Here is a 57,671-nt window from a genome sequence, read left to right as displayed (position 1 = left end):
ATTCTTTATATAGTCTTTATAAGGAACCCTGTAATTGGGTGCTGATGTATTATTTGGACCTCCAGCATGAACAACTATAAATTCAGGTACTACTGGTTTTTGCAAAACAACCCCACTTGTTGGAGGTGGCAGTGGTTTTTCCTCTTCTTCAGGAATTTTTTCTGGATAATTTCCATTTAAAACATTTGGTCCAATATTTATGATTTCTACTACACTTCCTCCTGGAGCAGTAGGTGATACATTGGATGTATTCGGCGGAACATTTATAGTTTCGTTTCTGTATGATCTATTTAAGGATTCAATAAGATAGCATGGTTGTATAGCTAACTCATCAGGGAATATTTGACATCTGTTTATTACTATACTTTGAAATCCTTCTCTTTCCACCCTTAAATCATACATACTATAAGGAACTTGTCCTGTTGGTTGTTGAGAGTATTCTAACGGAGGTGCATCTAATTCTATTATTTCAGATTCTCCCATAGAATTTGTAGATAGGACTATTTCTTTTGTTTCTGGGCCACCAACTGATGGCCTTATAACTATCCTCGTATTTTCAACAGGTATATAACTTTCGTTAACAAAGCTTTGTACCTTTAATCTACCTTTTTGAGCCATATAATTCTCCTCTAATATTTTTCCTTTAATCAATATATGCCTCTAATGAGTATTTTGTTCTTTTATATATCTGTTGGCTTGCTTACAAATAGATTACCTACACTATACTCTTCATTATCTCTCGTTTGGCTAACACCACCAGTTAAATTTTCCCTTATAGAATCAAATACTCCCTTCATATCTATTGCTCCATACCCCCATTGCTCATTTGGATATATATCCCCTACTCTCATATTTGTTCCTCTTATCAAATAAGTTCTAATTTCTGTTGCATATAAATTAGGATCATTTCCATCTACAGCTCCCCATTGCATTATTAATGCACAACACCCTGCTGTAATAGCTGTTGCAACGGATGAACCACTTACTACTCTAGTTCCCCCTCCTGGCATTGTAACTATTGCGTTTATACCACCTGCAGCTATATCTGGTTTTACTCTTCCATCTCTTGTAAATCCTCTTCCTGATTGACCTACAGTTGCATTATTATTTTGGTTATAAAAAGCAGCTACTATCGCTCCTCTTGATGTTCCCGGAATTGTTAATGTTGTATATTGACTTGGACTTAAAAATTTTGTATCCGGATCTAGCAAGCTTCTTTGAGGTAACCAACTCCAGTACCTCCCATCAACTATATAATCTCCATATAATCTAAATTGCCATATACCTTCTCTAAGCCCTCTTGCCTCAATACTTATTATTTCATCTCCTGTAACAGGATCAGGATAAATATATGAAATCCTCATTCTTGTACCTTCATAAATAAATTGTACATTCTCTACCCTGCTTAATCTAACTGGTATTTTTTCAACTACTTCGCCAGATGGAGACACTACTCCTATTGAAACTTTATCTGGCTGCTGAATATATATTTGAAAGTTTAAATCCTTTTGACCTTTTCCCATTCTAATCTCTATATTTTTTATTTGACCAGGCTTATCAAATTTACCTTCTGTATGAGTATCTGTATCCCCCTCATTTCCAGTACCTGTCACACATGCAAGTGCAAGTTGACTAGTTGTATTTGTGATTATTGTTTCAACAGCATTAGTTCCATCATGAGCCCCTGTATTACTTCCAAGAGCAACGCATATCACCATAGGTCTCTTTAAATCGCTTGCTAATCTAGATAAATATCTTATAGCTAGTAACACCTCAACAGTTGCATATCTTCCTGTTCCTGGAGTACTTACTCCAGCATAATCTAATACGACACTCGGGGCCTGCTTTAACTTAACTATTGCAAAATCACAATCTGGAGCTGCTCCCATAACTTCAGGATTTATCCCTCTAGCTCCAACTAAACTAGCTACCATGGTTCCATGCCCTATATCATCTTTCGTTTTAACTATAGCATACGGATCTTCACCACGTTTATTTGCTTGTATTGCTTCATTAATTTGATCACTATTATATTCAATCCCTAGTCTGGCTTCATAAACCTCATTCTCACCATCTAAGCTCTGATCCCATATCCTTACTATTCTTGTGGTTTCATCTTCTCTCATAAATTCATTATTTAAATAATCTATGCCAGTATCGACTATACCTACTATAACTCCTCTTCCACTTAATTGTAGAAAGGGATTATTATGAAATAAAGGGGCTCCACTAGCTTCTACAGGTGAAGATTGCTGTAATGTGTAGATTACTGGTACCTCTATAGAAACTATATCCTTAACATATGGTTCTACCTCTAAAACTCTATTAAAAGGTATATAAACAATAGCAAAATTAAGATCTAATGCGACAACCGATGCACCGGGTATATTGTTTATCTTTAACAACTCATCTCTTGATGTATATTCAACTATAAAACCTACCACTTCGCTATAATCTTTATAGTTTTGAAATGTTTCTCTTTCAAAGTCCTTATATATACTTGGCTGCCTATAACTATTACTTTTTATATCCACTTCCTTCTCCTCCAAAATTTCATTAATTGAATTTTTACTTCTAACATATTCATTACTACTATTTATTTCATTATCCATAGTTTCTATATTTTTTAGATTTTCGTAAGTATCAACATTATTATTACTATCTAAATTTTCGTTAATATTATTTTCTCCATCATCTCTATATGCTTTACTACTTCTAGACCCTATAAACCCAATATTATTTATTATAGTTTCTATAGCGGAACTTAAGCATACCTGACCATATCCCCAACTCGGATCTGGATATACTACATCTGTTCTAGGCCTCTTAGCCGAAACTACTAAATAATATTTCAGCCTCTCACCAAATAAATATGGATCATTTCTTTTTAAGATTCCCCATTCCATCATCAACGCTGCAATTCCAGTTACATGCGGAGTCGCCATGGACGTACCGCTCTTAGTATCAAATGACCTATTGGGAGTTGGTGCTGAAATACCTTCTCCTGGGGCTACTAAATCTGGCCTTATTACCTCAAATATTGCTGGTCTTCCTCTTCCACTGAAAGAGGATATATTATTTGTAACATAATTATAGCTTCCAACCGCAATTATATTGCTTACTGTTGCAGGAATTCCAAGTGTATTTAATACAGTTGGTTGTAAAAACTTTGTATTAACATTTAATCCTTCAGATATTGGCAACCACATGTCAAATATGCCTGTATATTCATTTTGTAATGATAACCTAATTTCCCACTGCCCTGCTGATATATATTGACTATTTGTTAGTAATGCAATTGATATTTCTCCTATTAAATCAAAGGGTTTAGGTCCAGTATAATAAACTTGATATCTATCCCTTCCTATTATTCCTTCAGTGTATCCCTCTCTTATTATTATCTCTCCGCTTGTTGCTGCAGTAGGGCTTGTTATTCTTATAGATATGTTAGATAAAACAGACTTATATAAATTTAATATTACAGCTGGTTCATCCTCAGCTACATTTATAGATATTCTTTTTTCCCCTGTTAAATCTCCACCAACATGATGAGCTGCATCCCCCTCATTTCCAGCAGCAATAGCAATTGTAATCCTTTCTAGTGTCGATATAGTTGATATATATTGCTCTAAAAGACTTGTTCCATTATGAGCTCCATCATTAGTACTTAAACTTATATTAACTACTAATGGCTTATTCAATTCCTTTCCCCTATCGACAAGAAACTTTAGACCTCTCATTATATTAGTACTAAGTGCAAATTGCCCTCTAGTAGATTTAACCATTGCAATCGAACTTTTAGGAGCCACTCCATAAAATGCTGGATTTATATTTCCTCCAGCACAAGCAATCCCAGCTACATGAGTTCCATGTTCTGCATTATCATAGGAAGGAACTACAGAAAATGGATCTGTATTTTGAAGAGCAGTATTTATAATCTCTCTATTATATATCTTTCCATTATCACTTAAATCATATATATAATCGATTCTTGTTGTTCCATCTTCATTTCTAAATGCTGGATGAGTATAATCTATACCCGTATCTATAAATCCAACTAAAATACCCTCCCCCTGAATACCAAAACTTTCTCTAGCTGTATTTACACAAGCCGCTCTATTACTTTGGGAGTCTGTAGTATATAAGCTTTTAGGTAATTCTATATATTGTATCGAACTGACATTTGCTAATCTCCATAAATTATCAACAGGTATATTAACTATTCCAAATCCAAAACCTAAATCCTCATATCTTCCACCTAAGTCCTCTACAATTTTAGTTATATTCTCAGGGCTATCTCCAGATATTATAGTTACTTCTATTGTCCCTCCATCCGAAAAACTAGTACCATGACTTATTCCTAATTTACTCAATATATTCTTTGGTACATTTTGTATAAGTCCTAATCCCGCATCCACCTTATTTGGATTTATGTTTTCTATAGTTCTCACCTCTCAATGTTGTTTATATCAATATATGTACTTTTTTTGTAAAGTGGGAACCTAAATTATAATTTGTTTTATATATTCATAAGTTTTCTTTATAAAAAAAAAGTTGTTTTGAATTTATTAAATCCAAAACAACTTTACGTTTATAATTTTATTTCTATTCTATCTAATTTAGCTAATACAGAAATCTCGTTAAGATTCATAGTTTCAGTTAATAGGCTTCCTGCATTACTAACTAATAAGACTTTAGAGTTTCCTAAATTCTTTATTTGTCTTATTGCTCTTCTTCCTTTATATTCAACCAAAAATATTCCATTATTGCTTACTTCCTTTACTAAAGTAGCAAATGCTAAATCTCCTTTTAACATTCTAAATCCAGACATCTCATCATCTTGAATTTCTAAGTATAAAACCTTATCCTGAGAGTATCCCTCAACCTTATTTGAATGTATAGGTAATTCTTTAAAGCCCTTATTATTTTTTAATGAATAATCGAGAATAGGAACATTCTTTAACACAGATGAAAAAGCATTAGTCCAAACCTCATCCTTTTCTATATTTCCTTTAGATGACTTATTTTTTACATCACTCATAGCCTTTCTTTCTTCAATTAAAGCTTCATCAGTAACAACCATACTAACATCATTAAAATCAGCATTTAATATTTTTGATGCCTTGTCAATTAAAGATTCTTGAGCTACTCTTCTTCCCATTTCAATTTCATTTATAAACTTCTCTGCTACACCTAACTTTTTAGCTAATAACTTTTGACTCATTCCACTCTTAAGTCTAGCCTCTTTTATTTTTTCCCCAACTCTACTCACTTTGAGATCTTCCCTTCTGTTGTTTTAAGTACCATTCTCTTTCTTCAATTAAATGCTCCACTAAATAATTGAATTTCCACTCCATAGAAATTGGAGTTACTGTTGCTAATATTCCACCTTTGAACTTTTGTCTAATACTTCTTATAGTTTCTTTTAGCTCTTCATCAGAAAAATTATTAAAAAGAATAACAGATTCTCTTCGCGGATTTGAATTAAATGTCTCGAACTTTAACCCATTTAGTATATCCTTAACAGTCATTTCAACCATTTCTGATGATATTTCTAAAAGCTTAATTCCTTCTTCTTTTAAAATATTTAACTCTCTTTCTGGAACATTATAAACTAAAATACACTTATTGTTATCAAGCATATAACCCCTCCTAACCCCTCTATTAATCTTCTATTATTTCTGGCGCATCATAAGTTACACCAAAGGTATCTACTGTCATTTTTAATATCTTTTGATCTTCATAAGGCTTATCACTATAATCTCTCTTTGAGTTTACTATCTTGTCTGCAACTTCCATTCCTTCGACAACTTTTCCAAATGATGCATATTGTCCATCTAAATGAGGAGAATCTGCAACCATTATAAAGAATTGGCTTCCTGCAGAATCAGGTATCATAGTTCTTGCCATTGAAAGAACTCCTCTTGAATGTTTTAAATCATTTTTAAATCCGTTTCTAGAAAATTCTCCTTTAATGCTATATCCAGGTCCACCTATACCTGTTCCTTCTGGGCATCCCCCTTGAATCATAAAACCTGGTATTACTCTATGAAATATAATACCATCATAGAAACCTCTATTTATTAAATCTATAAAATTTCTTACTGTATTTGGTGCTATTTCTGGGTATAACTCAGCTTTTATAACACCTCCATCTTCCATATTTATAGTTACTATTGGATTTTGCATAATAAATCTCCTTTCAAATTAAATCTTTTATTATTATTGTCATATTTGAATCTATAAATTCAAATTTATAATATATATCCATTATAATTTAAGTCTGGAATTATATATTTTTTTCTTCTTATGGTAATTATATATTATTTAATAAAAAAAGCATAGATTTCTCTATGCTTTATTGAAAAGTAGTTCCTAGTACCACTCTAGAATAATCAGTATAATTTGATAAATTTTTAACACAAACTTGCTTAAAAATAAATTCTCTTCCAAATTTATTTATTAAATCTCCAAGTAAAACATTTAAGAAAGTAGTTGGAATTCTCTCAAAGCCTTCAAAGTCAAGGGATACTCCAATATTTATACTATTTCTAATAATTTCTCTTAGTAAAATTGCATCTTCTATAGTTATATCTTCACCTAATACGTCTTTTATTTTTATTTCAGTTTCCATAAACTACCTCCATAACTTCGTAATTGATTAAATTTTCTGAAAATTCTCTTTACTATAATATATCAATTTTTAGAAATTTTGTCAACGTTTTAACAAATATTTTTAAAATATTAGACTTATAGAATAAAACTATAAGCCTAACTTTTTTATCTTTAATAATTTATATTTTAATTATAATCATAATTCAATTGCTTCAAAGACTTCATCTATTTATTCAACAATCTATAGCTCAAATCTATAACTTCATTTTTATTTGAAGAGTTAATTATTTCAATAGTTCCATTTTCCCTTGATTCAGTTAATAAATTCTTCTCGCTCAACCTTCTTCTTAACTCTTTTGCTGTTCCTAGCCCTCCATCTATTATAGTAATATCCTTTCCTATAATTTTAACTAAAGTATCCTTTATAAACGGATAATGTGTACATCCTAATACTATAGAAGCGATTTTACCACCATTGTATGTATTCACTTTTTCAAACAAGTATTCCTCAACTTCCTTCCCATCAAGCTTACCAGCCTCAATAAACTCTACAAGCCCAGGGCATGGTACAGGAATTATTGATGCTCTATCCTTATATCTATTCATCAACCTATTAAACTTTTCTTCCTTCAGTGTCATTGATGTTGCCATAATTAATATATTTCCGTCTTTGTTAAGCTCAACTGCTGGCTTTAATGCAGGTTCTATACCTACTAAAGGCAAATCCGGATATATTTTTCTAAGATCTGCAACAGCTGCACTAGTTGCTGTATTACAAGCAATAGCTATACCCTTAACCCCTTTATTTAATAGGAATTCTACAGCCTTAAATGTCAAATCTCTAACCTCTTCAACGCTCTTTACTCCATAAGGTGCATTTTTAGAATCTCCAAAATATATATAGTTCTCATTCGGCATTACTTGTATTGCTTCCTTCATTACACTTAATCCGCCTACTCCTGAATCAAAAAAACCTATTGGCCTATTCTTATTGTCCACCTAATCTCACTCCATTTTCTTTAATTCTATATTTTATTTTATACCTTTATTTAATATAAATCTACAAATTTATAATGTTATTTAACTTCAATAAACTTTTAAGACAATCCATAAATACTATTTTTCCCATTAATGTTATATTATAATAAATTATATGATTAATTAATAGAGGTGGTTTTTTGAAAAGAAAGTTATTAATTTATAAATATCTTACATGCGTTTTTGCAGCTCTATCTATAGCTACTATTTATTTTACATTTAAATTAGGCCCACAATTAGGAGGTAGAATATATCAAATAGGAATTTTTCTCTTTATTATATTTATTGTTATTTCTTCTAACCTTTTTGATAAGTCAAGAAAATTTAATGAAATACTTTACTTAATCTCATCTTGGCCAAATGCATATGATTCTAAATTTGACTTTAATAAGATACATAAATTTTATTATGAATATGGTCCTAAATCTTTAAATGAAAATACCTTTCATGATATAGATGATCAAACTGCTCATGATCTAAATGTTGATGAGGTTTTTAAAAAGATAAGCAATTGTTCATCAACTCCAGGCGAGCAAATGCTGTATTATATTTTAAGAACACCAAAAACTAATAGTGTTGAATTAATAGAAAGAAATAAAATAATAGACAAATTTAAGAATGATGAAAATCTAAGAAGTACAATACAACAGATATTTTCTAACTTAGGAAAACAAAGAAAAGGTGAGATATTTAATTTATTTAATACAGAAACAGTTGTAAATAAATCAAAGGTATTATTATACAATCTAATAGCTTTAAGCTCAGTTGTAGCATTAGTTTGGTTTATTATTGATGGCGCTGATAAAATCCCAACTTTTATAGGAATTTTTGCCATATACATGTTCATTTCACTGCGAACAGCATCTGAAATAGAATATGAACTTACTTCACTTCAATATTTAGGTGACTTTATTAGAGCTTCTAAGGAACTATCTAAAATTGACGATCCTACTTTAAAAGATGAAATAGACAAAATAAAAGAAAGAGTAGATCTATTTTCTAAAATAGATAAAAAAACATTATTTATCTATTCTCAAGGAGCTTTAGATATATTTATAGAAACAATAAATGCTTTATTTTTAACTAGAATACGATCTTACTACTCTATAATCAATATTATCAAGAAAAATAGACAAGAGTTAATAGAACTCTATGCATTAGTTGGTAAAATAGAAGCTTATATCTCTGTATCTTCTTATAGAACTAAATTAAAAAATTATAGTTTACCTAACTTTACTGATAATAAAAATAACTTATTTAAAACAGAAAATGCTTGTCATCCATTATTAGAGGATGGTATTCCTAACAGTATAAATTTAAATAATAAGGGAGTTATTTTAACAGGTTCAAACATGTCTGGTAAATCTACATTTATGAGAACTCTAGCTTTAAATATGCTATTAGCTCAATCTATTTATACATGTTTATGTGATGATTATAATGCTTCCTTCTTTAGGGTTATGTCTTCTCTTAGTATTTCAGACGATGTTTTATCTGGTACTAGCTATTATTTGGAGGAATGTAATGCTGTTCTTAGGATTTTAAATTCATTAGACGAAGAGGTACCAGCATTTTGCATAATTGATGAAATATTTAAAGGAACAAACCCAATTGAAAGAATAGCTACCTCTAAGCAGATTTTAAAATATATTATGAATAGGAATGCACTTTCAATTGTTGCAACACACGATTTAGAATTAGCCGAAACTTGTAATGATAAATATTTAAAATATTATTTTTGTGAAGATGTTGATGAAAATGAAGGTTTAATTTTTGATTTTAAATTAAAAGAGGGCATTTGTAATACAGGAAATGCCATAAAACTATTATCCTATTTAGGCTATCCTAATGAGATAATAAATGATTCAATTAAAGATATTTCTTCTAAATAAAAATATAAGTATGTAGGTTCGTTTTTTATAACTTCACTTGAAGTCAAACAGACCTGCATATTTTTATTTAATAATTTAAAAATTCTATATACATCTAATATTATTTTCACATTATTTTGTTAAATTAATTATTGACATCATACCATGTATATAATAGAATTGCTTTATAATTAAAGAATTTTACGAATATTATGACGTCTAGACCAGTTAAATATTCGATTTAAAGCAGAAAGGAAGTGACTTTTCCTTGTTATATTTCGGCAAGGAAGATTTTATGAAAGATTTAATTTTTACAATACCAAAATCAAAGCATAATAAAGAAGACTTATTTAGAATCTTTAAAGACCATCCTGAAATAAAATTTGTATCTATTGTTGGAATAGATTTATCAGGTAATGATACTGACGAAAAAATTCCATCAAGATTATTTTTAGATGATATTGACTCATTTTTAAATGGAGTTGCTATTCAAACAGACGGTTCTTCAGTTGTACTTCCTGGGATTGCAACATTAAATGACGCAAAAGTTGATATGATTGCAGATCTTAATGCTAATTGGTTTGTTGACTATAATTACGATCATATTGATCCATTTACTAACAAACCTATTGGTACTCTTAGAATTCCTTCATTCCTAATTCATAATAATAAATCAGTATGTTCAAGAAATATTCTTACTTCAGCAATAAATACATTTAAATCAACTCTTTTAGATATCTTTAAAAATAAACCTAAAACTTTAAAACCATTTGGAATTGAATATGATGATATAGATGAAATTGTAATAACTTCAGCTTCCGAACTAGAATTTTGGGTTAAAACTCCAAATGAACAAGCTCATATAGAAGAATTGTCTACGTCTCAAGTATTACAAGAGCAATATTGGACAAGAACTAAAGGTGCTGTTAGAACTGCATTAGAAGAAACTTTACTTCTTATGGAATCATATGGATTTGAACCTGAAATGGGACATAAAGAAGTTGGTGGAGTAAAGTCAAAGCTTGACTCTAATGGACAATTCAATCATATAATGGAACAACTCGAAATAGACTGGAAATACGCTGATGCTATTCAAGCCGCTGATAATGAAATCTTCGTAAAAATATTAACTCAAGAAACATTCAGAAGACATGGCCTAGATGTTACGTTTAAGGCAAAGCCAATAGATGACGTTGCTGGTTCTGGAATGCATATACACTTAGGTGTTAGTTTAAAATTAAAAGACGGAAAAAGAATAAACTTATTCCACGCGACTAAAGAAGATTTCATAAGCTGCATAGGATACGGAGCAATAATGGGCGTATTAAAAAATTATGAAATTATGAATCCATTTATATCTTCAACTAGTGGTGCATTTAAAAGATTAAAACCTGGCTTTGAGGCACCTATATGTATAGTTACATCACTTGGAGTATCTCCTGATAATCCATCAAGAAATAGAACTATATTAATAGGTTTAATAAGAGACTTAACAAATCCATTAGCAACAAGATTTGAGCTTAGATCACCTAACCCTCATACAAATATATATCTAGCTCTTTCTGTTTCATATATGGCAATGCTCGATGGAATAATATATACCCTTGAAAATGATAAAACTGAAGAAGAACTTTTGGCAGAGTTATCAAAGAAACCTGGTGAGGATGCATCTTATTTAGAAAAATCTAGAGCTTATAGAAGTGAAGAAGACGTATTTGAATTCTATACAGATAATGAAAGAAGCGAATACTTTGGTAAAGCACCTGCTACTGTATATGAAAACTTAATTCAATTAGACACGTATTCAGATAAACTAAATATATTAAAAAGAAATGATGTATTTAGTGATAAGTTAATAAATAGCTTTAAACTTGCTACAATTCAAAGATGGACTACAGATATTGTTCATAGAGTTATATTAAATCATGCTGTTGAAGTTAGATCCTTTAAAAAGCTTCACTCTGAGAACGCATTAGATTTAGATATATCAAATTGGATGACTATAGACAACTTAAGACATTATATAATGAAAGATACTTATACAACCAAAAGCTTATTCACTCGTATAAAGTTAGCTTTATCTAATGAAGATTATGCTCTAGCATCTGATCTATCACTTGAATTAGAAGATAAAATGAGTGAATTAAGAAATCTTTACGCTAACTATACAAAGAATTTATTAGATATATAAATTTATATATAAACATTGTTAAAAAAGTTAAGCTAATAAGCTTAGCTTTTTTATTTTATCAACAGATAACTGTACAATTTTAAATTTAATAAAATTTAGAGAAAAGTTTTCTCTCTATGAGTGTCCCCCTGCATTCCTTTTTATCTTAACTAATATTTTTATATCCATGCAGGAATATGAATTTTTTCATTATCCATAAAAGATATATTATTATCTAAAACACTTTTTATAGCACTCTTTTTTCTATTTAATGAATTATTATTTATAAAATCTTCAGCTTCCTTCATACTGTTAGCTTTAAATATAAAAGTCCATCCATTTTTATCGTATTTACCTGTACACATTAAATACTTTTCTTTTTCATTCTCTATATGCTGTCTATCTATTATTAAGCTTTTAAATTCACCTATTGTTTTATAATTTAACTTTACAAAAATATCATTATTCATATTACCCTCCAACCAAACATAAGTTCTATATTTATATTATACGAACATACGTTTTATGTCAATACTTGTATATAATTTTTACATAATAATTATAAAAATACTTTTTTATTGTAGAAATCTATTTCTTATTGTCAAAATTTATATAAATCTTTATATAATATAAAATATTTTTATTATGTAACCATACATTCTTTATATACTATGTTGATCTATATTAGAATATAACCATATAAATATAAAAACTAAACTTTCTACAAATAAAAAATAAATGAAGATTTTCTGAATCACAATCTCCAGAAAATCTTCATTTATTTTTTCATTATTATTCTGCTATATCAAAAACCTCTAAATTTCTATTCTCTACCCCAAAAGCCTTAACCTCAGCTATAGCTCTCAATGTATCTAAAGCTGTTATAACACCTATATTTCTTTCTACTGCTGCTCTTCTTATAATAAATCCATCTCTTTTAGAATCATTCCCCTTAGTTGGAGTATTAACTACTAAGTCTACTTCTTTATTTTTTACTACATCTAATATATTTGGTGCATCTTCATGTAATTTTCTTACTACTTCTACTTCAATATTAGCTTCTCTTAAAAGATTAGCTGTACCTTCTGTTGCAACAAACTTATATCCAACTTCAGCTAACATTTTTGCTATAGGTAGGAATTCCTTTTTATCATGCTTATTTATAGTTGCTAATATCTTTCCTTTTTTATTTGAAGGATACATACTTCCCGCAACAAAACCTTTATATAAAGCTTCCTTTATATTTCTTCCTATACCTAAAACTTCTCCAGTTGATTTCATTTCTGGTCCTAATGATACTTCAACCTTAGGTAATTTTTGTGTTGAGAATACAGGTACCTTTATAGATACTAATTCTGGCTCTTTATATATATCAACTCCATAGCCTAAATCTCTTAACTTATATCCAAGCATTACTTTAGTAGCTAAGTCTACTATTGGAACCTTACTTACCTTACTTATATATGGTACGGTTCTTGATGCTCTAGGATTAACCTCTATAATATACAGCTCTCCTTCAAATTCTATGAACTGAATATTTATCATTCCATTAATTCCAATTGCTAATGCTAATTTCTTAGTATAATCTAAAACTTTATCTTTTATATCAGAGCTTATATTTTGGCTTGGATACATAGTTACTGAATCTCCAGAGTGAACTCCAGCTCTTTCTAAATGCTCCATTACTCCCGGAATTAATATTTCTTCTCCATCTGATATTGCATCTACTTCTATTTCTCTACCCATTAAATACTTATCTACTAGTATAGGATTTTTCTTATCCTTATCAAATGCATTCTTTAAATAATACTTTAATTCCTCTTCGTCATGAGTAATTTCCATTCCTTGACCACCTAGAACATATGAAGGCCTTACCAATACTGGGAAGCCCAATCTTCTAGCTTCTTCTAAGCCTTCTTCCACATTCCAAACACCTTTGCCTTTTGGTCTATCAATTCCTAGTCTTTCTAATAGGTCATCAAACTTTTCTCTATCTTCAGCCATATCTATTTGATCAGCTGTAGTTCCTAAAGTCTTAATTCCCTTCTCTTTTAAGAAGTTAGCAAGTTTAATAGCTGTTTGACCACCGAATTGTAGTATAACTCCATCTGGGTTTTCCTTATCGATTATATTTAATACATCTTCTTCTGTTAATGGCTCAAAATATAACTTATCTGATATATTAAAATCTGTACTTACTGTTTCTGGATTATTATTTACTATTATAGTCTCAATTCCCATTTTCTTTAATGATTTTACGCAGTGTACTGAAGCATAATCAAATTCTATTCCTTGACCTATTCTTATTGGCCCTGAACCTATAACTATTACTTTCTTTCTATCTGATACTTCTACTTCATCATATTGCTCATAAGTTGAGTAGTAATATGGTGATAAGGCTTCAAATTCTCCTCCACAAGTATCAACCATCTTATATGCTGGCTTGATATTCCATATCGTTCTTAACTTATAAACATCCTCTGGACTAACTTTAAGCATATCTGCTATAGCCTTGTCTGAGAATCCCTTTTTCTTTAAGTTTAATAACCATTCTTTATCTAAATCTTCTATCTTGCTTAATTTTAATCTAGTTTCTTCTTCAACTATCCATTTGAATTTTTCTAAGAAGAATATATCTATCCCAGTAATCTTAGCGATACTTTCTATTCTATAATCTCTTCTTATCATTTCAGCTAAAGCAAATAATCTTTCATCATCTGGCTTAACTACGATTGATTTCAACTCTTGAATGCTTAATTCTTTAAATTTAGGATGATCTAAAGAGTATTTTCCTATTTCTAAGCTTCTTATTCCTTTTAAAAGTGCTGCCTCTAAGTTAGCTCCTATTGCCATTATTTCTCCAGTTGCCATCATCTTTGTTCCTAAAGCTCTATCTGCTGCATAAAACTTATCAAATGGCCATTTTGGAATCTTAACTACAACGTAATCTAAAGTTGGCTCGAAGCAAGCATAAGTTTTTTGAGTTACTGCATTTTTAATTTCATCTAATCCATATCCTAATGCTATCTTTGCTGCAAGCTTTGCTATTGGGTATCCTGTTGCCTTAGATGCTAATGCAGATGATCTTGAAACCCTTGGGTTGATTTCTATTACTGCATATTCAAAGGAATTTGGATTTAATGCAAATTGTACATTACATCCTCCTTCTATTCCTACAGCATTTATAATATTTATTGCTGAAGTTCTAAGCATTTGATATTCTTTATCAGATAAAGTTTGTGATGGTGCAACAACTATACTATCTCCTGTATGAATACCAACTGGATCTATGTTTTCCATGTTACATACAGTTATACAGTTTCCATAAGAGTCTCTCATTACTTCGTACTCTATTTCCTTCCAACCTTTAACTGACTTTTCTAAAAGAACTTGACCAATTGTACTTAGTTGTAATCCTGAAGCTAATATTTCTCTAAGCTCTGCTTCATTTTCAGCAATTCCGCCACCAGTTCCCCCTAATGTGTAAGCAGGTCTAACTATTACTGGATATCCAATATTAGTAGCATAAGTAACCCCTGCTTCCATGTCAGTTATAATTTCACTTTGTATAACTGGCTCATTAATTCTATTCATCATATTTCTGAAAAGTTCTCTATCTTCACCTTCTTTAATAGATTGAATAGATGTACCAATTACTTTTACATTATATTTATCTAAAATTCCTGCTTCATATAAATCTACAGCAAGGTTAAGTCCTGTTTGTCCACCCATTCCTGTAAGTAAGCTATCTGGTCTTTCCTTATCTATAACTTTTTCTAAAAACTCTACTGTTAGTGGCTCTATATATATCTTATCAGCAACTTCTGAATCAGTCATAATAGTTGCTGGATTTGAATTAACTAAAACTACTTCTATTCCTTCTTCTTTAAGAGCTTGACATGCTTGAGTTCCTGAATAATCAAATTCAGCTGCTTGTCCTATTACTATTGGGCCTGATCCTATTACTAAAACTTTTTTAATATCTTTATTTAATGGCATATCCTAAATCCTCCTATAGTGCATACTTTATAAACTTATCAAATATATATTCGCTATCTTTTGGTCCTGCTGCTGCTTCTGGATGGAATTGAACTGAGAATATTGGAAGGCTTGTGTGCTTCATTCCTTCAATAGTTCCATCATTTATATTGATATGTGTTGCTACAACATCATTGGGTAAAGTTTCAACTACATATCCATGATTTTGTGATGTAATATGAACCTTATTTTCTTCTAAGTCCTTAACTGGATGATTGCATCCTCTGTGTCCAAATTTTAATTTAGTAGTCTTTCCTCCTAAAGTTAATGCTAAAAGCTGGTGCCCTAAACATATTCCTACTATCGGCTTCTTTCCTACTAATTCCTTTATATTTTCTATTACATCTCCTAGATCCTCTGGATCTCCAGGTCCATTTGATAAAAACACTAAGTCTGGATTTACTTCTAAAACTTCTTTTGCAGTTACATTCATTGGAAATACAGTTAACTTGCATCCTCTATTTTTAAAATTTCTTATTATATTTTCCTTTATTCCAAAGTCAATTATTGCTACGTGCTTTCCTTCACCTTCTATTGAATACTTTTCTTTAGTACTAACTATACTAACAGCTTCTTTATTTGAAAAAGAGCTTATCCTTTCCTTAACATCCTCTAATGTAACTTCTTCTAAAGAAATCATTCCTTTCATAGTTCCATAATTTCTTAAGACCTTTGTTAAAGCTCTAGTATCTATGCCTTCTAATCCAATTATCTTATTTTGCTTTAAATAATTTTCAAGATCCATTTCACATCTAAAGTTATTTGGGAAATTACACTTTTCTCTAACTATAAATCCCTTAACCTTAGGCGATTTTGATTCCATATCCTCTAGGTTGATTCCATAGTTACCTATAAGGGGATATGTCATTGTAACTATTTGTCCATAATATGATGGATCTGTTAAAACCTCTTGATAACCTGTCATTCCTGTAGTAAATACTACTTCTCCTATACTGTCTTTTAAATATCCAAAAGCCTTGCCTTCAAAAACCATACCATTCTCTAATATTAGCTTTGCTTTCATATTTAGCCCTCCTTAAATTTAAAAATATGTTTAGCTAAAAATACACTTTATAAAAGCTCTACTTATCTAAAAAATAAAAGGATAATAAGAAGACAACAAATTAAAGTTCTCTTCCTACTATCCTTATATATTTAATATCAGTATTAGAAAATGCCCTTACTGACATAGCTATGCAATTATTTTGTGAATATAAATATAACATAATTATATACTCCCTTTCTGGCCTCACAGGACCAATTTAAAGTGTACTTTTTAACCCTTTAATTATCTTTTTGATAATTAATTATCCTTTTGATAATATTCTATATTTTCTATAAATATCTGTCAAGGAAATTTAAATTAATAATTATACGTAACTCCCCAAGTTTTACTGAATATTTATTTATTTAAACAAACCAAATTTACATTACAAATATTAAATTATCATTTATTCACTAGATAATTTTATAGCATTATTACCGACATAAGTATTTAGATAGTCGCTTTATTATTTATTGCTTATATACTATATATTTTACACCATATAGGATTATAAATATATCTATTTCTGAATAAAAATTCAATATTGTTAATTTTTATGCACCTATATGTTTTAAATGATTTATTTGTAAAAATATTCTATAATTATATTGAAAATACATTTTTACTCTGTTATAATACTGTATATTATAACTCTTAATATTATATATAATACCATTAAATATGCGAGGAGGTTAATAATTTGCTTAAACTAAACAATGTAAGTAAAAAATTTAAAACTACCAAAGTTGTCGATAACTTATCCTTTTCTGTTAATAAAGGTGAAATTGTTGGTTTACTTGGTGAAAATGGAGCAGGAAAAACAACAACTTTAAGAATGATTTCTACTATGTTAGAAATAACTGAAGGCGACATTAAAGTTAACGATATTGATGTAAAATCAAATTCTGAAAGCGTAAGAAAAGAAATAGGAATTTTATTTGGAGGAGATGTAGGCTTATATGATAGACTAAGTGGAAGAGAAAATATAAGGTACTTTGCCAATCTTTATGGAATGACTAAAAAAGAAGCTGATGAAAGAATAGATAACTTAGCAAAAAGCTTTGGTATGGAGGATTATATAAACAAACCTGTTGGAAAATATTCTAGAGGTATGAAGCAAAAAATATCTATTGCTCGATCAATAGTTCATAATCCATCTGTCATGCTATTTGATGAGCCAACTACTGGTTTAGATGTTAGTGCTGCTAGAATAGTACAAGACTTCATACTACAATGTAAAAGTGAAAATAAAGTAATACTATTTTCTAGTCATTCTATGAAAGAAGTAGAAAAGCTATGTGATAGAGTTGTAATTATAAATAAAGGGAAATTAATAGAAGATTGTACATTAAGTAAATTAAAAGAAAAATATAATAATGAGGATTTAGAAGAAACATTCCTAAAACTTATAGGAGGTAAATCTAATGAATAACTTTTTAACAGTTTTAAAGAAAGAACTATTAGATATTGTAAGAGATAAGAAGACTCTTGTATTTACATTAATATTGCCTATACTTATTTATCCTATAATGTTTAAATTTATGTCTTCTGCAATGGAAAAAACTCAATCAGACGTACAAAAAGAAATTAATATATATATTGATGGTAATAAAAATTCTTCTATGGCAAAAGCTATAACATCTCTAGATAATATTAAATTGCCTGAAATAGAATCTCCAACAGAATCACTAAAAAACGGGGATATTCAACTTATAGTAAAAATCCCTGAAAACTTTGATGAAAATATATCTCAAGGGAAAAATGATACTATTGAACTTTTAATAGATGAAGAATCTAATAAGTCTATGATTGCAAGTAGCATGGTTAACGAAATATATGAAAGCTATAAAAAATCTATAGTTGAACAACGCCTAGCTGATAAAGGAATAGACTCATCTATACTTACTCCATTTGAAGTTAGCGTTAAATCAGGAATAAATGCTGATAATGAAGATATCAATGGGGGAGCCGCAATGCTTCTTACTATGATTCCAACATTAATTGTTATTCTTATGGTATCTTCTACTGTTGGTATGGCTGCTGATCTTGGCGCTGGCGAAAAAGAAAGATTTACATTTGAACCACTTTTATCAACTTCTGCTAAAAGAGCTTCATTACTTTGGGGTAAAATAGGCGCTTTATGTACCGTTTCATTCATAGCCTTGATGGCCAACCTTACTGCAATGGTAATTTCAATGCAAAAGTTTATGATTGTTGGTGAAGAAGTTAACTTTAAGCTAACACCTGCAACAATACTTGGAATGCTTATAATTGGTGCTTTAGTATTAATTACTTTATCTGCATTACAAATATCAGTAAGTATTTATGCAAGATCAACTAAAGAAGCAAATTCATATTTAGCTGCTATTACTATGCCTACTATGATTTTAGCCTTCTTGCCTTATATGATGGATGCAAAAGGAATAAATCCAGCATTCTTCAATATTCCTATAACAAATGCAATTTGTTTAATGAAGGAATTTACAGTTGGAATCTTTGATATTAAACATATAGCCATAGTTGTTGGATGGCATATAGTTTATATAATTGCTTCTATAATATTTGCTAAATTCATGTTCTCAAAAGAAGAAGTTATTTTTAGAAATTAACAATTGATAATGAACAATGCATACTGAGCAATGGACAATGCATAATTATAAATATAATCCACCTTTGTGAATTATTAAAAACAAAGGAATTCAGCTCAAAGCTGAATTCCTTCCTTAATTTTTTCATTCTTTAATTATTCATTATAGAAAGTTTCTTATCAAACTTTCTTATCTCAGGCCAAGTATGATAATTCGCACCTTCTTTTGAATGGTATTCCTCAAAATCTTCTACACTGATTTGATATGTTTCAAAACCTTCTATTTCTACTTCTATTTCAATATACTCACCTTCAATTATATTAAAACTTGTTACTTCCCCTGTAGGTATAACTTCACTTCCATAATAAAATGTGACTCCATTTTCTATAAGAGTCTCATAAACCTCTAAAATTTCATCTTTAATGTTTTCTGTCATTACAATAATTCACCTATCCCTTATTCATCATTAATATAATCTTTCTAGATAAGCTTCTAGGCATAATCTTATTTAATGCAATTATAACCTTATTTTTAAATCCAGGAATTATTATTAGTTTTCCCTTTTTAAAATCTCTATAAGCTATTTCTGCCACTTTTTTTGGTGTCATCAATGCTTTTTTAGCAGATTCTTTTTTTCTTATTCCAGCTTTATCTTGAAACCCTGTGCTTACAGGGCCTGGACATAAACAGCTTACTTTTATTCCAGTTCCCTTTAATTCTTCATATATAGCTTCTGTAAAACTTAATACATATGATTTTGATGCGTAATAAGTAGCCATTTTGGGACCTGCGCAAAATGCCGCTGTTGAAGCAACATTCATTATTGCTCCATCACCATGGCTTATCATTATTGGCAAAAACACCTTAGTTAATTCTGTTAATGCTCTCACATTTACATCTATTAAATTCAATTCTTTTTCTATTTCTATTTCGCTTAGGTAACCAAAGGATCCTAATCCTGCATTATTAATTAAAATATCCACAGATATATTTTTTTTATTAACATAATTTAATAGTTTTTCACAAGAGTTATCCTCAGATAAATCTAAAGATATGCTATACACGTTAATATTATATAGTAACATTAACTCTTCTTTTACCTTCTCTAGCTTCTCCTCATCTCTTGCAACTAAAATTAAGTTATTTCCATCATTAGCATATAGTTTTGCTAATTCATATCCAATCCCAGTAGTAGCTCCAGTTATAAGTACATAGCTCCTACCATACGGTTTACCCATAAAAAATCCTCCATAAATTTATTTATCAAAATTTATATTTAAATATATCATATAGTTCTATATATATAAATATTAAATAAGATGCGAATATGTAATATAAATGGCTATTTTCATATAAAAAATAGAGAAAGGTTGTCCTTTCTCTATTTTGCTACGTTTATCTTATATATATTTGAAATCTTTTCTAATACAATATAATAATTTAAAAAACTATCTAATATATTTACAGTAATTCAAATTTTACTTTATACCATTTATAACAAAATTAATTAGAAACAAAGCACTTACAACATACATTATTGGATGTACATCCTTAGCTTCTTTTTTTACTATCTTAGCTAAGCAATATGTTACAAATCCAGCTGCCACACCATTTGAAATGCTTCCTGTAAAAGGCATAAATGTCACTACGAAGAATGCTGGCATAGCTACTTCAAAATCGCTCCAATCAATATTTTTGAAGGATTCCATCATTAATATACCTACTACTATTAATGCTGGAGCGGTAGCTGCTGATGGCACCATACCCATTATAGGTGATATAAATAATGATAATATGAATAACACTGCTACTGTAACAGAAGTTAATCCAGTTCTTCCGCCTTGACCAATTCCTGCTGCACTTTCAACATATGTTGTTGTATTACTTGTTCCTAATAAAGCTCCTATTGAAGTGGCTGTTGCATCTGCAAATAAAGCTCTTTCTAATTTTGATGAAAAATTATTTCCACTTTCAAATAGCTTTTCATCATTATCATCAAATATTCCTGCTTTTCTTCCTGTTCCTAAAAATGTACCAATTGTATCAAAAGTATCTGATAAAGAAAATGCAAATATAGTAATTAATACTAAGGATATCTTAGATGGGTCACTAAATAATCCTACAAAATCTAACTTAAAAAATGTTGGTGCTATGCTTGGGATTCCAAAACTAATTTGTGAAAAGTCAGGCACTTGTGTTACCCCCATAAAAATACCAACAACTGTAGTTAAAAGAATTCCTAATAAGATTGCCCCTTTAAATTTAAGAAGCATTAATATAAGTGTAATCACTAGTCCTATTAGTGCCAATAATGCTACTGGATCCTTAAAATCAGTCATTGCTAGATTTACACTGTTAAATATTGATGAGTCTCCTGATGAAGCAATTTGATTAGCAGCCTCACCTGTAAAAGTAAGAAAATGAGCTTGTTTAATACCTAAGAATGCAATGAAAAGGCCTATACCTCCTGAAATTGCATATTGAAGTGAATGAGGAATAGCTTGTATTATCATTTTTCTTATTTTAGTAGTAGTAATAATAATATTGATAATTCCACAAATGAATACCATAGCTAAAGCTTGTTGCCATGTGAATCCAAGTCCCAATACTACTGTAAATGTAAAAAATGCATTTAATCCCATCCCTGGTGCTTGTGCAAATGGAACATTTGCTACCAACCCCATAACTAGAGTTCCTATAGCTGCTGCAATAATTGTAGCAACAAAAACAGCATTTTTATCCATTCCTGCTGCTGCTAAAATAGATGGATTTACAAATAAAATATATGCCATTGTAAGAAATGTAGTTAATCCTGCCATTAATTCAGTTTTAACATCGGTTCCATTTTCCTTAAGTTTAAAAAATTTATCCATAATAGCCCCCTTTAATTTTCGAATATTACATAAATATATTATCATTTCATTCGTATTTAATCAATATGTTTTTTGCACTTTTTATTAATTATTACCAGTATATACATAAATTTTTAATTTCTACACTAAATCAGCCCCTATTAATCCAGCAATAATTTCATAAAATCCGAACATTATGTTGAATAAACATACCTCTACATTTTTTAGCTATATATACTTTAATTATAATTTTTTTATTTATTGATACACCATTTCAAATTAATCTCCATATATTGACAATAAAGTTTCAAAATGGTACAATATGCATAACATTTATATATGTATTTAAAATAAATATATTGCTGAGAGGAGACTTTATTATGATTCCTACTATGCCAAACATGAATAATGTAGTAATTCATGTAAAGAACAATACATCTATGGATTTAGAAAAATGTACTATTGAACATACTGGAAAGGGTGGACACCCTATTAAATTAGGCAATATCAAATCAATGGAAAAAACTAATGAAGAAATGTGTATCTTAACTTCACAAGAAAAATCAGACCTTATTTTTAGTTATACTCTAAACGGAGAAAAATATAGTTCAATCGTGTACAACAACATAATTTTTTCTGATATTAGACCACTAACTATAAATATATCTGAAAACAATAACACATTAATATTTAATACTGAACATAGCTCAAATAATTAATTTTAAGGAGATATAAGTTATGAAAAAAGTTATGCCATTTCTATTTACAGGTAACCAATTTAATCTTAGAAATATAGTTGTTTATGTAAACAATAACACTTCAAAGATATTAGAGAATGTAACTATTCAACACACTGGTCCAGGAGGACACCCTATTAATTTAGGAACTATTAAACCTAATAGTAATGATACTCAAGAGGAAATCTGTTCAACAACAATAGTAAGTAAATCTGAATTATTATTTAGCTATGTGCTAGGTGAAAACAGATATAACTTAGTTGTCTATGATGATATTATTAATACAGATATAAGACCAATAGTAATTACTATAACTGAAGAAGATAATAATTTAGTATTTAATACTGAAAGAGTTGCCGGTAAAGATATTTAATAAATATTTAAATTAGGAGGCTTATAACGAAAAGAGAAGTTCAAAAATTTCCTGTTTCTTGGTTGCTTTTTAGTAGTGATTTTAATAGACACAATACAATTATATATATAAAGAATCACACAACTTATAACTTAGGGAATACTACTATTGAAAGAACTGGCATGGGTGGACATCCTATTGAATTAGGAACTATAAAAGCAATGAGTAGTGATGTTAATGAAGAAATGTATCCTTCGCCAATTATGGAAAAATCCGATTTAATCTTAAATTACGTATTAAATTGTGAAAATCACAGTTCAGTTATACACGGTAATATATTTCTTACAGATATTAGACCTATAGTCATTGATATAATTGAAGAAAATGGGGAATTAATTTTTTCAGCAACTCGTATAAAACATGAAGATATAATTAATTAAAAATAAAAGTGAGGACTTAGTGCCTCACTTTTATTTTACTCTAAATTATTTCTTTTCATCTTCAGTCACTCTTCCATCTGAGCTACTTACAGGAATTGCTTCTCCTAAAAATTTAGGTTCTGGTTTTAATATATTTACGTAGACAAAGTCTTTTAATTGTGCTAATAACTCACGCTTTTTATAACTATCCATCAATTGATATTGTCTTTTATCTGAATTTATTCCATAAGCATCTATTCCTAATTTTCTGGCTATATATAAAGCTCTTGGCAAATGATACTCATTAGTTACTATTATTGCCTTATCAACTTTAAAAATCTCTTTTGCCCTATACATTGTATCATAAGTACTGAAGCCTGCATGATCCATAAATATTATCTTTTCATCTATATCATTTTGTAATATATACTTTTTCATAGATCCAACTTCATTATATTCTTCTCTACCATGATCTCCACTTAATAAAAATGTATTTCCTAATCCAGCCTCAAAGGCTTCTAAAGAAGTTTCTAATCTATCAGCTAATATATCTGATGGTGTTCCATCTGCTCTGACTCCGGCCCCCAGCACTATAATCGCATCATTTTCACTAGGAATATCTTCAATATTATAAATATATTTTTTATAGCTATTGACTGTTGAAATGGTTATACTTATGGATATTATAAATATCATTAGTAATATTATAAATATACTCATAATTCTTCTTCCCCACTTCTTAAATTTCAAATTTCTCATGAAATTATCCTGATATATTATATTCCATACTTCATTTTAATGTGTGGAATTCCTGCTTCATCATACTCATTTGATACTTCCTTAAACCCAACAGACTTATACAATTCTTCTATATAGCTTTGTGCTGATATTGTTATTTTTTCTTGTTTAAAATGCTTATGTATCTCTTGTATTGCTTTAAGCATCATTTCTTTAGCTAATTTTTTACCTCTATACTCTTTTAAAACTAGCACTCTTCCTATAGATGCCTCTTCATAAGATAATCCTGGTGGTAATAATCTGCAATACCCTACTACTTTTTCTTCCCCATCTTTATTATCTATTGCAAATAAGTGCACACACTTTTTATCTTTATCATCAAAATCATTTTCACAAGTTATTTCTTGTTCGCAAGCAAAAACTTCATATCTAGCTTTAGCTATTTCATAAAGTTCACTTATGTTAAGTTCATTAAAATGCTTGCTTCTAAACTCAATTTTCTTCTCCATAAAATACTCCTTTTAAATCACAAATTTTAGTATATTATCATTATAATATTATTATTTTATATTTTCCATAAATAACTATATTTCAATAGTAATATACTCATAATAATATTATAATATCTTAATAAACTTATTTATTTTGCATTTTTAAGAATACCATTCTATTTTAATGCTATTCTTATTATTTTTAGCTTTTTAGAACATTTTAATTAAATTTAAAGATTGTCTTCACCAACTCATAGTATTAATATTAAAATAAATTTAAATGAACATTGTTCATAAGGAGGTTTTATATTTGGTAATTGAAATTAAAAATTTAGTTAAAAATTATAAAGATTTTACAGCAGTAGATATAAAAGATTTAACCATTAAAGAAGGTGAAATTTTCGGATTTTTAGGGCCAAATGGTGCTGGAAAAACTACTACTATAAGTATTTTGAGTGGCCTATACTCTAAGTATTCTGGAGATATTAAAATCTTTGGAAAAAATATTAAAGAAGATCCATTATTTATAAAGAAAAACTTAGGTGTAGTTCCACAAGACTTAGCTTTAATAGATGATTTAACAGCTGAAGAAAATGTTAAGTTTTTTGGTGAGCTATATGGTTTAAAAGGAAAAAAGCTAAAAGATGCTGTTAAAGAAACATTAGAATTTGTTGGGCTTTGGGATAGAAAGAAAGACTTTCCCCCTAAATTTTCTGGTGGAATGAAAAGAAGATTAAATATAGCTTGTGCTATTGTTCATAAACCAAATTTAATAATTTTTGATGAGCCAACAGTTGGTATTGATCCTCAGTCAAGAAATAATATTTTGGAAACTATAAAGAAACTTAATGAACAAGGCTCCACTATAATTTATACTTCTCACTATATGGAAGAAGTTGATGCTATTTGTTCTGATATTTGTATAGTTGACCATGGACAAATTATTGCAAAAGGTACAAATGATGAACTTAAGGCTTTAGTTAAACATGAGGACGGAAGCGTTGCCTCACTAGAAGAAGTATTCCTTCAACTTACTGGCAGAAGTCTTAGAGACTAGGGAGGATTTCTATATGAAAATTTTAACAATAGTAAAATATAGACTGATTCAATCAGTCAGAGATATTCAAAGCCTTATATCAATGATATTAATACCTATATTTTTAATATTAATTTTAGGAAACGCATTAAAGAATAATGATGATTTTACAGCAAGAACTGTTGATAAAGTAAATTTATTATATATAAATGAAGATTCAACTGATGGTGCTAAAGCTTTTGAAAATTTTATAACCTTAGATGAGCTTGGAGATATAATTCAAGCTGAAAAAATTAATGATATTGAAGAAGGGAAAAAATTAATTGAAAGCAGAAAATATGATGCTTTAGTTGTTTATGATGAAAATTCTAGTGGTAAACTTCAGCTAATAGGTTCTGAATATAATCAGCTGGGAGTTTCAATAGTCAAAGGTATAATTGAGACATATTCATCTTCTGCAAATGCTATGGAAGCACTAGCTAAAATTCAAGCTAGACATTTTAATATAGAAGAAAATAATAACTTACAAGATGAGGCAATATCTGTATCAGGTAAAAAGCCCTCTGCTATAGATTATTATGCTATAACAATGCTTGTAATGATAATAATGTATGGATCAATTTATGCTAACTTCGCCATAGATAAGTCTTATTATGGCTCAGTTGGATATAGATTTAGATCTACTCCTTTAAATCTTGGTGAAATATTTATTGGAGAAGCTATAGGAGTAATTATAACTATAATGATTCAAGTATTAATTCTACTCTTAATATCAGATTTAGCCTTTGGAGTAAACTTTGGAACTAGCCTTCCAATTATATTATTATCAGCATTTTCATTATCAGTATTATCTACAATGTTAGGTATTTTTGCCATAATGATTACTAAAAAAGGCTTAATAGGTCTGGCTTTATTAAATGTTATAGTACCTATATTTACATTCTTAAGTGGAGGCTTTGTTAAAGTAAACTTTAGTGGAATAATTGGAACTATCTCTAAGTTAACTCCTAATTATTTAGCTTCAAATGCCATGTTTAAATCAATTTATGGCGGAGCTACAAATGAAGTTTTATTTAGTATAATAGGACTTTGGATTATGTCTGCTCTTCTATTTTTAGGAGCAAATATAATAGGAAGGAGTGAAAGAGTATGACAATATTTAAAGCAACATTAAAAAGATTATTCAGACAAAAATTAAATCTTTTATTCTTAATAGTATTACCTCTAATATTTATGTTCATTGCATTTTCAGGCTCAAATGGTACTCCACCTTTAAAGGTGACTATTATAGACGAAGATAATACAGACATTACAAAAGATATTATTAAAAATATTGAGGATAAATCAGAAGTGAACTTTAATTCTAAAGAAACTATTCAAGATAATTTAATTAACAATGAAATAGATTATGCAATAATTATTCCTAAAGGTTATACTGATTCTTTAATAAGTGGAAATGATGCTACTTTAAAAACCTTTGAATCAAAGGAAGGAAATACTTCTATAGCTATAAAAGAATCATTAAATAATTATATAAATATATTGAAGACATTTGCTAAGAACTCTAATGGTGATAAGCAAAAGTTCTATGATGCAGTTAAATATTACTCAGAAGGTTCTTATGAACTGTCTTATACAAGTATAGATAAGGGTGAAGGAAATAAATCTAAAACAGATACTGCTATGGCATTTATAGTACTAAATTTATTATTTTCTGCAACATCAGCAACTAATATAATACTAAAAGATAAAGAGAAAAATGTATTTACAAGATTATTTACTACACCAATAACACGCTTTAAATATATATTTGAAAGCTTATTATCATTCTTAGTAATTACATTTATCCAAATTACTTTATACTTCATGTTATTTAAGTATGCCTTTAAATTTAACTTAGGAGATTCACCATTAAGTCTTTATATAATGTTCTTGATATTTGGAGTATTTACAATTTCTCTTGGAGTATTTATTACTACTCATTCAAAAGATTTAAGAATATCTGGAACTATAAGTACTCTTGTGATCCTTCCATTTGCAATGCTTGGAGGATGCTTTTGGCCAAGAGATATAATGCCAACAATATTAAAAAACATTTCTAAAGTTGTTCCAACTACATGGATAAATACATCCAATAGTAATATACTCTATGGTTCAACAATAAGTAATGAAATTACTACTATAGTATTACTACTAGGAATTTCATTAATACTATTAGGACTATCATCAAATAAATTAAAAAATAAAGCATAATAAAATGCTAAAATAAAAAGGATGCAACAAGTATCCTTTTTATTTTTTATTTTTATGGAACCTTTTTATATATTTAATCGTCTATAATGTGAATCGATTCAGACGGGGTATTAATAATGGTTAATGAACTATTATTCAAAAAAGCTGTAGAAGGCGATAAGGATAGCTTTATAAAATTAATAGAGCCAATTAAAGAAAACTTATATAGAGTAGCCTTTGTATATTAAAAAAAGAAAGATATAAACATAGATGATATAAAAGTTTCTTCAAAATTGGATGATATTATTAAAATCTCTGTAGATGAAGGATATGATACAACATTTATTAAAAGCCTATCAAATAAGAAATCTAAAAAGTTTAATAAGAATATAGTTGCAGCAACTATATTGGTAGCTTTAGTCGTAACAGCATTCGGCTCAATATTTATTGCAGCAGTTAAATTAACCATGTTTGATATAAAAAATTATCTAGGAGTTAATTCTAACTTAGATGAGTATAGCACTGTAGTTAATGAAGCTATAAGCAAAAACGGAATAACAATTCAATTAAATGAAGTTATTTTATACAAAGATGAAATTATTGTCTCAACAACAATAAAATCAGCTAAAAAACTAGGTGATAATGGAAATATAATGGTATTTGGGAATGTATATATTAATGGTAAAAAAGTATCTAACTCAGCTGGAAGTTCATAAAATCAAATTGATGATTATACTGAAGAAAGTGTACTTTCATATACATTAGATAAAGAGTTAGAAAGAGGAAATTTATATATAGAAATAAAATACGATAAAGCTCTTTTAAACATAGATGAAAAAGAAAATAAAGTAGAAGCCCCATGGAACTTCGAATTCATTTCTAACGGCGATGCTTTATCTACAAATACAAATAGTATAAATTTAAATAACTAATTTACACTAGACAATGGTCAAAAGATAATACTTAATGAATATAGAAGTAATGCTGTAGGCGAAAAGATTTACTACTCTGTTGAAAATAAAGATAGAAATAACGTATATTCATTAGAATTAATATGATATGATGATTTAGGAAATGAAGTTAAGTTTTATAGTTCTTATGAAGAAATGACTAACGGCTTATAAAAAAATCAAACTGAAATTTCACAAGATACAAAAGCATTAACATTAACACATATGCAGTAGCCTTTCCAAAAGAAAGCGTTAGGATTAGCAATAATTACAAAAAGGTTGGTGAAGAGTTAACTATAAAATTAAAGTAGTTTTACTTTTCTTATAAAAATGTAGTTACTTTATTTTTTATTAAAGTAACTACATTTTTTATATTATAAATTTTTTTATTTCATAACTTTACCCTTATCCAATATGGCTTTATAAAAATATTACTATTATTTTAAACTTATCTTACTTGTCCATTTCCATAAATTATATATTTAATAGTTGTAAGCTCTTTTAATCCCATTGGTCCTCTTGCATGAAGCTTTTGAGTACTTATTCCTATTTCTGCTCCAAATCCAAATTCACTTCCATCTGTAAATCTAGTAGAAGCATTTACATAAACTGCTGCTGCATTAACTTTATTTAAGAACTTTTGTGAATTTTTATAGCTATTAGTTACTATTGCTTCTGAATGTCCTGAACCATATTTATTTATATGATTAATTGCCTCATCAACACTTTTCACTATTTTAGCACCTATTATATAATCTAAATACTCTTTACTCCAATCATCTTCACTTGCCTCTTTAACATCATTTATTAAAGATTTTACTTTTTCATCTCCTCTAATCTCAACATCCTTTTCTCTTAATGCCTTTACTATGATTGGAAGAAAGTCATTTGCTATATTTTCATTTATAATCATCTTTTCTGCTGCATTACAAACTGCTGGTCTTGATGTTTTTGCATTTATTATTATATCTCTTGCCATATCAAAGTCACAATCTTCATCTACATATATATGACAATTGCCAACTCCTGTTTCAATTACTGGTACAGTTGCATTTTTTACAACTGTTTGTATAAGTCCAGCCCCACCTCTTGGAATTAAAACATCTATATACTCATTTAATTTCATCATTTCTAATGCTGTTTCCCTACTAGTATCTTCAACTAATTGAATCGAAAACTCTGGTAATCCAGCTTCTTTTATAGCATTAGCTAATATTTTTACTATTGCTTTATTAGAATTTATAGCTTCACTACCACCTCTAAGTATTACAGCATTTCCTGTTTTTAAACATAGCCCTGCTGCATCACATGTTACATTTGGTCTAGCTTCATATATTATCCCTATTACTCCCATTGCAACTCTTTGCTTTCCTATTTGAAGACCATTTGGCCTTTTCCACATTTCTATTACTTCTCCAATAGGATCTTCTAAAGCTATTAGCTCTCTTAATCCCTTAGCCATATCCTCTATCCTTGATTCATTTAGTGATAATCTATCTAACATAGCCTTGGATGTTCCTTTTTGAACTGCTCTATCCAAATCTTCTTTATTTGCTTTTATGATTTCATTTGTATTGTTAATTAAAGCATTTGCCATTAATTCTAATGCTTTATTTTTTTCAGTAGTCGATGCTATTCCTAAATCATATGATGCTTCTTTAGCCCTTTTACCTAACTCATAAATACTTAGCATTAATAATTCTCCTTCACTTTTATTTTTTAGTCTATTACTAATTTATTTTTAAGCTTTGCATAGCAAAACATCCTTTATTTTAATTCTACATTTTACATTTCAAAAGCTTTTTATAAACTTTTAAATAATGTTCCTATTTCCTCACCATTTAATATGTTTAAAATTATTTTAGGGTCTTCTCCATTAGCTAGTACCATATCTACTTGAGATTCAGTAGCTGTCTTAGCAGCTGTTAATTTTGTTATCATTCCACCTGTTCCAAGATTACTTCCAGCTCCTCCACAACATTCCTCAAGTTCTGGAGTAATTTTATCTATTTCCTTTATTAGTTTTGAATTTGGATTCTTCCTAGGATCTGAATCATAAAATCCATCTATATCTGATAATATAATTAAAAGATCAGCATTAACTAATTTAGCTACTATAGCTGATAGGTTATCATTATCTCCAAATCTAACTATATTTTCTATTTCATCTATAGCAACAGTATCATTTTCGTTAACTATAGGTATTATTCCGCTTTCTATTAGAGTTTCAAATGTATTACATACATTTTCTCTAATATGGCTATCTTCAACTACATCTCTTGTTAAAAGAACCTGCCCTACAGTATGGCTATACTCTCCAAAAAATTTACTATAAATATGCATTAGCTCACATTGTCCAACTGCAGCAACAGCTTGCTTTTCTCTTATAGTCTTTGGCTTTTCCTTTAACTTAAGCTTAGATACTCCAACTCCTATTGCCCCTGAAGTAACTAATATAACTTCTTTTCCTGAATTCATTACATCTGATAACACCCTAGTTAACTTTTCTATTCTTGTTAAATTAATTTTACCATTTTCATATGTTAATGTTGAAGTTCCTACTTTAACTACAATTCTATTAGAGTTTTTAACTTTACTTCTAGCATTCATCCTACTATCCCCCTGATATTATTCTTTGTTTAATTATAATTTTTTTTGCATCTTTTTTCTACATAATTTGCTTTATTCTTTAAACTCCTTCAACTTTTCTTCTACTTCTTTATTAAAATATTTAAAAATAACCTTACCTAATGAATAAATTGGTACTACTACAAATGCTCCTATTGGCCCAACCAAACTTGCTGCCCCAACCACTAAAAAAATATCTGTTATTGGATGTATGTTCATTGTTTTACCCATTATTAATGGTACAATAATTCTTCCCTTAAGAGTTTGAGCAATTATTACTAATATAGATAACTTTATAATCATGCTCCATCCTAAAGCTATTGCAATTATATATGGAATAATCATAGATATAAAAAATCCTACAAATGGTATAAAAGCTAAAACAAAAGTAACTGATGATAAAAGTAAAGGACTTGCCATCCCTATAATTTTATATCCAATAAAGACCATCAGCGCTAAAGAAAGAGCTACCTTAGCTTGCCCTAAAATATATGATGATAAAACTTCATCGCTTTCTTTTACAATATCATAAAGCTTATACTTATATTTCCCAGGAAATATATTAACTATATTTTCTTTAATCTTCTCTTCATCTTTAAGAAGATAAAACACTATTAATATAATAAGTAAAATATCCGAAAACAATTGCATTCCCTTATCAAATATTCCCCTTAGACCACTTGCTAATAAAATAGCATATTTTTGTATATCACCTAAAAACTTCTCATAATAATCTAATTTAAATATATCACCTTTAAAAAACTCACCTACTCCATACAGATTTCCTTTTTCCTCTACTATTTTCAAAAATATAATTTTTAAGTTTATAAATTGCTCTATAAAATAATCTCCAAAATATTTCATGATTCCAGCTGCAATAAAAAAGAAAATTAATAAAGTTAAAGAAGCCGCACTTCCTCCCTTCATCTTTTTTTTTAGAAATATATTATTAAGAGGTTTTAGTATATAAAACAAAAATACTCCAAATATTATTGGTATAATAACTACTGCAAAAATTACATTTATAAAATTTCTCAACACTGAAATTTTTCCTAGTAATATTACTAGTATAGCTAATAAATTAAAAATAATTAAATATGTAATAACATTCTTCTTATGCATAAACTACTTCTCCTTTGTTTAAATTAATTAAATTTAGTTTATCCTTAGAAGAAAATATTATTATCTATACCCTTAATTTTAATACTCTTATAAAAAGTCTGTTAACTATTTAATATAGAACCAATATTATTAAATTAATTAAATTACATAAAATATATATTTATAAAACTTAGAAATTATAGTTAACTATAATTAATTGCATAAATTTTAGTTGAATTTGTATAAAAATCTATTGATTTAATGTATTAAAATGTATTAAAATAAAATCCTATGTATAAATATTAATTTTTTGGATATAAAGGAGATCGGAATGAAAAATTTAACTAAAGATGGATTTTCATTAAAATCATCATTATTCTTTATTCTTCCATCCTTAATAGGAGTACTTCTATTTATGATTCCTATTAACTTTAATGGAGAAATAACAATACCAGTAGCAATCTTATCAAAGTTCTTAGCTAAATCTCTTGGAGATTCATTAACTTTTATAATAACTATAGCTATTTGTACTTCTGCTATTGTGAGTATAATAACTAAAATTTTTAAGCCAAAATTTATAGTAAAAAATGAATTTTTGAACACATTATTTAATCCTAGTGCCATTTGGTTTATTGCTAGAATAATTGGAGCTGTATTTTGTGTTTTAGCTTTATTCAAGTTTGGACCGGAATTTATAGTTAATGATTCAACAGGATCATTTGTACTAAATGATTTACTTACAATATTATTTACTATTTTCTTTTTTGCAGGACTTCTATTACCATTGCTTTTAAACTTTGGCTTATTGGAATTTTTTGGTGCAGTACTTACTAAAGTTATGCGACCAATATTTACATTGCCAGGCCGTTCATCTATAGATTGTATAACTTCTTGGCTTGGAGATGGAACTTTAGGCATAATATTAACAAATAAGCAATATGAAGAAGGCTTTTATTCTAAAAGAGAAGCGGCTATAATCAGCACAACTTTTTCTGCTGTTTCAATAACTTTTAGTTTAATCGTAATAGATACAGTTGGTTTATCTCATTTATTTATACCATTTTATTTGACAGTTAGTATTTCTGGAATTATTGCGGCTATAATAATGCCAAGAATTTATCCATTACGTAAAATTCCTAATACATATTATAATAACCAAGAAAAGAAGAATGATGAATCAATACCATACGGATATTCCTCTTTCTCTTGGGGATACAAAAGGGCCATAGATAAAGCATCTCAAAACACTGATATAAAAGGTTTTTTCATAGATGGGTTTAAAAATGTAATAGATATGTGGCTTGGAGTACTTCCAGTTGTTATGGCTCTTGCAACTATAGCTTTAATAATAGCTGAATATACTTCTGTGTTTCAAATTTTAGGATTACCTTTTATACCATATCTTAAGCTGTTACAAGTTCCGGAAGCAGTTGCTGCTTCTCAAACTTTAGTTGTAGGATTTGCTGATATGTTATTACCATCTGTTTTAGCTGCAAATACCATTGCTAGTGATATGACTAAATTTATAGTTGCTTGTACTTCCGTTTCTCAATTAATATATATGTCCGAAGTAGGTGGAGTTCTACTTGGATCAAAAATTCCTGTATCATTAAAGCAACTATTAATAATATTTATAGAAAGAACTATAATCACATTACCTGTAATTGTCATTGTCGCCAATATAATATTTTAATAAAAAGCTGTATCTTTTCAGATACAGCTTTTTTCAAATATTATATTAAGTTTAAATGATTTATATAAATCTCATATCATATTTTCAAATATCTTATAGAAGTTTATAATTCCATACCCTGATTGAGGATTAGGATACATATCGCCAGGCCTTTTTAACGTTCCTCTATTTAAAAATGTCTTAATACTTTGAGAGTACATATAAGAATAATTTTTATCTACTATCCCCCATTCAAATAATAAGACACATGCGCCAGCTCCTATAGCTGCTGCTAAACTAGTTCCATTTATAATATCAACTTTATTATTTATACCTACAGTCATAGTATTAACTCCACCTGCTGCAAAATCAATTACATCTTTATATGCATTTCTAAGAGCAACTCCTGAGTATGCCAATAAATTATTGTTATTTTGATTATACGCAGCTACAGTAATAATAAATTCTGAATCTCCAGGGATGGTTAAAGTACCATATTGATCACTTGATATAAATCTAGTTCCGGGTGAAGTCAATCCTCTTTGTGGTAACCATGCATTATACTCTGCCATTTTCCCAAGCCTTAGTCGAATACGTATTTTCCATATTCCAGGACGTATATCGTGAAAATATATTCTAATTAATTGGTCCCCCGTATATTCCTCTGGTAAGTTATAATATATTGACACTCTTGTTTGTTCAAAGATAAATGAATATTCTTTACTTATATTTAATATGGCTGGTATAAATCCAGTATCTGCTCCTGATGGACCTATTAAGTTTATTTCAATTATATTAGGTAAGCTGACCCATACTTCCATAGATAATATTTTTTGTTCCTTCTCTACTATCATTTCTATCGCCTCATATTCATTTTTATCCTTGATAATTCCTGAAGCATGGCAATCCTGTATCCCTTCATTTCCTGTTCCTGTAACAACAACAAGACCTACATTATTTGATACTGCTGCTATATAATTATCTAAAATATGCTCACCTTTATGATTACCATTATTAGTTCCTAATGGTAATAGTATAACAACAGGTTTTCCGTTTGCTAAAAGGTAATTCTTTAAATATTCTATAGCAAATAAAATTGATGTAATATTATATACAGGGGCATTTACTCCATAATTATACTTAAAAAAATTTGATTGAATTAATTTTACAGCAACAAATTCACATTCTGGAGCAATCCCCTTTAACATTGGATTTTTTCCTAAGGCTCCTACTATTCCAGCCATATTAGTTCCATGTCCAATTTCATCCCTACTAGGTACTATATCATATGGGTTTCCACCTTTATTATATGTCTCTATTGCTTCATTAATTTTATCCTTCTTATATACAGTCCCTAGTGCTATATTATTGTTAGCAATATTGGAACCAATGCTTTGATCCCATATTTCATTTATTCTAGTCTTCCCATTAATGTCCTTAAACTCATCACTTAAATAATCTATTCCAGTATCTATTATTCCAACTACTACCCCCTTTCCTCTTAAGTTTAATGGTGATTCAGCTTGTAGTGTATTAACTTGTGTTGCTTCAATAGCTGATATACTTTGCAAAGTATAAATTTCTGGAGGCAATACATAAACTATTTCAAAGTTGTCTGAGGCATAAAATCTATTAATTAAATCGATTATTTCTGTAGTATTTTCAAAAGAATTTATTAAACTCGACTTAATATATACAGAAGCGTATTCATTATTAATTACTATTATATAAATTCCAGGATTATTTGTAATTGTTCCATTAAGCTCACCTACATATTCAACTAAATAACTAACATAATTGATACTGTTAAATATATATTCCGGAGCTTCAAAACTATTAACTTCCATTTACTATCCTCCCATTTAGTTTCTTATAATATCATTTGGAATTCTAATATATAAATTTCCAATCAAATATTCCAACATATCTTTATTAACTCGATAGTTTCCACCAAGAACCTTAAAAACCTCTAGCAAATTTAACCTTCCATATCCTAAATCCTCATTTGGATATTCATATATATCATCTCTATCTGCTGAATATATCAATAAACTTCTAAGCTTAATTGAATACATAGATAAATTATTCTTATCAACAATTCCCCACTGTAATAATAATGCACAAGCTCCTGCAACTATTGCAGAAGCTGCTGAACTTCCACTTACTTTACTTATGTTATTGCTCCCTGAAGATGTAGTCAAAATATTGATGCCTTCAGTTGCTATATCTGGATTAATTAATCCATTTGTATTAAATCCCTTTCCTGACGCTGATACTAAACTATTATTTAGTCCATTATAATATGCTACTGTTATTAAATTCTTAGCAGTAGACGGTATAGTTAATGTATTATACGGATTAGGGTTAAGAAACTTTGTGCCTTCTGGCAAAATATACTTATCTTGTAACCATATGTCATACCTTCCATCTGTTATATATTCTCCTCTTAACTTTATCATCCATATTCCTGGCTTTATTTCTGAAAAATTTAATATAAATAATTGATGCCCTGTGAAACTTTCAGGATCATAAGATCTTATTTCGACTTTAGTATTAATTAAATAAAATATTCTTGTATCTCTAGATTCAATATTTGGAACTATAAACCCCGATTCTTCTCCACTAGGAGCTATTATGTTTAATGACATTTTATTAGGTTTTTGAATCCATATATGCATAACAAATATTTTTAATTCTTTAGTCATTAATAGCTCAGAGTTTTTAACTTCTCCTTCATTTGATATAAAGTTTGTAGAATGTCCCTCATAATTTCCAGCATTACCAGTTCCAGCAACAAAAACAATATCCCTTCTTCTAGCTATTGCTGTTATAAACCTGGCTGTAATATTATGTCCGTCATGGCTACCATTATAGCTTCCGACCCCAATATACAATACAAGAGGCTTTCTTAATTCATATGCTGACCTTCTTAAATATTCAATTGCAGATAAAACCTCGGAATTATTATAAACCGGCACAACTGGCAAATTATTTTCTCTCAATATTTTTATATAATTAGGAGAAGGTAATAGCTTTACTATCATAAATTCACAATCATTAGCTATACCTTCGATATTAGAGTCATATCCCCTTGCTCCTATTATTCCAGCCATATTAGTTCCATGTCCTATTTCGTCTTTACTTGCTACAATATCATATGGATTATGTCCAATTTTACTACTTTCAATTGCTCTATTTATATCCTCATTAAGGTACTCTGTTCCTATATATAAGTTTCCTTTCCTATTTGTATTAATTGTTTGATCCCATATTTTTATTATTCTAGACGTGCCATCTTCTCTTATAAACTCCTTATTTAAGTAATCTATTCCCGTATCTATCATCCCTATGATTATTCCTTTTCCTGTTAAATTCAGATATTTATTAATCTTAACTGCATTTATATTATCTACATTTATAGGTGATGTATCTTGTAATACATAAATAGATCTTGCTTCAATAAAAATAATTGAAGGTACATCTTTTCTTAATCTATCTAAATTTTTTTCTTCTACAGATATAACTGCAAGATTTTCATTAATAATATCCCCACAAGCATAATCTACTTTATCAATTTCCTCTTTAAAATTCCCTCTATATTCAATTACAAACCCTGGTGAATTTTCATCTAAATAATTTTTACATCCAACAGTATTTTCCATACATACCCTCTCAAAGAAATTAATAATATATCATATGTACTTTTTATCATATCGCTTATAATTTATATATTTATTATTTAAAATTAAACATTTTATAATTTTAATTCTATTTATTCTGTTCCTTTTAATTCTAATCCGTAAACAACATACAAAATTTGTAAAATACTATTAATCGTTCGACTTTTTATTTAAATGTATTGCTTTTAATTTACTAATAGTTTATATTGTAAATAAATGGAGTATTCCATTTATTGTAAAGGAGGTGATATAGTTACCTTCGATGAAATAATAAGCATCATCGCTTATTATTTATTAACATTTTTGTTCCTAAAATTCATTGTCACTTCACTCAATATAGGAATTAATAAACACTTCAGAAAAATCTAATAAATTACATTTAATATGTTCCATTTAGTATACAAATACTTTATTGGAGTATTTAACAAACCTTTTTATAAACATTTCTTAGGATACAAAATGCGTATTTTGTATGCTAATTAAAGTATTCTTAAGTTTTTAATAAACAACCGATCTTTCCTTTTAGATGTACAAATGTTTAAAGTGAGTCTCTTATTTTTTCTAAAAATATCCAACTTACTTTAATCTAATATCAAATTATTAGATATTTACCTACTCAAAAAAAGATCCTTATTCAATATACAGATGAGAATAAATAAAAATATTGTTAGGAGGTAAATATAATTGAAGAAAAACTTTCTTAAAAAAGTTATTTGCACACTTTTGACAGCTTTCGTTACACTTACATCTACTTCATTTATTACTAAGGCAGCTACAAATGTTGGTAGTTATAATGCTGGTATTGGAATAAAAAACTGGCCTGCCCAAGTTAATGCTCCCTATGTTGATATGGTTGGCTGGGTAACTAAAAATGGATATTATATGGGGAATGATGGCGGAGGAGCTGCTAATCTTAAAAAGCTATCAGATGAAATTGGTATAAAATACTTTAACTTAGCTTTTATACAATCAACTGGTAGTGTTACAAATGGAAAAATCAATTGGGGCTGGGGAGGATATTCTGTTTTAAGCGAAGGTAAAAATGATAATCAATATAACGGAATAAAACAGTCTCTAAAAGACCTAAGAGCAATTGGTGGTGATGCAGCTATATCCTTTGGTGGTGCTGGTGGAACTGCATTTTGGCAAACTTCTCAAGATGTTAATGTTCTTTATAATACCTATTTAGACATAGTGAATGGATATGCATTAACAAGAATAGATCTTGATGTTGAAGGCGGAGCCCAAAATAAACAAAGCAATATTGCTAATGCAAAGGCTGTAAAGATGTTACAAGATACTACAGGAGTAGAAGTGACATTAACCGTTCCTGTTTTACCATCTGGTTTAACTCAAACTCAAATAGATTTATTAGATGCCTATTTATCTAATAATGTTACTCTAAAATATATAAATATAATGGCTATGTGCTATAGAAGTAGTACTTTGCTACCTGGAGAAAATTATGGTACAGCCTCAATACGAGCAATAGACTCAACAAAGAATCAAATAAAAGATTCTTACCAAAAATTTGCTAATACTACTTTATCTGATTCCGAAGCTTATTCAAAAATTGGTGCTACAGTATCTGTAGGTTATGAAAGTTCTTCAGATCCTATATTTACTCCAGCATGGTCTCAATTAGTAGTCGACCATGCTAAATCTAAAAATATTGGCATGACTTCTTATTGGTCACTAAATAGAGATTCTCAAATAGAAAATAATCAAGGAATAACTTCTCAGTATGAGCATTCAAAGATATTTTCTAAATTCGGTTCACCAGCAATTCCTAGCGACAATACTGCTCCAGTGATTAGCGGTGTTATAGATAAACAAATTAATATTGGAGATACCTTTAATCCTCTAGCAGGAGTTACTGCATCTGACAAAGAAGATGGTGATTTAACTAGTAAGATTATTGTAAACGGCTTAGTTGATACATCTAAAGCAGGAATCTACAATGTAATCTATACAGTTTCTGATAGTAAAGGCCTATCAACTACAGTAAGTTCTACAATAACAGTAATCGATACTTCAGTTCAGACATACAGTCCAACTAAAGTATATGTAGCTGGAGATATAGTCTTATACAACGGAGTTATGTATAAAGCTAAATGGTGGACTCAAGGAGAAACCCTTGGTGCAACTCAATGGGGCCCATGGGAAAATATAAATTAAATAAAATTAGAAATTTATTTGTAAAGGGGTTTTAATATTATGATAAGGAAAAAGCTTTATAAAAAATCGAAGCCTATTGTTGCATTAACAGCAATAGCAGCAATGCTTATAACAGGTGTTACTCCAGTTAGAGCTACTGTTAATTCTAATACCGATTTTGCACCTAATGCAGTTCAACAATCTGCTCAAAAATATCGTAATGTAATGTATTATGGGGACTGGTCAATCTGGGGAGGTCAAGGTAACTTCTACCCTAAGGATATTCCTGCTGATCAATTAACCCACCTTAATTTTGCATTCGTAGATTTTGATGCACAAGGTGTTTTAAAATTCACCGATAAAGATGCTGCTACTGGTCATCCTTTAGGAAATGCCGGCGTAACTTATGGTGATGTAAATGGAGGTATTCTAAATGCATTCCAAGTATTAAAAAGTGAAAATCCTAATTTAAAAATAGGAGTATCTTTAGGTGGCTGGTCTAAATCAGGTGACTTCTCAGTTATAGCTGCTAATCCATCAATAAGAGCAAACTTTGTAAAAAATGTTATGGCTTTTATTAAATATACTAATATGGATTTTGTTGATATAGATTGGGAGTACCCAGCTAGTCTTAGAGATCCAGACAAAGTTGATAATACTAACGATGAAGGAACTACTAAAGCAACTCCTGCCGACAAAGAAAACTTCATAATTTTATTACAAGATTTAAAGAATGCCTTAAATAAACAAGGTACTGAACTTGGAAAAACTTATGAACTTTCAGTTGCTATCCCTGCTGGTAAGGCTAAAGTTGATGAAGGTATTGATGTAGCAAAATTATTTAATGTAGTTGATTTTGCTAACATTATGACTTATGACATGGCTGGTGCATGGAGCACAGTTAGCGGTCACCAAACAGCACTTTACACTAATCCTAAATCTCCATTTAAAGGGGAATGTCTTTCTGTTGATGAAAGCGTTAACTACTATATTGCAAACGGAGCAAAACCTGAAAAAATAGTTATTGGAGCAGCTTATTACACACGTGGATGGGAAAAAGTAAGTAATAACGGCCCAGATGCTGCTAACCCTGGATTATTTGGAACAGCCGCAGTAGTTAATAAGGATGCAGACCTTTCTCCAACACCAGGTGCTCTTAATGAAGCTCCTATAAAAAATGGTGAAGGTGGTCGCGCTGGTGGAGTATGGTCATACAATGCTCTTAGCCAACTAAAATCAAAATATACTGGTCTAAAAGAATATTGGGACGATAGTGCTAAAGCACCTTATTTATATAATGAAACAACTGGTGCATTCTTTACCTATGATAATGCAAGATCAATACAAGAAAAAGCTAAATATGTTAAAGAGCATAATTTAGGTGGAATGATTGCTTGGATGGCTTCACAAGATGCTAAAACAACATCTACTAAACATGATGAACTAACAAAAGTAACCAAGGAATCATTATTTGGCTCAGGTAGTCTAGACAACTATACCTTAACTTATAATAATCTTAATATAACTTCTAAATTAACTACAAGTAAACCTGCATGGGGAAGTGGTAGTGTAATAAATTTAAGCTTTACAAATAATGAAAAGCTAAGTGAATCTGGTGAAGTTCTTAGTTCTGTTGAAACTGCAGCTAAAACTCTAAAAAATGTAAAGCTTTATATTAAGACAAATGGTATTACTATAACAGGTGCTCAACATCCAAGTCCTGCAGTTAAGCAAGAAAACGGATATTACGTAATAGATTTCTCTGTATCATATGATGGAAAGCTTATGAAACCTGGTCAAACAATATCTTTCGATTTAAACATTGCTGAATCTATAGATAACCTAAATGGATTAGTAAGTGTTGAATTATCACAAAGAATGTATTCAACATCTCCTGAAATGGGAAGACAATTTATTTATGGTAGCCCTGTATCTCCAGATGATAATACTGCTCCAGTAATTAATGGAGCTACTAATAAACAAATATATATTGGAGATTCCTTTAATCCTTTATCTGGTATTACTGCTTCTGATAAGGAAGATGGCGATTTAACAAGCAAAATAACCGTTTCTGGTACTGTTGATACAACTAAAGCTGGATCTTACAATTTAACTTACTCAGTTGTTGATAGTAAAGGTTTAAAAGCTACTACAATAGTTACTATAACTGTTTCTGAAAAAACTTCAACTAATACTGCTCCAGTAATTAATGGTGTTACTAATAAGGAAATTAAAATTGGATCAGCCTTCAATCCATTAACTGGTATTACTGCTTCTGATAAGGAAGATGGTGATTTAACTAATAAAATAGTTGTTTCTGGCACTGTTGATACAACTAAGGCTGGTGCTTACAATTTAACTTACTCAGTTACTGATAGTAAGGGATTAGTAACTACTGCTAAAGCAACAATTACTGTTGTTAATGATACAACTCCTGAAATCCCAACTTATAGCCCAACAAAAGCTTATGTAGCTGGTGACATTGTTATGTATAACGGAGTTAAATATAAAGCTAAATGGTGGACACAAGGTGAAACTCCAGGTGCAAATCAATGGGGTGCTTGGGAAAAAATTAATTAGTACACTTAACTATTTATAATTTGAAGATGGCTAACATTTTTGTTAGCCTCTTCTATCATCTTTTTTCAATTAAGATTATGGAGGTAAAATATGAAAAAGATTAAAATTAAACGAATAGTAACTGGAATAACACTTTCACTATTTACACTTTTTAATATATCAATACAACCTCAAGCTGCTGTCACAACTAATAATAAGAATATAACACCAACTTCTTCAGGAATTAACGATACAGATTTAAACAGAAAAATAATTGGATATTTTCCTGAATGGGCGTATAAAAGTGAGGCTCAAGGATATTTTGATGCTGCTGATTTGCAATGGGAATCCTTAACTCATATTCAATATTCCTTTGGAATGATTGATCCAGCAACTAATAAAATAACACTTGGAGATAAGCATGCCGCTATTGAAGAAACATTTGCAGATCATCCATTAACTCACAATGGTAAAGCTGTTACTCTTGATCCAACCCTACCTTATAAAGGACACTTCAATGTTCTTCAAACAATGAAAAAACAATATCCAAACGTAAAGCTATTGATGTCTGTTGGAGGATGGGCTGGTAGTAGAGGTTTTTATACAATGCTAGATACTGATCAAGGTATAAATACTTTTGCCGATTCATGTGTTGAATTTGTAAGAAAGTACAACTTTGATGGTATAGATATAGACTTCGAATATCCATCTGCAACATCAACTTCTGGTAATCCAGATGATCAAGATTTAGCTGAACCTAGAAGAGGCAAACTAAATGAAAGATATAATCTATTAATGAAGACATTAAGAGAAAAACTTGATGCCGCTGGAAAGCAAGATGGTAAAAAATATCTTGAGACAGCTGCAGTAACTGCATCTTCTTGGGTTCTTGGTGGAATGACTGATAATTCTTATGCTCAATATTTAGATTTTCTTAGTGTAATGTCTTATGACTTCCACGGTGGTTGGAATGAGTTCGTTGAAAACTTAGCTAATATCTATCCCGATCCAGCTGATAGAGAAACTATACAAATGGCCATGCCTACATTAAATATGGATTGGGCTTATAAATACTATAGAGGAGTATTACCTCCTGAAAAAATAATTATGGGAATCCCTTACTATACAAGAGGATGGGAAAATGTACAAGGTGGAACTAACGGACTACACGGCTCTAGTAAAACACCTGCTACAGGAATATATAACGTTTGGGGCGACGATGTAGATAATAACGGTATCTTAGACCCTGCAGGAGCTAATCCATTGTGGCACGTATTAAACTTAATGGAAAATGATCCAAATCTAAAAGCTTATTTTGATGAAGTTGGTGGAGTTCCATACGTTTGGCAAAATGAAAAGAAGGTATTCCTATCTTTTGAAAATGAAAAATCAATAGATAAAAGAGTAGAATATATTAAAAACAAAAACTTAGGTGGAGCATTAATATGGGTAATGAATGGAGATTTTGGACCAAATCCTAATTATAAACCAGGCTCTACTAATATAAATGAAGGAAAATATACCTTTGGAGATACACTAACAAGTAGATTAAAATCTGGCTTAGATGCAATAGGAAATTGTAAAGTAACAGATGATTCTATTCCAGGATTATATCAAACTGATGTAGAGGTTATATTTGGAGGAAAATATGATCATCCAAATTATACTTATGATATCAAAGTTACAAATAAAACAGATAAGGCAATAGATAAAGGCTGGACTGTAAGTTTTGATTTGCCTAAATCAGCAATATTCGCTCAACCTCAAGGTGGAACTGCAACAATTGAAGATATTGGAGATTTTAATAGAGTTACAATAACATCATCAGGATGGCAAAACCTTGGAGTTGGAGAAACATCTTCATTAGCAGGATCAATTAAACTATGCTTTGGAGGAGTAAAAAACTTAACATTTAATGGAATGCTTCCATCAAATGTTCCTTCAAATGGAAACTATGCTCCAACATTAAAAGGAATTTCAAATACTTCAATAAATTTAGGTGATTCATTTAATCCTTTAGCAGGTATTACTGCTTCTGACAAAGAAGATGGTGACTTAACTAGTAAGATCTCAGTTTCTGGATCAGTTAACACATCTAAAGCTGGTGACTATACTCTAAAATACACAGTTACAGACAGCAAAGGATTAGCTACAACTAAGGAAAGAATAATAACTGTTCTAAGAATATTAGAACCTGGACAACAATTCTATGATTCAAGTAAAACTTACAAATATGGAGATCAAGTTGTTTATAAAGATGCGCTATATGAATGTATTTCTTGGTATATACCTCCTACAGATGATGGCTCTCCAGCTAACACAAAATATTGGAAATTAATAAGAGTACTTCCTGATGGATCAACTCCTGCTGAAAATACAGCTCCAGTTATTAATGGTGCAGTTAATAAACAAATTTATGTTGGAGATTCATTTAATCCTCTAATAGGTGTTACCGCTTCTGATAAGGAAGATGGCGATTTAACTAGTAAAATAACTGTCTCTGGTACTGTCGATACAACTAAAGCTGGAACTTACAATTTAACTTATTCAGTTGTTGATAGCAAAGGTTTAAAAGCTACTTCATCAGTTGTTATAACTGTTTCTGAAAAAACTACAACTAATACCGCTCCTGTTATTAATGGAGTTTCTAATAAACAAATTAATATCGGTACAAGCTTTAACGCTGTAACCGGTGTTACTGCTTCTGATAAAGAAGATGGTGATTTAACTAGTAAAATAGTTGTTTCTGGTACTGTTGATATAACTAAAGCTGGTGCTTACGATTTAACTTACTCAGTTACTGATAGTAAAGGACTAATAACTACTGCTAAAGCAACAATTACTGTTGTTAATGATACAACGCCAGAGATTCCAACCTATAGTCCTACTAAAGCTTATGTAGCTGGTGACATTGTTATGTATAACGGTGTTAAGTATAAAGCTAAATGGTGGACACAAGGTGAAACTCCTGGATCAAATCAGTGGGGTGCTTGGGAAAAAATCAACTAAATTAATATAGTTTATCTCTCCTTTAAATATTAAATATATAAAAAGACAGTATAGAATTTAATCAATTTAAACTCTATACTGTCTTCTTTTTTATAAAAATAATAGTTGTATCTTATTACTTAATTACTATATTCATTAATCTAGTTAAATCTAATCCCTGAATGCTAGTTACAATTGCACCTGATAAATCACTTATTTCAACATCTATTTCAGTTATATCACAAGTGGTCAAATCCACTTTATTTAATGATGTTTTATTAAAATATGAAGCAGTTAAATCTGTATTATTAAAACTAACTTTATCAAATTTAACCTGTTGAAATATGCTTTCTTTGAAATTACAATCTTCTATACATACATTCTTTAGCTTTGAATAAGATAAATTTATATATTTTCCTAGGGAGTCGCGAAACGCGACATCCTTTATATTACACTCATCTAACTTTGCTCCAAGTAATTTACAGTTAATAAACTCTACTCTATGTATACTCCCATCACCTAAATCAACATTAGATAAATCACAATTTTCAAATCTTGTATCTAATAAGTCAATATTTCTAAGTGATGAACTTTCAAATACTACATTCTTAAATATACAAGAATCTATTGTAATTCCTTTACTAATCATATTTTCTATTGCTATATTTTCTACTATTTTATTTTGAATCTTATCAGCTTCAATTATTTCCTCTGTGATATCTTCTACTTCTTCAAGCTCATCTAGGAACTTTGGCTTTTGAATATTAACTTTTATTGCCATAAACCCTCCATATACATTAAACATTTTTATAAATTATTTCCACTCATAACATATTAATTTTATTATATTACAATTAAAGGTTTAGTTATATAATTTACATAAAAATCATTAGATGGATATTAATACTATTATATTCATATATTTCGTGATTTATAAATTTAAATATGTATATATATTAATAGAACTAAATTAAATGCAATAAATATCCGAAAATTCCTTACCACATTTATTAATGAGCTCCTCTACTTCCGCATTAACTTCTTTACTATTTTCTAGTTCATTTGAATATAGTCTTATTGTAACTTCAGTCCCAACACCTACTTCACTCTCTATGTTAATAAGTCCACCATGCATTTCTACTAACGACTTCACTATAAATAAGCCTAATCCACTACCTTCATGTTTTCTTGACAAGCTCTTATCTGCTTGTCCAAATTTATTGAAAACATTCTCTATATATTCTTTAGGAATCCCTTCACCATCATCCTTTACAGTTATATCCACATAATCTTCATATGCATTAATATTAACTACTATATTTCCTTCTCCATGAATATGTTTTATTGAATTAGATAATAAATTTAATATTATCCTTTCAATACTCTCCTTATCGCACTTTACAATTTTTTCTTCTTTATTCGTATCAAATATTATTGATATATCTTCAGATCTAATATAATCTACTACTGCTAAAGCTATATTTTCTACTAATGATACAATATTATAATTGTTTATAGATATTTCATAATCTCCAGAATCAATTTTTGTTATATCTATTAAATTATTTACTAATCGTTCTAACCTAAAAGCATTTTTCTCTATTGACTTAGTATATTTTTTAAGAATTATATCATTTAAGTTTTCTTTAGCTCTATTTTCTATGTATGTATTAATCAATTTGCTTGCACTAATTATTATGTTTAATGGGGTTTTAAACTCATGTGATATATTTGTAAAAAATTCATTTTTTAAAGTTTCCATTTGTATTTCATGTTCTAATACACTTTTCTTTTCATTTAATGTAATTTTATCGCTTATATTATCAGCAAATCCCATAATAAATTTTACTTTTTCACATTCATCTAAAACTGAAAATTTCCTTACATTATGCCACATGTATTTATTTCCTATATTAAACTTTTGAGGCATAACAAAATAACCTTTTTCCTCTATTATTTTCCTGTCCTCATTTTTAAATATATTTGATTGATTTATGTCCCAAATATAACTATCATCTTTTCCTATTATCTCAGATTTATCTATACATAAGACATCTGCATATCTCTTGTTAGCATATACATATTTACCATTTATATCTTTTATCCAGGCAATTAACGGTATATTGTCTAATATCAACTCTAAATCACCTATATTATACGATTTACTTTTTAATTCCTTTAGAGTTATCAAGCTTAATTCCGTTTTCTCTATAATAATATTTTTAATAATAGGCTGAAATATAACTTCTTTATCATTTTTATCATTAATAATTATGTATCTATCTGATTTATCTTTGTCTGTAAGTAGTTCTAATATGTTAAGGTCATTTAACTCTTTTAAATTATCTCCTAATAAATTTCTTAGTGATTTATTATAGAATTTTATTTTCCCATCTTTTATAAGCAAAATATAATCTTGCAATACATCTATAAATTCTTCCATAGATTATACCCCTTTCATACACATTTCACTCATTAAAATATTATCATTTTAAATTTTCCAATTCAACCTATTAATGTTTTTTAATAACACTTGAATGTTTATATAAAAAAAGTGGCACCTAAATTATAGATACCACTACATATTTAATATATTAAATTCTTCTTGCTACTTCAGATGCCTCTTCTATGCAATTAAGTGCTCTACGAGCTCTAACTGCATCTCCAATTACGTGATATGGTATATTATTTTCTTTGCAATAGTCAGATATTGATTCAAAATTACGAGATCTTGCTCCTATTGCAACTATAACTGAATCACATGGAACTTCTTCAACTACTCCATTTTTATCTATAACTATTGATTTTTCCTTTATTTCAACACATTTTGCTTCAGTTATGGTCTTAATTCCTTCATGATATAAGCTTTCCATAACACAAATCTTTCTTAATTGCCCTAAATCCTTTGCTACTTCATTAAGCATTTCCACTACAGTAATTTTATTAACATTTCCTGATAAATACTCAGCAACTTCTAAGCCAACTAGGCCTCCTCCAATTACAACTATATCCCCATTTACCTTCGCTTTTCCTGCAAGTATATCATGAGAATTAGTTACATGAGGTAAATTTGCTCCTGGTACATTTAACTTTATTGGTTCTGCACCAGCTGCTATTATAACTTCATCTGGATTTATATCCTTAATTACTTCAGCATCAACAGGTGTTGATAATTTTATTTCAACTCCCTTTCTCTTAGCCATTTCTCCCATTGCTATAGCAGCTTCCTTCATTTCTTCTTTTCTTGGTGCTGCACCAGCAAGAACAAATTGTCCACCTAGTGAATCAGATGCTTCACATAAGATTGGATTATGTCCTCTATCCTTTAATTCTATAGCAGCTTCTAATCCAGCTACTCCCCCACCAACTATTAATACATTTTTAGGATTATCTGTTTTATTAATAACAAATTCGGCTTCTCTACCTAAAGCAGGATTTCTCATACAAGTTATAAATGGTGCATCTGGATTAGTAAATCCATCATAACAACCTTGATTACATCCAACACAACGTACTATATCATCAACATTTCCATTCTTAGCTTTATTACAGAATTCTGGGTCAGCTAATTGAGCTCGTCCCATAACAACCATATCTGCTTTTCCACTTCTAATTATTTCATCTGCTTGCTCTGGATCATTAATTCTTCCAACAGCAACAGTAATCATTCCAGTTTCTTTTTTAATTCTTGCTGCATTTTCAACATTAAATCCTCTTGGTACGTCAACTGGTGGCACTTCATATTTTACAGCTGCACTTGAAAAATTTCCACGTGATACATCAAGTACATCTACTCCAGCCTCTTTAGCCCATTTACAAAATTGAATAACCTCTTCTATAGTAAGTCCATCTTCTACACAATCATCATGAGCATCTATTCTCATAAATAAAGGCATATCTTCTGGTATGTTTTCTCTTATAGATTTTATACACTCTAATAAAAATCTAGCACGATTTTCTAAGCTTCCACCGTATTCATCCATTCTTTTATTAAAAGCCTTACTTAAGAATGAGTGTGGTGTGTAATTATGTCCAGCATGAAACTCTACAGTATCATATCCTGCTTCTACAGCACGTTTAGCTGCATCTCCAAAAGCCTTAATACATTCATTTATTATTTCCTTGCTTGCAGCTTTTATAACATAGTCTGTTCCTTCAACTTTAAAATCACTTGGAACTACTACCATTGAAGTTTGATCTCCAAATAATACAGCTGAACCACCAAGCCATAATTGTACTCCTGCCTTTGCTCCACCTTCATGTATTGCATCAGCAAGCTTTTTCATTCCTGGAATATATTTATCATCTGATAGTGCTAAAAAGTTTTTCGGTGCAGCTTTATCATATACAGAACATACTTCTGTGAAGTTTAAGCCATTTCCTCCTAAAGATCTTGCAGCATGGTAATTTATAAGCTGATCAGTAACTACCTTCTCATCTTTTACCATCTTTGTTCCCATTGCAGGAAATTCAATTCTATTTCTTATTTCCATTCCTCTAATTTTTATTGGACTAAAAAGATCATTAAATGCCATTTCGCTACCTCCAAAATTTGATTTTCAATATTTCCCTCACATTCATTATATGACTTTGTTAAAATTAAATCAATACGTTTCAAACATTTTGTTTTAATTTTAACAAAAAAATTATCTCATTTATTAAATGAGATAATAACCTACATTTTCATATCATTTCCTTTTAACATCTTTAGTATATATTTTATGTAATTAAGTCTTGAATCTATATTATTTGATATTTCCTCACCAAAAAATTCATGATCTTCGCCCATAAATGGATATATAATAGACGAAATAAATATAGCTCTTTTATATTTAACTTCCTCGCCTTCACAATTTAAAACCTCTATCAATGTACTATCCAATTTTCTATTTTTTTCTTTTGTAGTTTCAATTATCTTTACATCCATTTCATCCTTTTCTTTTGAATCAGTGGCCTCCTTATTCATAACAAGTACACCAGGATATCTTAACGAATATTCTATAATTTCATTAGCGCATCTAATAAGCCTCTCTTCATTACTTAACTCTTCATAATCTAATGGCGAATATGCTTGAGTAATATTGTCTATATAAAATTGTTTAACATATTTCAGCATATTATCCTTACTGCCAAAATAATAATTTATTGCACTTACATTTACTTCAGCTTCTTTTACTATTGTTCTAATTGAAACATTAGTTGATCCATTTTTTCCAAAAAGATATAATGCTCTATCCAAAATTTTTTCTTCTATCCCCTTTAATTCCTTCATATCTTCACTCCCAATCTATTTTAGCTTTATCTCTCTATTTAAAATATAAAATTCTCATATTATATAAATCAAATTAAAAATATTATATCAATTTACTATTTATATATCAAAACTTTAATATATTTTTCTTAATGAATAATTATCATAAAAATTCTTAGAAGGATTTTATAAATATACATTTTTATAAATCTCTTAGTCTTTGTTCATCTAAAATTTATATTTTCTTATTATTACATCTTATAATTGATTCTGATTCTAACTCTTTAAACGTTCTATTTAAATGCCTTGTAAATTTAATATTTCCCAGGAACTTCTTTCTAATTATATCTGACGGTATTGCCATTAAATATGTATCACCTATAGCATTAATATCACAAAGTATCTTAGTATTCTTTAATAATTCTATATCTCCTATTGAATTAAAATTACTATAAAACTTTAAAAACATTGATTTACCATTTTCAAAAGATACGATATCTTTATCTTACCATCTACAAATAAATAATAATATTCAAGATCATCTTGTGCCTGTAATATATATTCTTCCTTCTCATAAAAATGAAGCTAAGCATAATCTATAATTTCTTAATCTAATATTTATTCTATATTATGTTTATCAATATAGTACTTTAAAAGACTTCTATCTGATATTCTTCTCATAATTTCTCCTATAATAACATATGTCATATATTAATTAATATAAATATTGTAATTTAGTTATAATCAAATGTAAATTTTGAAATTATATATTTTAATTAAATATTAAATATTTATTGAATTTATATGCTATATTTATAATTATGTAAATAAATACACTAGGGGGACTTTTATGAAATATGAAGTTATAATATTCGATGCAGATGAAACATTATTTGATTTTAGGGAATCTGAAAAATATGCTTTTGAAAAGTCAATTTTAGAATTTAATATTGATTATAGAGAAGATTATCATCTTAAAATATATTCTGATATAAATACTGCTATTTGGAAAGAATTTGAATGTGGTCTTATTTCTCAAGAAAAATTAAAAGTTGAGAGATTTAAAAGATTATCTCATGAATTAAATATAAAGTTTGATGAACTTGAATTTTCTAAATCATATTTAAAGCATTTATCTCATTCTTCAATCTTATATGAGGAAAGCTTTACTCTTATAGAAGAACTTAGTAAAAATTATAGACTTTCTATAATAACTAATGGGCTATCAGATGTTCAAAGTAATAGAATAAGAAAATCTAGTATAGCTAAATATTTTGATGATATTATAATATCCGAAGAAGTCAGTGTATCAAAACCAAATTCTGATATATTTAAAATCGCTTTAAATAATCTAAATTATAATGATAAAAGCAAGGTATTAATGATAGGTGATAGCTTAACATCAGATATTCAAGGCGGAATAAACTTTGGTATAGATACATGCTGGCTTAATACATGTAAAATTGAAAATAAAACTAATTTTAAGCCTACTTATGAAATTTCTAGATTAACAGAAATTATTGAAATTTTAAATAAATAATTTCATGTAGGTAATTTAATACTTATCTCCTTACTATTAACCTTATTCGTTAGTATATATTTATTTTTTTATTAAATACTAACTATGAATACGTCTTAGGAGGATATTTATGAAAACATTACTTTTATCGCTATTGATATCAACATCAATTGCAAATATTAATTTTATTTCACCACTTCAAAAGGTCTCTGCTAATATTAATAATTCTATTATTTTTAACCAAAAGCAAGGATATAATGAAGAATACACAACAATATTTAATAATATGATGAAGTCTATGAATGCTGCACCTAATACTGGAAATGTTAATTTAGACTTTGTCTTAGAAATGATACCTCACCATGAGGGTGGCATAAATATGGCAAAAGCAATCGTTAAATATGGCTCTAATCCAGAAGTAAAAAAAATTGCTGAAAATATCATTACTTCTCAAGAAGCACAAATTCCAATTATGAAGCAACTAAAAGCTAAATTTGAAAAAGAAAAACCTTCAAGTAAAGCAGACTCTGAAGAATATCTAGAAGAATATAATAAAGTAAAAGATAAGATGTTTAAGGAAATGCAAGGTGTTGAAATAACTAATAATGTTGATGCTAATTTTCTTCAAGAAATGATATATCACCATGAAGGTGCTATTGGCATGGCAAAAGATATTTTAAAATATACAAAGGATCCTGAGCTTAGAAAGCTTGCTGAAAATATTGTAACTACACAAAGTAAAGGTGTTGAAGAAATGAAAGCACTATTAAAGAAATTATAAAATATCTTTAAAGTATAATAGATGAGTTTATACTAAAATAAACTCATCTATATAAATTACTAATCAAATTTAATTTTAAATATATTATTCTAATGCTGCATAAGTAGCCATTCTAAGCTTTCTAACAATTGGTGTAACTCTAGAATCGCATCTTTGAATAAAATACATAAATACCACATTTTCCTTTGGATCCATATTTTGATCTGAAGCTAATCTATCTTGTGCCATAAACTCTATAGTTTTACGGCCTAATATTCGTTTACCATTATATTCACCTTTATTAACCATCATCATAGCAAAATGACTGTAGTCATCAATAGTTTATACAAGCCCTGCTCCCCCAGATTCAAATGTTACATCTTCTCCATAATATTCACCTAAATGACTAATATTAAATACAGAAAGTTCTCCTTTTCTTCATTCCATCTATATTTTTTTGCAAAACCATTTAACTTATCCATGGTATTTTTATATAAAAACATAAAATCTCTCCCTTTACCTTATTTATTAATTCATATTCTAAATAAATAAAAATCCTATGGATTATTTTACAATCTATATGATAAGTTATTAACCTAAAATATTTAATTATTTTATCGTTAATTTTTACACCAATTAATTTCTTCTTTATAGTTAACCCTGTTAAATCTTATAAATATATCTTTTTCATTCATAAGAAATACTCCTAAAATTTATTCAATTTCAAGTGAACTTTATTCTCTTAAAAAGTTAATCTCTTATTTTTATAAAGGGTATCCCGTTTCATTAATTCCTTTTAAACCATTGATTTTACTTACTTAAAGACGTTTTTAAACTTAAATATAAACTTTTATATATTATATATATGCACCAAAAGTGAAGTTTTAATTAAAACTTCACTTTTCATCGGCTAATATCAAAATTTATTTTGATACAACTTATTCTTATCTGATTATATAAATAATATTTGTAAATTAATGACTCTTCTTATAATATAAGCTTTCTATATCTATTATAAGCAGCCATAACTTCTTGTTTTCTTGGCATTGATAAACTTCCAGATCCACCATATATCTTATCTATAGAAATTAATCCTTTTTTATTTATCTCTTCATATATATAATCAATCATTTCTTCAAAAGCTAATGATTTCTTCATCATATTATCTTCTGCCCACTTCATAATAGCACCTATTGAATTTAGTTGCTCATTATCTACTATTTGCTCAACTGATCTTAAATCTATATCTTCTTTATTTATAATAATTGAGCTTACTCCCATAGTTTTTATTTTTACACCTTTATGGGTGCTTTCTATAGTTCCTTTTTCTACTTTCCTATCAAAACTTATGTTTATCTTTATATCCTTTTCTTTAATTCTCTTATTTATTTCGCCTCTCATTAATGACTTTGCTTCTTTAGTTACATCTTTTGCTTCATAATTATCCATTTGAATAATACAATCTGCTACATCAAAATAATCTCCTGAACTTCCTATTACTAAAATTGTAGAAATATTTTTTTGTTCATATAATGGCTTAACTATTTCTATAAATGGAGTTATAGGCTCCTTTTCTTTTGAAACTAATCTTTGCATTAAGTCATCTCTAATCATAAAATTAGTTGCAGATGTATCTTCATCAATTAACAATGCATTAGCACCACTCTCAATTGATTCAATTATATTTGCTGCTTGAGATGTACTTCCACTGGCATTTTCAGTTGTAAACTTTATTGTGTCTTTTCCATTTGGCAGGTTATCTATAAATAATGATATATCCGTATTTTTAATGCTTCTTCCATCTTCTGCTCTAACTTTTACAGAAGTATTATCAGTTATAACAAATTCTCTTCCATCACCCTCGATATGATTATATACTCCAAGCTCTAATGAATTTAAAATAGTAGATTTTCCATGATATCCACCACCTACTATTAAAGTTATACCTTCTTTTATTCCCATCCCTTTTATTAAGCCTCTATTAGGCAAATTAAATTCTACTTCTAAGCTTTTAGGTGATTTAAATTTTTTAGCAGTTTTTAATGGTCTTGATGAAACTCCACTTTCTCTTGGAAGTATCGATCCATTGGCCACAAAAGCAATTAATTTGTTTTTCTTAAGGTTAGCTCTGATGTATTCTTGATCTTCCATCATCCTTATCCTATCAATAAGCTTATTCTTATTAATATTCTTATATATTAATGTATTTTCTACTATATTAGGAACAATATTATATAATATCTTTTCTAACTCCTTAGCTAATACACTTCTACCTCTAGCTGGAAAACCAACATAAAATCTTGCTTCTATGTTATTTTTATTTATTATTATTGAAGTTCTCTCCAATATTTCTTGAGGACACTTACTTATTGTAATTAATCCACTTTTTCCTGATCCAAATATTCTTTCACTATACTTATTTATATTTGAATAAAATAGTCTAGTTATAAAATCTGAAACTGCAATTCTTTTATATTTTTCATTTAATAAATTTTCTGGGAAATCAGCTATTTTTTTATCAATAACAACTCTAACTCTTGATGGAGATGCAAAAGGATCTCCTTGAACATGATCAATGCATAAAATATAACTTTTAAAGTCATATTCGCCTTGTAAGTCCTTATATGCTTTATATCCCTTACCATCTATTCTTCTTAATTCTTCTTTTAAAATGCTATAATGCCTCATAAACTACCTCTTATAATTTATTAAAATAATCATCTATTAACTTTTCGCCCATTCTTCTATACATATTACTCATATTAATAAATGAACTAAGCAATAAAAAGTTTTTTTCAAATTCATCAGAACTTAAATTTTCTTCTTTTGCTATCATATTTTCAATACTATCATATTTTATTTCAATTGAACCTTCTACATCTTTTAAATCTTCCCCATATTGTTTTAAATACAATTTATATAATTCTCTTATTGGATAATCTTCTTCATTTTCTAAGGATATAACTATTTTATTTAATGAACTCTTTATATCACTTATTGATAACGCTCCCTTTAAATTATAAATAAGACTCATTAAAAGTAAGTGTTCCTTGCTATACTTTTTATTTTTTACAGACATTAAAAGTTTTCCTTTAGCATAATTGTTAACCATAGTTTTTGTTAATGCCTTATCATCTTCATTTCTCTTAGTTTCATTAAACTTACTATCAAAAAGCTGTGTTACTTGATCCATATATAAATCTATCTCAGGTATTTCATCTAATGTTAATTGATTTTGTAAATTCAGCTCACTAAATTTTTCTTTTAATTCATTAATATCCATATGTACCTCCATGTAGTTTTGCAAACTACCTATTAATATATCTATATTTAAATATACTAGTATCAGTTAGATATTTCAAGGAATTTAATAAAATATATAAATTTTCCTAAAAATTTGAGATATTATAGACTTTGACTTTTTAAATTTATATTATTAATATAATAATAACAGTACATAGTTTTCGAAACTACATGTAAAGGGGTGTTCATTTTTGGAAAAGTATTTAAGAGAACCTATAAATAGTTTAACTCATTGGGTTGGTGCAATTTTATCACTATTTGCATTAATTGCAATGCTAGCAAAAGGATTAGTTAATAATGCATCTAATGTAGCAATTGTTTCTGTAGTTATATTTGGTATAAGCTTAATTTTACTATATAGTGTTTCTGCAACTTATCATGGCGTAATAACAAGTGAAAAAATAATATTTAGACTTAGAAAGTTAGATCATTCTATGATATTTATCTTAATAGCTGGTTCTTATGCACCATTTTGCTTAATTGCTCTAGGTGGTTCAAAAGGAACTGTATTTTTTACAACTATAGCTTCTATAGCTTTAGCTGGCATATTATTTAGGATGTTATGGTTTAATTGCCCAAGATGGTTACAAACATCTCTTTATATTGGTCTAGGATGGGCTGCTATATTTATGATTAAACCATTATCACAAGTACTAAATCCTATTAGTTTATTTTTATTAGTACTTGGAGGTGTTCTTTACACAGTAGGTGGTGTTATATATGGAATAAAGCCTAAAAAACTTCAATTAGGTAAGTTTGGTTTTCATGAAATATTCCATATATTTATTATCTTAGGAAGCTTAAGTCACTTCATATGTGTTTTCACATATCTCATATAAATATAAACAAATAAAAAATGAAGCCCTACTTAATTAGAGCTT

45 protein-coding genes and 1 pseudogene (1 of these 46 only partly in view) are annotated in these 57,671 nt (G+C 28.8%); 18 read left to right on the top strand and 28 right to left on the bottom strand.

Annotation, left to right across the window (positions count from 1 at the left end):
- From CSBG_RS16975 to murI, 7 genes are all read right to left on the bottom strand, one after another.
- Window positions 1–618: the start of a peptidoglycan-binding domain-containing protein gene (locus CSBG_RS16975; protein ID WP_008681469.1), read on the bottom strand. It extends 789 nt beyond the left edge of the window; the window shows 618 of its 1,407 coding nt (coding positions 1–618); the start codon lies at window positions 616–618; its stop codon lies off the left edge, out of view.
- 62 nt (window positions 619–680) lie between these two features.
- Window positions 681–4,451, bottom strand: a complete 3,771-nt coding sequence (locus CSBG_RS16970; protein WP_008681468.1) for a S8 family peptidase — start codon at window positions 4,449–4,451, stop codon at window positions 681–683.
- A 140-nt stretch (window positions 4,452–4,591) separates the two neighbouring features.
- Window positions 4,592–5,272, bottom strand: a complete 681-nt coding sequence (locus tag CSBG_RS16965; RefSeq protein WP_008681465.1) for a helix-turn-helix transcriptional regulator — start codon at window positions 5,270–5,272, stop codon at window positions 4,592–4,594.
- The gene (locus CSBG_RS16960) at window positions 5,265–5,642 is read right to left on the bottom strand and encodes a DUF3783 domain-containing protein (RefSeq protein WP_008681464.1); all 378 of its coding nucleotides are present in this window, start codon (window positions 5,640–5,642) and stop codon (window positions 5,265–5,267) included. Before CSBG_RS16960 ends, CSBG_RS16965 begins: the two co-directional genes overlap by 8 nt.
- A gap of 22 nt (window positions 5,643–5,664) precedes the next feature.
- Window positions 5,665–6,189, bottom strand: a complete 525-nt coding sequence (locus tag CSBG_RS16955) for a peptidylprolyl isomerase (RefSeq protein ID WP_008681463.1) — start codon at window positions 6,187–6,189, stop codon at window positions 5,665–5,667.
- Between the two features lie 169 nt (window positions 6,190–6,358).
- A complete protein-coding gene (locus CSBG_RS16950) occupies window positions 6,359–6,634 on the bottom strand; it encodes an STAS-like domain-containing protein (protein ID WP_008681462.1) in 276 nt (91 codons plus the stop codon).
- A 206-nt stretch (window positions 6,635–6,840) separates the two neighbouring features.
- Window positions 6,841–7,614 carry a glutamate racemase gene (murI, locus tag CSBG_RS16945; protein WP_008681461.1) on the bottom strand — a complete coding sequence of 258 codons (774 nt, stop codon included), beginning with the start codon at window positions 7,612–7,614 and terminating at the stop codon, window positions 6,841–6,843.
- A 179-nt stretch (window positions 7,615–7,793) separates the two neighbouring features.
- On the opposite strand from murI, the gene CSBG_RS16940 reads away from it, so the two are divergent.
- Together CSBG_RS16940 and CSBG_RS16935 are read left to right on the top strand one after the other, a co-directional pair.
- A complete protein-coding gene (locus tag CSBG_RS16940; protein WP_008681460.1) occupies window positions 7,794–9,545 on the top strand; it encodes a hypothetical protein in 1,752 nt (583 codons plus the stop codon).
- Between the two features lie 274 nt (window positions 9,546–9,819).
- Window positions 9,820–11,715, top strand: coding sequence for a glutamine synthetase (locus CSBG_RS16935; RefSeq protein WP_008681459.1), 1,896 nt, complete (start codon window positions 9,820–9,822; stop codon window positions 11,713–11,715).
- Window positions 11,716–11,873: 158 nt separating this feature from the next.
- On the opposite strand, the gene CSBG_RS16930 is transcribed toward CSBG_RS16935, so the two are convergent.
- The 3 genes from CSBG_RS16930 to carA form a co-directional block, all read right to left on the bottom strand.
- Entirely contained in the window at window positions 11,874–12,164 is a 291-nt protein-coding gene (locus CSBG_RS16930; RefSeq protein WP_008681458.1) for a hypothetical protein, read from the bottom strand.
- A 322-nt stretch (window positions 12,165–12,486) separates the two neighbouring features.
- On the bottom strand, window positions 12,487–15,693 hold the full coding sequence (carB, locus tag CSBG_RS16925) for a carbamoyl-phosphate synthase (glutamine-hydrolyzing) large subunit (RefSeq protein WP_008681456.1): 3,207 nt from the start codon (window positions 15,691–15,693) through the stop codon (window positions 12,487–12,489).
- Window positions 15,694–15,706: 13 nt separating this feature from the next.
- Window positions 15,707–16,756 (bottom strand): glutamine-hydrolyzing carbamoyl-phosphate synthase small subunit, encoded by a 1,050-nt coding sequence (carA, locus tag CSBG_RS16920; protein WP_008681454.1) that lies wholly within the window; start codon window positions 16,754–16,756, stop codon window positions 15,707–15,709.
- Window positions 16,757–17,477: 721 nt separating this feature from the next.
- Here carA and CSBG_RS16915 point away from each other — a divergent pair.
- Together CSBG_RS16915 and CSBG_RS16910 are read left to right on the top strand one after the other, a co-directional pair.
- On the top strand, window positions 17,478–18,209 hold the full coding sequence (locus tag CSBG_RS16915; RefSeq protein WP_008681452.1) for an ATP-binding cassette domain-containing protein: 732 nt from the start codon (window positions 17,478–17,480) through the stop codon (window positions 18,207–18,209).
- A complete protein-coding gene (locus tag CSBG_RS16910; protein ID WP_008681450.1) occupies window positions 18,202–19,386 on the top strand; it encodes an ABC transporter permease in 1,185 nt (394 codons plus the stop codon). Before CSBG_RS16915 ends, CSBG_RS16910 begins: the two co-directional genes overlap by 8 nt.
- Before the next feature lie 130 nt (window positions 19,387–19,516).
- Here the strand turns inward: CSBG_RS16910 and CSBG_RS16905 are convergent, their stop codons facing one another.
- The 3 genes from CSBG_RS16905 to CSBG_RS16895 all read right to left on the bottom strand — a co-directional run bounded on the left by CSBG_RS16905 (window position 19,517) and on the right by CSBG_RS16895 (window position 22,238).
- Window positions 19,517–19,801 (bottom strand): hypothetical protein, encoded by a 285-nt coding sequence (locus CSBG_RS16905; RefSeq protein WP_008681448.1) that lies wholly within the window; start codon window positions 19,799–19,801, stop codon window positions 19,517–19,519.
- Between the two features lie 13 nt (window positions 19,802–19,814).
- A complete protein-coding gene (locus CSBG_RS16900) occupies window positions 19,815–20,603 on the bottom strand; it encodes an SDR family oxidoreductase (protein ID WP_008681446.1) in 789 nt (262 codons plus the stop codon).
- Between the two features lie 240 nt (window positions 20,604–20,843).
- Entirely contained in the window at window positions 20,844–22,238 is a 1,395-nt protein-coding gene (locus CSBG_RS16895) for an NCS2 family permease (protein WP_008681443.1), read from the bottom strand.
- A 359-nt stretch (window positions 22,239–22,597) separates the two neighbouring features.
- Here CSBG_RS16895 and CSBG_RS16890 point away from each other — a divergent pair, with 359 nt between their 5' ends.
- The 3 genes from CSBG_RS16890 (at window position 22,598) to CSBG_RS16880 (ending at window position 23,746) form a co-directional block, all read left to right on the top strand.
- Window positions 22,598–22,936, top strand: a complete 339-nt coding sequence (locus tag CSBG_RS16890) for a hypothetical protein (RefSeq protein WP_008681441.1) — start codon at window positions 22,598–22,600, stop codon at window positions 22,934–22,936.
- Between the two features lie 19 nt (window positions 22,937–22,955).
- A complete protein-coding gene (locus CSBG_RS16885; RefSeq protein ID WP_008681438.1) occupies window positions 22,956–23,327 on the top strand; it encodes a hypothetical protein in 372 nt (123 codons plus the stop codon).
- A gap of 62 nt (window positions 23,328–23,389) precedes the next feature.
- Complete coding sequence (locus CSBG_RS16880; RefSeq protein ID WP_008681436.1) at window positions 23,390–23,746, top strand: hypothetical protein; 357 nt, start codon at window positions 23,390–23,392, stop codon at window positions 23,744–23,746.
- Window positions 23,747–23,791: 45 nt separating this feature from the next.
- Here CSBG_RS16880 and CSBG_RS16875 read toward each other — a convergent pair whose 3' ends face one another.
- Window positions 23,792–24,445, bottom strand: coding sequence for an ElyC/SanA/YdcF family protein (locus CSBG_RS16875; protein ID WP_235840805.1), 654 nt, complete (start codon window positions 24,443–24,445; stop codon window positions 23,792–23,794).
- Between the two features lie 56 nt (window positions 24,446–24,501).
- Window positions 24,502–24,960, bottom strand: a complete 459-nt coding sequence (locus CSBG_RS16870) for a GNAT family N-acetyltransferase (RefSeq protein ID WP_035286176.1) — start codon at window positions 24,958–24,960, stop codon at window positions 24,502–24,504.
- A gap of 304 nt (window positions 24,961–25,264) precedes the next feature.
- On the opposite strand from CSBG_RS16870, the gene CSBG_RS16865 reads away from it, so the two are divergent.
- From CSBG_RS16865 to CSBG_RS16850, 4 genes are all read left to right on the top strand, one after another.
- Window positions 25,265–26,011 carry an ABC transporter ATP-binding protein gene (locus tag CSBG_RS16865; RefSeq protein WP_008681430.1) on the top strand — a complete coding sequence of 249 codons (747 nt, stop codon included), beginning with the start codon at window positions 25,265–25,267 and terminating at the stop codon, window positions 26,009–26,011.
- Window positions 26,012–26,024: 13 nt separating this feature from the next.
- On the top strand, window positions 26,025–27,143 hold the full coding sequence (locus tag CSBG_RS16860) for an ABC transporter permease (protein WP_008681428.1): 1,119 nt from the start codon (window positions 26,025–26,027) through the stop codon (window positions 27,141–27,143).
- Window positions 27,140–28,243 carry an ABC transporter permease gene (locus CSBG_RS16855; RefSeq protein WP_008681427.1) on the top strand — a complete coding sequence of 368 codons (1,104 nt, stop codon included), beginning with the start codon at window positions 27,140–27,142 and terminating at the stop codon, window positions 28,241–28,243. The genes CSBG_RS16860 and CSBG_RS16855 overlap by 4 nt, the downstream gene beginning before the upstream one ends.
- Before the next feature lie 272 nt (window positions 28,244–28,515).
- A complete protein-coding gene (locus CSBG_RS16850) occupies window positions 28,516–28,938 on the top strand; it encodes a DUF4179 domain-containing protein (RefSeq protein WP_008681426.1) in 423 nt (140 codons plus the stop codon).
- Window positions 28,939–29,620: 682 nt separating this feature from the next.
- Here CSBG_RS16850 and CSBG_RS16845 read toward each other — a convergent pair.
- The 3 genes from CSBG_RS16845 to CSBG_RS16835 all read right to left on the bottom strand — a co-directional run bounded on the left by CSBG_RS16845 (window position 29,621) and on the right by CSBG_RS16835 (window position 32,922).
- The gene (locus CSBG_RS16845) at window positions 29,621–30,865 is read right to left on the bottom strand and encodes a glutamate-5-semialdehyde dehydrogenase (protein ID WP_008681425.1); all 1,245 of its coding nucleotides are present in this window, start codon (window positions 30,863–30,865) and stop codon (window positions 29,621–29,623) included.
- Window positions 30,866–30,975: 110 nt separating this feature from the next.
- Complete coding sequence (gene proB, locus CSBG_RS16840) at window positions 30,976–31,782, bottom strand: glutamate 5-kinase (RefSeq protein WP_008681424.1); 807 nt, start codon at window positions 31,780–31,782, stop codon at window positions 30,976–30,978.
- A 72-nt stretch (window positions 31,783–31,854) separates the two neighbouring features.
- Entirely contained in the window at window positions 31,855–32,922 is a 1,068-nt protein-coding gene (locus CSBG_RS16835) for an AI-2E family transporter (protein WP_008681423.1), read from the bottom strand.
- Between the two features lie 310 nt (window positions 32,923–33,232).
- On the opposite strand from CSBG_RS16835, the gene CSBG_RS16830 reads away from it, so the two are divergent.
- Window positions 33,233–34,594: a YjiH family protein gene (locus CSBG_RS16830; RefSeq protein WP_008681422.1), complete on the top strand. Its 1,362-nt coding sequence runs from the start codon at window positions 33,233–33,235 to the stop codon at window positions 34,592–34,594.
- A 71-nt stretch (window positions 34,595–34,665) separates the two neighbouring features.
- Here CSBG_RS16830 and CSBG_RS16825 read toward each other — a convergent pair whose 3' ends face one another.
- Window positions 34,666–36,420: a S8 family peptidase gene (locus CSBG_RS16825; RefSeq protein ID WP_008681421.1), complete on the bottom strand. Its 1,755-nt coding sequence runs from the start codon at window positions 36,418–36,420 to the stop codon at window positions 34,666–34,668.
- Window positions 36,421–36,435: 15 nt separating this feature from the next.
- Window positions 36,436–38,235 (bottom strand): S8 family peptidase, encoded by a 1,800-nt coding sequence (locus CSBG_RS16820; protein WP_008681419.1) that lies wholly within the window; start codon window positions 38,233–38,235, stop codon window positions 36,436–36,438.
- 702 nt (window positions 38,236–38,937) lie between these two features.
- Here CSBG_RS16820 and CSBG_RS16815 point away from each other — a divergent pair.
- From CSBG_RS16815 to CSBG_RS18880, 3 genes are all read left to right on the top strand, one after another.
- Window positions 38,938–40,431, top strand: coding sequence for an immunoglobulin-like domain-containing protein (locus CSBG_RS16815; RefSeq protein WP_008681418.1), 1,494 nt, complete (start codon window positions 38,938–38,940; stop codon window positions 40,429–40,431).
- A 39-nt stretch (window positions 40,432–40,470) separates the two neighbouring features.
- Window positions 40,471–42,990 (top strand): glycosyl hydrolase family 18 protein, encoded by a 2,520-nt coding sequence (locus tag CSBG_RS16810; RefSeq protein ID WP_008681416.1) that lies wholly within the window; start codon window positions 40,471–40,473, stop codon window positions 42,988–42,990.
- Window positions 42,991–43,080: 90 nt separating this feature from the next.
- A complete protein-coding gene (locus CSBG_RS18880) occupies window positions 43,081–45,978 on the top strand; it encodes a glycosyl hydrolase family 18 protein (RefSeq protein ID WP_008681415.1) in 2,898 nt (965 codons plus the stop codon).
- Window positions 45,979–46,093: 115 nt separating this feature from the next.
- Here CSBG_RS18880 and CSBG_RS16800 read toward each other — a convergent pair whose 3' ends face one another.
- The 5 genes and pseudogenes from CSBG_RS16800 to CSBG_RS16780 form a co-directional block, all read right to left on the bottom strand.
- Window positions 46,094–46,738, bottom strand: a complete 645-nt coding sequence (locus tag CSBG_RS16800) for a pentapeptide repeat-containing protein (RefSeq protein WP_008681414.1) — start codon at window positions 46,736–46,738, stop codon at window positions 46,094–46,096.
- Window positions 46,739–46,927: 189 nt separating this feature from the next.
- Window positions 46,928–48,400, bottom strand: a complete 1,473-nt coding sequence (locus CSBG_RS17850; protein ID WP_008681413.1) for a PAS domain-containing sensor histidine kinase — start codon at window positions 48,398–48,400, stop codon at window positions 46,928–46,930.
- Between the two features lie 151 nt (window positions 48,401–48,551).
- On the bottom strand, window positions 48,552–50,492 hold the full coding sequence (locus CSBG_RS16790; protein ID WP_008681412.1) for an NAD(P)/FAD-dependent oxidoreductase: 1,941 nt from the start codon (window positions 50,490–50,492) through the stop codon (window positions 48,552–48,554).
- Window positions 50,493–50,632: 140 nt separating this feature from the next.
- Complete coding sequence (locus tag CSBG_RS16785) at window positions 50,633–51,229, bottom strand: TetR family transcriptional regulator (protein WP_008681410.1); 597 nt, start codon at window positions 51,227–51,229, stop codon at window positions 50,633–50,635.
- A 214-nt stretch (window positions 51,230–51,443) separates the two neighbouring features.
- Window positions 51,444–51,889: pseudogene (locus CSBG_RS16780) on the bottom strand (cyclic nucleotide-binding domain-containing protein).
- A 169-nt stretch (window positions 51,890–52,058) separates the two neighbouring features.
- Between CSBG_RS16780 and CSBG_RS16775 the strand changes: the two are divergent.
- Together CSBG_RS16775 and CSBG_RS16770 are read left to right on the top strand one after the other, a co-directional pair.
- Window positions 52,059–52,748, top strand: a complete 690-nt coding sequence (locus CSBG_RS16775) for a YjjG family noncanonical pyrimidine nucleotidase (protein ID WP_008681408.1) — start codon at window positions 52,059–52,061, stop codon at window positions 52,746–52,748.
- Between the two features lie 109 nt (window positions 52,749–52,857).
- The gene (locus CSBG_RS16770; RefSeq protein WP_008681406.1) at window positions 52,858–53,508 is read left to right on the top strand and encodes a DUF305 domain-containing protein; all 651 of its coding nucleotides are present in this window, start codon (window positions 52,858–52,860) and stop codon (window positions 53,506–53,508) included.
- 84 nt (window positions 53,509–53,592) lie between these two features.
- Here CSBG_RS16770 and CSBG_RS16765 read toward each other — a convergent pair whose 3' ends face one another.
- From CSBG_RS16765 to CSBG_RS16755, 3 genes are all read right to left on the bottom strand, one after another.
- Complete coding sequence (locus tag CSBG_RS16765) at window positions 53,593–53,802, bottom strand: hypothetical protein (RefSeq protein ID WP_008681405.1); 210 nt, start codon at window positions 53,800–53,802, stop codon at window positions 53,593–53,595.
- Window positions 53,803–54,474: 672 nt separating this feature from the next.
- On the bottom strand, window positions 54,475–56,175 hold the full coding sequence (locus CSBG_RS16760) for an ABC-ATPase domain-containing protein (RefSeq protein WP_008681404.1): 1,701 nt from the start codon (window positions 56,173–56,175) through the stop codon (window positions 54,475–54,477).
- Window positions 56,176–56,185: 10 nt separating this feature from the next.
- The gene (locus CSBG_RS16755) at window positions 56,186–56,770 is read right to left on the bottom strand and encodes a DUF1836 domain-containing protein (protein ID WP_008681403.1); all 585 of its coding nucleotides are present in this window, start codon (window positions 56,768–56,770) and stop codon (window positions 56,186–56,188) included.
- A gap of 211 nt (window positions 56,771–56,981) precedes the next feature.
- Here CSBG_RS16755 and CSBG_RS16750 point away from each other — a divergent pair, with 211 nt between their 5' ends.
- Window positions 56,982–57,629, top strand: a complete 648-nt coding sequence (locus CSBG_RS16750) for a hemolysin III family protein (protein WP_008681402.1) — start codon at window positions 56,982–56,984, stop codon at window positions 57,627–57,629.
- Window positions 57,630–57,671 lie beyond the last annotated feature (42 nt).

The organism is Clostridium sp. 7_2_43FAA, assembly GCF_000158375.2.
Classification (GTDB): Bacteria; Bacillota; Clostridia; order Clostridiales; family Clostridiaceae; genus Clostridium; species Clostridium tertium.
The sequence above is the reverse complement of the archived record's forward strand: the minus strand, read 5'-3'. Positions and strand labels throughout refer to the sequence as shown.

What these genes read in the sequence shown, in the direction of transcription:
- CSBG_RS16785 (WP_008681410.1), bottom strand. Translation starts at nt 51,229, where the DNA reads ATGAAGGAATTAAAGGGGATAGAAGAAAAAATTTTGGATAGAGCATTA.
- CSBG_RS16765 (WP_008681405.1), bottom strand. Translation starts at nt 53,802, where the DNA reads ATGATGATGGTTAATAAAGGTGAATATAATGGTAAACGAATATTAGGC.
- CSBG_RS16825 (WP_008681421.1), bottom strand. Translation starts at nt 36,420, where the DNA reads ATGGAAGTTAATAGTTTTGAAGCTCCGGAATATATATTTAACAGTATC.
- CSBG_RS16950 (WP_008681462.1), bottom strand. Translation starts at nt 6,634, where the DNA reads ATGGAAACTGAAATAAAAATAAAAGACGTATTAGGTGAAGATATAACT.
- CSBG_RS16800 (WP_008681414.1), bottom strand. Translation starts at nt 46,738, where the DNA reads ATGGCAATAAAAGTTAATATTCAAAAGCCAAAGTTCCTAGATGAGCTT.
- CSBG_RS16790 (WP_008681412.1), bottom strand. Translation starts at nt 50,492, where the DNA reads ATGGCATTTAATGATCTTTTTAGTCCAATAAAAATTAGAGGAATGGAA.
- proB (WP_008681424.1), bottom strand. Translation starts at nt 31,782, where the DNA reads ATGAATGCTAGAAGTAAAGTTAAAAACTCTAATAGAATTGTAGTTAAA.
- CSBG_RS18880 (WP_008681415.1), top strand. Translation starts at nt 43,081, where the DNA reads ATGAAAAAGATTAAAATTAAACGAATAGTAACTGGAATAACACTTTCA.
- CSBG_RS16770 (WP_008681406.1), top strand. Translation starts at nt 52,858, where the DNA reads ATGAAAACATTACTTTTATCGCTATTGATATCAACATCAATTGCAAAT.
- CSBG_RS16875 (WP_235840805.1), bottom strand. Translation starts at nt 24,445, where the DNA reads ATGAGTATATTTATAATATTACTAATGATATTTATAATATCCATAAGT.
- CSBG_RS16885 (WP_008681438.1), top strand. Translation starts at nt 22,956, where the DNA reads ATGAAAAAAGTTATGCCATTTCTATTTACAGGTAACCAATTTAATCTT.
- CSBG_RS16935 (WP_008681459.1), top strand. Translation starts at nt 9,820, where the DNA reads ATGAAAGATTTAATTTTTACAATACCAAAATCAAAGCATAATAAAGAA.
- CSBG_RS16820 (WP_008681419.1), bottom strand. Translation starts at nt 38,235, where the DNA reads ATGGAAAATACTGTTGGATGTAAAAATTATTTAGATGAAAATTCACCA.
- CSBG_RS16830 (WP_008681422.1), top strand. Translation starts at nt 33,233, where the DNA reads ATGAAAAATTTAACTAAAGATGGATTTTCATTAAAATCATCATTATTC.
- CSBG_RS16835 (WP_008681423.1), bottom strand. Translation starts at nt 32,922, where the DNA reads ATGCATAAGAAGAATGTTATTACATATTTAATTATTTTTAATTTATTA.
- CSBG_RS16845 (WP_008681425.1), bottom strand. Translation starts at nt 30,865, where the DNA reads ATGCTAAGTATTTATGAGTTAGGTAAAAGGGCTAAAGAAGCATCATAT.
- CSBG_RS16890 (WP_008681441.1), top strand. Translation starts at nt 22,598, where the DNA reads ATGATTCCTACTATGCCAAACATGAATAATGTAGTAATTCATGTAAAG.
- CSBG_RS16930 (WP_008681458.1), bottom strand. Translation starts at nt 12,164, where the DNA reads ATGAATAATGATATTTTTGTAAAGTTAAATTATAAAACAATAGGTGAA.
- carB (WP_008681456.1), bottom strand. Translation starts at nt 15,693, where the DNA reads ATGCCATTAAATAAAGATATTAAAAAAGTTTTAGTAATAGGATCAGGC.
- CSBG_RS17850 (WP_008681413.1), bottom strand. Translation starts at nt 48,400, where the DNA reads ATGGAAGAATTTATAGATGTATTGCAAGATTATATTTTGCTTATAAAA.
- CSBG_RS16905 (WP_008681448.1), bottom strand. Translation starts at nt 19,801, where the DNA reads ATGACAGAAAACATTAAAGATGAAATTTTAGAGGTTTATGAGACTCTT.
- CSBG_RS16900 (WP_008681446.1), bottom strand. Translation starts at nt 20,603, where the DNA reads ATGGGTAAACCGTATGGTAGGAGCTATGTACTTATAACTGGAGCTACT.
- CSBG_RS16775 (WP_008681408.1), top strand. Translation starts at nt 52,059, where the DNA reads ATGAAATATGAAGTTATAATATTCGATGCAGATGAAACATTATTTGAT.
- carA (WP_008681454.1), bottom strand. Translation starts at nt 16,756, where the DNA reads ATGAAAGCAAAGCTAATATTAGAGAATGGTATGGTTTTTGAAGGCAAG.
- CSBG_RS16895 (WP_008681443.1), bottom strand. Translation starts at nt 22,238, where the DNA reads ATGGATAAATTTTTTAAACTTAAGGAAAATGGAACCGATGTTAAAACT.
- CSBG_RS16755 (WP_008681403.1), bottom strand. Translation starts at nt 56,770, where the DNA reads ATGGATATTAATGAATTAAAAGAAAAATTTAGTGAGCTGAATTTACAA.
- CSBG_RS16910 (WP_008681450.1), top strand. Translation starts at nt 18,202, where the DNA reads ATGAATAACTTTTTAACAGTTTTAAAGAAAGAACTATTAGATATTGTA.
- CSBG_RS16810 (WP_008681416.1), top strand. Translation starts at nt 40,471, where the DNA reads ATGATAAGGAAAAAGCTTTATAAAAAATCGAAGCCTATTGTTGCATTA.
- CSBG_RS16855 (WP_008681427.1), top strand. Translation starts at nt 27,140, where the DNA reads ATGACAATATTTAAAGCAACATTAAAAAGATTATTCAGACAAAAATTA.
- CSBG_RS16955 (WP_008681463.1), bottom strand. Translation starts at nt 6,189, where the DNA reads ATGCAAAATCCAATAGTAACTATAAATATGGAAGATGGAGGTGTTATA.
- CSBG_RS16760 (WP_008681404.1), bottom strand. Translation starts at nt 56,175, where the DNA reads ATGAGGCATTATAGCATTTTAAAAGAAGAATTAAGAAGAATAGATGGT.
- CSBG_RS16860 (WP_008681428.1), top strand. Translation starts at nt 26,025, where the DNA reads ATGAAAATTTTAACAATAGTAAAATATAGACTGATTCAATCAGTCAGA.
- CSBG_RS16960 (WP_008681464.1), bottom strand. Translation starts at nt 5,642, where the DNA reads ATGCTTGATAACAATAAGTGTATTTTAGTTTATAATGTTCCAGAAAGA.